Here is a 50,396-nt window from a genome sequence, read left to right on the forward strand (position 1 = left end):
GCTGCACTGGAAGGGCTTCGACGGCGGCCAGGAGGCGTGGAAGGCCATCGAGGACTTCTTCACCGGGTTGCGCCGGCGCAGCGACCTCGTGCCGCCCGGAGGCGACGACCGTGGATGAGATCGGATTCACCTGTGTGGGCGTGCGGGCGGAGGCCTACGCGGCCTTCCCGACGCTGGTCTTCCGGCTGCGCATCACCGAGCCCTCTCCCGAAGGGGTGCACGCCATCGGGCTGCGGTGCCAGATCCGGATCGAACCGCACCTCAGACGGTACGGCCCCGACGAGGTGGAACTGCTCGGCGACCTGTTCGGAGACCCCTCCCGGTGGGGCGACACGCTGAAGCCCCTGCAGTTCGCCAATCTTTCGATCATGGTCCCGGCCTTCACCGGAACCACCGAGGTCGACGTGCCGGTGCCCTGCAGCTACGACCTGGAGGTGGCGGCGGGCAAATACTTCGCCGCGCTGGACGACGGCGAGATTCCGCTGCTCCTGCTCTTCAGCGGCACCGTGTTCTCCAGGGCGGAGCGCGGCTTCTCCGTGGGGCAGGTGCCGTGGCACTGCGAGACCAGGCACCGGTTGCCCGCGGCTGTCTGGCGGGAGCTGATGGACCGCTACTTCCCCGATTCGGGGTGGCTGCGGCTGCGCCGCGACACGCTGCGGGATCTGCACCGGTTCAAGTACGAACGCGCCCTGGCGACCTGGGACGAGGCACTGGAACTACTGCTCAAGGAGACCCGGGGATGACCGTGCCGATGGAGATCGCCCGGAAGGTGGCCGACGCGGTGCTCTACGAGGGCTACCTGCTCTACCCCTACCGGGCCTCGGCGGCCAAGAACCGGGTCCGCTGGCAGTTCGGGGTGCTCGTGCCTCCGGGGTTCACCGCCACCTCCGAGCCCTCGGCGAGCCTGACCGAGTGTCTCCTGGAGGGAGCCGGGGAGGCCGTGGCGCACCTGCGGCTGCGCTTCCTCCACGTCAACACGCGGAGCGTCGAGCGCGCCGAGGGCGACGGCTGGCAGCCGGTCCACGAGCTGAGGAGCGGCGAGGCGACCTACCTCACCTTCGACGAGGCGACCGAGCGCGAGGTGGAGGCCACGATCCCCGTCCTCGACCTGCTCGACGCCGAGCAGACGGTCGAGGTGCTCATCCCCGGAGACCACTCGACCAGGCAGATCGTGGCGCCGTCCGGCGAGGTGGAGGGTCGCGTCATCTCCGAGCACCTGCCGGTGCACGCGGCGCTCAGGGTGGGCGCCGAGCCGGTGGCGGGGCCGTACGGCCTGATCAAGCTGCGGGTCCGGGTGGAGAACATCGACCCCTGGGATCCGCTGGACGCACCGCGAGAGCAGGCACTGCGGCGTTCGCTGATCTCGGCGCACCTGCTCATCGGCGTGAACGGCGGGGCCTTCGTCTCCCTGCTCGATCCGCCGGAGTGGGCCCGGCCGTCCGTGGAGACCTGCCGCAACGAGAACACCTGGCCCGTCCTCGTCGGCGAGCCCGGGCACCGCGACGTGGTGCTGTCCTCGCCGATCATCCTGTACGACCACCCGGACATCGCGCCGGAGAGTCCGGGCGACCTGTTCGACGCGACGGAGATGGACGAGATGCTCCATCTGCGCACGCTCACCCTCACCGACGAGGAGAGACGGGAGGCCCGGGCGACCGACCCCCGGGCGTCCGAACTGATCGACATGGTCGGCGATCTGCCGTCCGAGATGGTGGAGCGGCTCCACGGCGTGATCCGCTATCTGGGCGCGCCCGCGCAGGAGGTCCGCACGCCCTGGTGGGATCCGGGGGCCGACCCCACGGTGTCGCCGGACACCGACAGCGTGATCGTTTCAGGGGTTGAGGTCGCGAAGGGCAGCCGGGTCCGGCTCGCCCCGGGCAAGCGGCGCGCCGACGCCCACGACATGTTCCTGGCGGGCAGAACCGCCCAGGTGGAGGCGGTGCTCCTCGACCTCGACGGAGCCCTGCACCTGGCCGTCACCCTGGAGGAGGACCCGGGGGCCGACCTGCACCGGTCGCACGGGCGCTTCCTCTATTTCGCCCCGGACGAGGTCGAGCCGCTGGGCACCGAGGAGGTCCTGACATGAAAATCCTGGTGGCGGGGGTCGGAAACGTCTTCCTGAGCGACGACGGCTTCGGCGTCGCGGTGGTCAAGCGCCTGGCGGACGCCGACCTTCCCGACGACGTCACGGTCGCCGACTTCGGCATCCGCGGCATCCACCTCGCCTACGAGCTCACCGGCGGCGCGTACGACTCCGTGATCCTCGTGGACGCCGTGTCGCGGCACAGCCCGCCCGGCACGCTGTACGTGCTCAAACCGCTGACGAGTGGCTGCGCCGCGTCCTTCGTCGACGCCCACGACATGACGCCCGAGATGGTGCTGGCGCTGGCGGGCACGCTCGGCGGCGAGACCGGCCGGGTCCTGCTCGTCGGGTGCGAACCCGCCGACATCTCCCCCGGCATGGAGCTGAGCGCGCCGGTGGCGGAAGCCGTCGACGCGGCGGCGGAGCTGGTCCTCGAACTGATCGACCAGCAGATCGCGACGGCGCTCGCCCCGGCGAGCCACGAGGAGGAACCCGCATGGTGAAACGTCTGATGGCCACGGCGGCACTGGTGGGGCTGGCGGTGCTGGTCTACCAGTCGATTCCCGACATCAAGCGCTATCTGAAGATCAGAAAGATGTGACGGCGCCGGCGTCACGGACCCTCCTCGCAGGGGTCGCGGCGCGCGGCCCGGTGAGATCGGCCGAACACGAGCGGCTCGGCCGCGTCGGCTCGGCTCGGCTCGGCTCGGCTCGGCGAGATCGAATCGGCGAGGCCGGCTCGATGAGAACAGCTCGGTGAAATCGGCTCAGCGACTCCGCTCAGCCACGTCAGCAGAATGAGGTGAAGTCAGTCGTGCACGAATTCGGGATCGCCGAGGCGATTCTCACCGCGGTGGAGAAGCGGGCGGCCGGCCGGCGGGTACAGCGAGCGCGGGTACAGGCAGGCGCCCTGCTCCGCATCACGGAACCCGCGATAAACCACGCGTTCGCCATGGTCGCCGAAGGGTCGCTGGCCGAGGGCGCGCAGGTCGAACTGGTCGTGGTCCCGGTCAGCCTGACCTGCCGGTCCTGCGAGCAGACGACCACGTCCGTCGACCCCTTCGCCGTCTGCCCCGGATGCGGCGGCACCGATATCGACAGCGAGGGCGGCGACGATCTCGTCCTCGAATCCATCCAGATGGCGGAGGCCACTCATGTGCCTGGGAATTCCCGGCGAGATCGTGGAAATCCTGTCCGACCGTCCTGATCTGGCCATGGTCGATGTCTGCGGGGTGAAGCGGGCGATCAACATCGGCCTGCTGGAGGGCGAATCCGTCCTGCCCGGCGACTGGATCCTCATCCACGTCGGGTTCGCGCTGTCGAAGATCGACGAGGTGGAGGCCAAGGCGGCGCTCGACTTCCTGGAGAGCATCGGGCAGGCGTACGAGGACGAGATAGAGGCCCTCCGTGAATCCATGATCGAGGAGGGGTGAGATCCGGTGCGCTTCGTCGATGAGTACCGTGACGCCGAGAAGGCCCGGACGCTGGCCCCACGGATCGCCGCCCTGTGCGAGCCGGGTCGTGCCTACAAGTTCATGGAGGTGTGCGGCGGGCACACCCACACGATCTACAAGCACGGGCTGGAGGACTACCTGCCCGAGGCGGTCACGCTGGTGCACGGCCCCGGCTGTCCCGTCTGCGTGATCCCCATGGGCCGGGTGGACGACGCCATCCACATCGCCGGGCAGCCAGACGTGATCATGACCTCGTTCGGCGACATGATGCGCGTTCCCGGGGGGAACGGATCCTTCCTCGACGCCAAGGCGCGGGGCGCCGACATCCGCATGGTCTACTCCCCGCTGGACGCCCTGAAGATCGCCCGGCAGAATCCCGGCAAGCGCGTGGTCTTCATGGCGATCGGCTTCGAGACCACCGCCCCCTCGACGGCGATGACCGTCCTGCGCGCGGAGGCCGAGGGGATCACCAACTTCTCGATCTTCTGCAACCACGTGACGATCATTCCCGCGATCAAGGCGATCCTGGACTCTCCGGACCTGCGCCTCGACGGGTTCATCGGGCCGGGCCACGTCTCCACCGTGATCGGTTGCCGGCCGTACGAGTTCATCGCGCGCGACTACGGCAAGCCCCTGGTGGTGGCCGGTTTCGAGCCGCTTGACGTGCTGCACACGGTCTACCGGATCCTCGTGCAGCTGGCCGGCGGCCGGGCCGAGATCGACAACCAGTACGCCCGGGTGGTCCCGTGGGACGGCAACCTCAAGGCTCTGCGCGTCATCAACGAGGTGATGGAGCTGCGCCCGTACTTCGAATGGCGCGGGCTGGGGTTCATCTCGCAGTCGGCGCTCCGGGTCTCGGAGCGGTACGCCGCCTTCGACGCCGAACGGATCTTCCGGATTCCCGGCGGCCGGGTGGCCGATCCCAAGGCATGCCAGTGCGGCGAGGTGCTCAAGGGGGTGCTCAAGCCCTGGGAGTGCAAGGTGTTCGGTACCGCGTGCACTCCGGAGACGCCGATCGGCACGTGCATGGTGTCGTCCGAAGGGGCGTGCGCGGCCTACTACAACTTCGGCCGGTTCTCGCGCGAGCGCGTCAAGGAGGCGACCCAGAGGTGAGCGTCGAGGAGGAGGCCACCGGCCGGGTGGAGACCGCTACGCGGGAGGCCCCGGAGCGGATCAGGTCCACGGACCGCGAACCGCAGCCCCCGGACCTGATCCGGGCTCCGGATCCGGTTCGGCCTGCCGACCCGATCCAGACTCCGGCGAGCCGCGAGCAGCAGGTCCTGGACCGGATCGAGCGGGTACGCCACCGCAAGGCCCGGGTGCGGGAGGACCGCATCACCCTCGCGCACGGCGCGGGCGGCAAGGCCACGCACACCCTGATCGAGGCGGTGTTCCTGGAGGCCTTCCGCAACCCGCTGCTGGAGCCCCTGGAGGACGGCGCGGTCGTCGACGGGCTCGCCTTCACCACCGACTCGTACGTGGTGACGCCGCTGTTCTTCCCGGGGGGCGACATCGGCGACCTCGCGGTCAACGGCACCGTCAACGACCTGGCGATGTGCGGGGCGCGCCCCCGCTACCTGTCGGCCGGATTCATCCTCGAAGAAGGCTTTCCCGTCGCCGACCTGCGGCGCATCACCGCCTCCATGGCGGCGGCGGCGCGGGCGGCGGACGTGTGGATCGTCACCGGCGACACCAAGGTCGTGGAGAGAGGCAAGGCCGACGGCTGCTACATCACCACCTCGGGCGTCGGGACGCTGGACCGGCCTGCCCGGCTGAGCGCCGCCGCCGCCCTGCCGGGAGACGTGGTCATCGTGTCCGGGCCGATCGGCGAGCACGGCATCACGATCATGCTTGCCCGGGGGGAGCTCGACATCGAAGCCGATCTCACCTCGGACACCGCGCCGCTCAACGCCCTGACCCGCGTGCTGCTGGACGCCTGCGGCGACGGGGGGGTGCGCTGCCTCCGGGACGCCACCCGCGGCGGGGTCGCGACAATCGTCAACGAGATAGCGGAGGCCTCGAAGGTCGCCGTCGTGCTGAAAGAGGACGCGATCCCGGTACGCCCCGCCGTACGTGGGGCATGTGAACTGTTGGGGATCGATCCGCTCTACGTCGCCTGCGAGGGCCGGATGGTCGCGGTGGTGGCCGAGCAGTCCGCCGAGGTCGCGCTGGCCGCTCTGCGCTCCCATCCGCTCGGCGCGGACGCGGCCGTCATCGGACGGATCGGTGACGACCCGCCGGAGCTGGTCCTGCTGAAGACCTCCTTCGGAGGCACCCGCATCGTCGACCTGCTGGTCGGCGACCCGCTGCCGAGAATCTGCTGAGAATCCGTCAATCCGATGAGGTGCTGGATATGAGCGACAAACAGAGACCTGAAGACGCGAGCCCGCACGGCGAAGAGGGAGAGGAAGAGCACCACGGCTACTCCCCCGACGTGGGTCGCGCGAGCGAAGAGGTGATCCAGTCCGGTAACCGGGCCTTCGCTCCCCCGCCGGAGAAGAAGGGTCCCGGACGCGTGGTGTCCGAGGAGGAGCGCGAGGGCGTCTCCCCCACCGACACCGAGGCCGCATCGCCCCTGGGCGTCGGCACCAGCACGAGCAGGCGCGCCGAGGAGATCGCGGCCGAGGAGGACGAGGAAGGCCGCGAGACAGCCGGTGTCGACGAGAAGACCGGGCGTCCGTACGGCGTCTCCACCTCTGAGGACTCCACCGGCGTCAAGCCTCGGGATCCCGGCCGCTAACGCGGGAAGACGATCGTCTTGTGGCCGTCGAGCAGGACGCGCTGTTCGGTGTGCCAGCGGACGGCGCGGGCAAGGGCCTGGCACTCGACGTCGCGGCCGATGGCGGCGAGGTCGTCCGCGGAGTGGGTGTGATTGACCCGGGCGACCTCCTGCTCGATGATCGGGCCCTCGTCGAGGTCGGCGGTCACGTAGTGGGCGGTCGCGCCGATCAGCTTCACGCCTCGGGAGTGAGCCTGGTGGTACGGCTTGGCCCCCTTGAACGACGGCAGGAACGAGTGGTGGATGTTGATCACATTGCCCGCGAGCTTGACGCAGAGGTCTTCCGACAGCACCTGCATGTAGCGGGCGAGCACCACCAGGTCGACCCGGTAGTGATCGACCAGCGCCAGGATCTCCTCCTCCTGCCTGGGCTTGGTCTCCGAGGTGACCGGCAGGTGGTGGTAGTCGATGCCGTAGGACTGGGTCAGCGGCCGGAGATCGGGGTGGTTGGAGACGACCGAGACGATCTCGATGTCGAGCAGGCCGGAGCGTGTCCGGTAGAGCAGGTCGTTCAGGCAGTGGCCGAACTTGCTGACCATCACCATCACGCGCGGCTTGACGGCCACGTCCCGCAGCTTGAAGTCCATGCCGAATTCGGGGGCGAGGGCGGCGAAGGCCGTGAGCAGTTCTCCGTCGGGCACCGTCGAGGAGAACTGCACCCGCATGAAGAACCGCCCGTCGGCGTCTCCGAACTGCTGGCTCTCGATGATGTTGCATCCCTGCCCCGCGAGGAGGCCCGAGACCGCGGCCACCACGCCGGGACGGTCCGGACAGGACAACGTCAACACAAACTCGGCCCTGGAACTCATGCCTTTTCACCCTTGAGGAGGTCGGATCGTACGGTGCCTTCGACTGACCTGGGCAGAGTACAGCGACCCGCCCGCATTCACCCGCACCATTCCCGTTGATCTCCTCTCCGGCATGAACACGTTGAATCGGCTGACGGTGATAGCGTCCCGGACCTGTGAGCGACTCCCAGGTGAACGACCGGCCCGCGGCCCGGGTGATCTGCGTGGACGGCTCGGGCCGGGTGCTGCTGATGCACTGGCACGACACGACCAGCGGGCAGACCCTGTGGGAACCGCCGGGCGGCGGGATCGACCCCGGCGAGACGCCCTTCGAGGCCGCGCGACGCGAGCTGACCGAGGAGACCGGCCTGCCGGGCGAGGCGGTGCTGAACCGGTGGGTGCCGGTGCGCAGGGAGTTCGACTGGCTCGGCACTCGCTATGCCAAGACCGAGCGGTTCTATCTGGCCAGGTTCGGGAGCACTCCCGAGGTGGATCCGAAGGCGTTCACTCCCGAGGAGGACAACACCTATCTGGGCTCCGGCTGGTTCTCCCTCGCGGAGATGGCCGAACTTCCCGACGCCCTCGAACCTCCGGACCTGCGGGAGGTCGTCTCCCGGATCACCCAACTCGCCCCCTGAAGAGGCAAAGGTGCAGACTTTTCCTCTGCGGAGGAAAAATCCACACCCTGGTGCACATAGGGGAAAATGACTCCCGCAGAGGGGGGATTCCTCCCCGAGTGGGGGTTATCTCCACCTCGCGGGCCCATCCCCTGCGGATGCGCCCTCTGTCTCGCCAGGAGTGTCCTCCTTCGCCGGTCTTCCGCCCCGCGCCACTCTTTTTCCCTGCGGCTTCCCTGCGACGCGGTACGGCTCAACGTGGACCACGGCCACATCCAGGTCTTCCCGGAACGAATCGTCGTCAGAACCAGGATCAACTCAGCGGGGAGGCGCTCTCACCCCTTGTGCATGACGCTGGAAGCGCCACTCAGTCTGACCGTTCCGGGCTTGTGAACAATGATCTTTTTCATCGCACTCACCAAAGAATGACTACAGATACGAAGAGTAAGTATTCCCCTGTTCTGCCTGAACGCAACGCCTAATGACGGATTAGCATGAAATTCTCTTACTTAATGAGGGGGGACATGGCAACAACCAGATCTTTCTCTCCATAGATCACGATGCAACCGCCGCGCTCTTCTCTGCGGATCTCGCGCCAGCCGTACTTGCGATAGAGCTCCATCGCGGCAGGCTGGTTCATGGTGGTGTCACCGCAGAGCCGGACATAGCCCAGCTCGATCGCGCGCATCTCCAGTTCCGCGACCATCTGGGCGCCGAGCCCGCGTCGCTGGAATTCCGGATGGACCCGCATACGGCACATCTCCGCGCTCTGGTCATCAACGCGGCGCAATCCGCCCATTGTGACGATGCGCCCGCCGGGAATCTCCCCCACAAGGAACTCTCCACCGCCGGCGAGATAGATCTCGTTGATCTGGGGGAAATCATCTTCGTAGTAAACGCCGTCTCCCGGTGCGAGACCGACCTGAGCGAGGCAGATCTGATGCAGCGCCCAGACGGATTCGAGGTCAGACCAGCGATAACGCCGGATTCTGGCCTTCATGCACCAATCACCGGATCCTCCGTCGGCGTGGCGCGCAGCGCCTCCTGGAAGAGCTTGAGCCCCGCATGGTTGGGGGCCTTGGCCTCCACCTCCCTGGCCATCTCATGGGCTCGCTGCATGAGGATGCCGGGCCTGCAGTTGTCGCCGAGGCCGTCGAGCGTGGCCCGGGCGATCGCCAGTGCCTCGTCGATGTCACCCTCGAGAAGCTTGCACTGGGCACGGTCGAACTTGATGAAGGTCGGGTCGAGCCAGTCGGCCGGGCCGTACTTCGTGAGCGCCTGTTCCAGGATGAGGTCGGCCTCCATCGCCTGCCCCAGCTTCACCAGCGCGTCTCCCTGGTGGAAGTAGAGCTGACGCTCGGTGTAGCCGAAGGTCGAGTCGTCCTGATCGACGGCGGTCATCTGGGAGAACGCCGCCCTGGCCCGCGACAGCGCCCGCTTGGCCTGGTCGACCACGTCCTTCTTGCCCGAACCCGACATCATCGCCAGCGCGCGGGCCTCGACGACCGGAGCCATGGCCTGAGCCGCGCAGGGCGTCTGACCGGCCATGTCGCGGCTCTTCTTGGCAAGGTTGAGCGCTTCGCGCGGGTCGCCGTAGTAGAGCGGGACCAGGGCCTCCCTGGCCGTCACCCAGGCCCTGAGCGCGCGGTCTCCGGTCTCGTCCGCGGCCGTCCTGCCGGTCCTGAAGAAGGATCGGGCAAGCCGGTGATCGCCGAGGTTAATCATGATCATGCCGCTCAGCCCCGCGAGCTGGGCGGCCATGCGGCATAACCGTTCCTGCAGGTCCACCGGCTGGCGCCGCTCCATGGCCTTGCGCACGGCGCTGAACTCCAGGAGCACGTCGCAGAGCAGTCTCAGCGGCGGTGTGTTCATGTATTGGCGGCCGAAGCCGATGGTGGCTTCCTCCCACTGATCCAGCATCGCAGCCGAGACGGTGGCCGACACCAGGGTGTCGTCCATCCTTCTGCGAATGCTCTCCACGGATCCGAGCACCTGCCCGTCCAGCGCGATGCCGCTGCCGGCCAGAAGCTGTAAAAGCGTCCTCCGTAGCACGTTCTCGTCCTCCTCGCCCCCGACCACGGAAGAGGCGTTGCTGATCGACTGAATCAGCAACTCCCCAGGACCGGGGGAAGTATCGGGTTTTCCATCTGGGAGATCTCCTCGGACCGTCCCGGGCATCTTGTGGCCGTGGCCACAGATGCACGGGCCGTCGTATCCAAGGGAGACCGGTTCGACCCGGTAGGCGGTGCACAGATAGTGGAGGTATTCGGGACCGGGCCGTTTCAGCCCGCTCTCGTAGGCGGAGAGAAGCGTCTCGCCTATGCCTGGCGCCGATTTGCCGTCACGTTCGAACAGCGCCCTTATCTGTTCGATCACATCCGCGAGGGCGACGCCGTGCGCGAGACGATGACCTTTAATCCGTGTTGTCCCGAATTGCGGATTACACTTTTCGTAGATCAACTCGGCGATATGCGCCGAGCTCTGCCCGACAGCCAGGCCTTTGGCCCGAAGCTGCCGCGCTAATTCCGTCTCCCTGTGCTGCCTGCCGGACATACCGGCCCCTCTCTCGTGGCCAGCTGGGCTGGCTGGCACACTTGTCCCGACCGGTCCTCTCCCTGTGACTCAGTGTGATTCGTTTGTCGCACTGTGCCTAAGAGAATGATGGACCACGTTTGACTCATCCGGAACGTACGAATAAAGCCACCGGCTAAGGATCGTCCACCGCCGGACTGTTTCTTTCAACCTACTTGGGACAAGGCATACCCTGATCTGGGTTTTCCCCACATTGACCCTGAGGCCACAGTGGGCCATGTTTGGCTCACAACACCAAATGCGTGATCAATCGAACACGATTCGGTGCTGTGAGCCAAACCCAAGAGGAGGGACGAGGTGGGGGAAAACGACTTCGGGCACCTAGAACGACTGGTGTCGGAACTTGACTCCCGCGGGCTCCACGCCCGGGTGGTACGGACCCAGTCGGGCCGTGCCTTCGTACGTGTGATCAACCCGAACGCGACCAGCCTGGCGGAGAATGTCACCTGCCGAGCGCAGGCCGCCCCCAGTTGCCGGGATTGGTACTACTGGTGGTCCTGGGGCGAGCGGATGCACACGGCGGAAGACCCCGCCGGTGCCGCGACCAAGGTCGCACGCGTACTCGCCGCGGTGGGGGAGTGAGCGAGCGATGCGCCTGACGGCGTCCATCCGCCCGGGTGCATCGCTCCTACCGCGGCTCGACGGGGCCGACGGGGTGACCGGTGCGGAGCGTCTTCGGACGCTGGTCACCCCGTCGGCTTCGAACCTCTCGAACGAACCCGCCGACCGGCCCTCTCAGCCGGCCCGGCGACGGTCTTCGAAGCTCCAGAAAACACAAGCTGCCGCCCGGTTCTCGTCCGGGCGGTAACCGGAGGGATCCCTCTTGGAAACGGCACGGGACACGCTTCCGGGTGCGCGTCCCGTACGAGTCGTCCGTCACCGGGGCATCCGAGCCCACCCCCCGCGGCCCTGAGCTCGGATGTCCCCGTCTTCCCCGGCGTGATGTGACGGCGGCCGGTTCGGTCGGCAATATAGGTGAGTCGCATGACTTGCCCGTCTTGACGAACGATCCGATCCGAGAGGGATCCACTCCGTGTTCTTGTTTGCCCCCATGTCCGTAATAAGCCCCTCTCCCACTCCGTCACCGTCCTCGCCGTCCATCGATGCCGTGGTCGACGATGTGATGAATGCGAGCATGGGTTTGACCCGGGGCTGCGAGGGCAGCGGAGGGGCTCTCTGCGATCTCATGCGGACCGTCCTGCCGGACACGTTCGCGCCCGTGGTCGCGGCTTTGATCTCCATCGTGCTGGTCCTGCTGATCGCTCTGATCTTTCGCAACGTGGCCCATCGGCTGATCACCCGGGTGGTACGGCGCGCGTCCTCCGGGCGCGCCTCCCTGGCCGGGCGCCTGCGCGGGCGGGAGCCGGCGACCCCCGAGGGCCTTGACGCGATCGTGGCCGAGCGACGCAGGCAGCGGGCCGAGACCATGGGTTCGGTGCTCAAGCACATCGCCTCCATCGTCATCCTGGGCACCGGGGTTCTGACCGTTCTCGACAAGCTCTCCATCCCCATCGCCCCCCTGCTGACCAGCGTCGGCATCGTGGGTGTGGCGATCGGCTTCGGTGCCCAGGAGCTCGTCAAGGACTTCATCGCGGGCATGTTCATGCTCCTGGAGGACCAGTACGGCGTGGGCGACGTGATCGACTCCGGCGCCGCGATCGGCACGGTCGAGGCGGTCACCCTTCGCATCACCCGCCTGCGCGACACCGAGGGCCGGGTCTGGTACGTCCGCAACGGCACCATCACCCGCGTCGGCAACGAGTCTCAGGGCTGGTCCCGCGCGGCGGTGGACGTGCCGGTGTCCTACACCGCCGACATTCCCGCGGTCCGCGAGCTCCTCGAGCAGGTGGCCGGCGAGATCTGGTCGGACCCCTCCTTCCGCGACTCCGTCATCGTCGAGGAGCCCCAGGTCTGGGGGATCGAGCAGATCTCCGACACCGCCGTCATCTTCCGGATCAGCGCCAAGACCCTCCCGTCCAAGCAGGCCCAGGTCGCCCGGGAGCTCCGCCTCCGCGTCAAGTCGGCCCTGGACCGCGCCTCCATTCCGATCGCCGGCTGACGTCACTTAGGCTTGACGCGTGTCCGCGATCCCCGAGGAACCCCAGTCCTTCTACGACGCCGTCGGCGGCGAAGAGGCCTTCAGGCGTCTTGTCCACCGCTTCTACGAGGGAGTGGCGGACGACCCGCTGCTACGGCCTCTCTACCCCGAGGAAGACCTCACCGGGGCCGAGGAGCGGCTGCGCCTCTTCCTCATCCAATACTGGGGGGGTCCCAACACCTACAGCCTGCAGCGCGGGCACCCTCGCCTGCGGATGCGGCACAATCCGTTTGTCATCGGCCCGGCCGAGCGCGATGCCTGGCTGAGGCACATGCACGACGCGGTGGTCTCGCTGGAGCTCCCCGACGACCTGGAGAAGCGCCTCTGGGACTACCTGGTCTACGCGGCGCAGAGCATGCTGAACGCTCCCGGCGCATAAACCCCGCCGGATGAACACTCCCGACGCATAAACCCCACCGAGCGAGGGCAATCGATGCACATGGAAACCCCCTGGTGGCGTGATGCCGTCGTCTACGAGATCTACGTTCGCAGCTTCGCCGACGCCTCTGGAGACGGCGTCGGCGATCTTCCCGGTATCCGGCAGCGCCTGCCGTACCTCGCCGAGCTCGGTGTGGACGCGATCTGGCTGACCCCCTTCTACCGCTCCCCCATGGCCGACGGTGGCTACGACGTGGCGGACTACCGCGACGTCGACCCTCTTTTCGGCACCCTCGCCGACTTCGACGCGCTCGTCGCGGAGGCTCACCGGCTCGGGCTGCGCGTGATCGTGGACATCGTGCCGAACCACAGCTCCTCCGATCACAAATGGTTCCAGGCCGCGCTGCGGGGTGAGCAGCGCGATCGCTACATCTTCCGCGACGGCGGGGACCTGCCGCCCAACAACTGGCAGTCCACCTTCAGCGGCCCGGCCTGGACCAAGACGCCCGACGGTCAGTGGTACCTCCACCTGTTCGCCTCGCAGCAGCCGGACTTCAACTGGCGCAACCCCGAGATTCACTCCGAGTTCCTCGACATCCTGCGGTTCTGGCTGGACCGGGACGTGGACGGGTTCAGGATCGACGTGGCGATGGGCCTGTACAAGGCCGAGGGACTGCCCGACACCCCACCGGAGGATCAGGCGTTCAAGGCCGAGTCGCCGATCTGGGGACGGCCTGAGGTCCACGAGGTCTACCGTGAGTGGCGCAAGGTGCTCGACTCCTACCAGGGCGAGCGGATGGCCATCGGCGAGGTGTGGACCGACTCCGCCGAGGACCTCGCCCTCTACGTCCGCTCCGACGAGCTGCACCAGAGCTTCAACTTCGCCTGGCTGGAGGCTCCATGGTCGGCGACGGCGTTCAAGAAGATCATCGATGACACCCTGGCCGCCGTGACCGCTCCCACCTGGGTGCTCTCCAACCACGACGTGATCCGTCACGTCACCCGGTACGGCGAGGGCACGACCGGCTCCCTGCCGGGTCTCGCCCGTGGCCGTGCGGCGCTGCTCGCCATGCTCGCCCTGCCCGGGTCGGCATATTTGTACCAGGGGGAGGAACTTGGTCTCCCCGAGGTGAAGGATCTTCCCCCGGAGGCCCGCCAGGACCCCATTTTCGCCCGTTCGGGAGGCACGCTGCCCGGCCGGGACGGCTGCCGGGTTCCCATCCCCTGGTCCGGCGTCACCGAGCCGTACGGCTTCTCCCCCGACGGCGTCCGGCCCTGGCTGCCCCAGCCCGCCGAGTGGGCCACGCTGAACGCCGAACGCCAGGCGGACGACCCGGGCTCAACTCTGAGCTTCTACCAGGAGGCCCTGCGTGCCCGCCGCGCGCTGCGCGGCTCGCTCGATGACCAAATCACCTGGCTGGACTCCCCCGAGGACGCGCTGTTCTTCAGACGCGGCTCGCTGACCTGCGTCATCAACTGCGGCACCGAGCCGGTATCGCTTCCGCCGCACGAGCATGTCCTGATCGGCAGCGCTCCCATAGAGGGCTACCTGCTCCTTCCGGACACCGCGGCCTGGCTGCACACCCCCTGACCCATCGGCGTACGGCCCGCGGAGAGCCCGGCCCGTCTCGGTGACGTCGCACGAACACGGGGGATCCGGCGGGCGCTACCCGGCGGGGGCGAACCGGCGCAGGTAGGCGAGCTCCTCCTGGTTCAGCCGCCGGGGAGCGGCCCGTACCACGTCGTAGGCGACGAGCACCGAGCGGGCCTGGACGAAGATCTCCTCGTTGTCACGGATCTCGTAGTCGAGGGTGAACCTCACCGGCCGGATCTCGGTCACCCAGGTCTCCACCCGGACCGGGTCCGGGCGGAAGGTGAGGGGGCGCCGGTAGTCGATCTCGTGCCGGGCGATCACAAGCCCGTCGAAGGGCTTCCTGCCCTCCCGGTGGGGGTCGATGTGGAACATCGCCAGCCGCGCGTCTTCGAGGTAGTCGAAGAACCGCACGTTGTTGACGTGGCCGAGCGAGTCGACGTCGGCGAACCTGACGGCTCGGGGAAAAACATGCCGGTGGCTATGGCTGACGCCGTCCACGACGCTCTGTTCAAACACACCGAGAACGGTAGCGAGCCCCCGGCCCCCGCCGTACGGCGGGGGCCGGGGGCCTTTTTCCTGCGATCCGCGTCAGTCGCGGGTGAGCCTGCGGTAGGTGACACGGTGCGGGCGAGCCGCGTCGGCGCCCAGCCGCTCGATCTTGTTCTTTTCGTAGTCGGCGTAGTTGCCCTCGAACCAGAACCAGTTCGAGCCCTCTTCCCACGCGAGGATGTGGGTGGCGACGCGGTCGAGGAACCACCGGTCGTGCGAGGTGATGACGGCGCAGCCGGGGAACTCCAGCAACGCGTTCTCCAGGCTGGAGAGCGTCTCGGTGTCGAGGTCGTTGGTGGGCTCGTCGAGCAGCAGCACGTTGCCGCCCTGCTTGAGGGTCAGCGCCAGGTTGAGCCGGTTTCGCTCGCCTCCGGACAGGATGCCGGCCTTCTTCTGCTGGTCCGGGCCCTTGAACCCGAACGCGGCGATGTAGGCGCGGGACGGCATCTCGACCTGGCCGACCTTGATGTAGTCGAGCCCGTCGGAGACGACCTCCCAGACGTTCTTGGCCGGGTCGATGCCGCCCCGGCTCTGGTCCGCGTAGGAGATCTTGACGGTGTCACCGACGACGATCTCGCCGCTGTCCGGCGTCTCGCTTCCGGTGACCATCTTGAACAGCGTCGTCTTGCCGACGCCGTTCGGGCCGATGATGCCGACGAGGCCGTTGCGCGGCAGGTCGAAGGAGAGGCTGTCCATCAGGACGCGGTCGTCGAAGCCCTTGGTGAGCTTCTCCGCGCGGATGACCGTGGTGCCCAGGCGCGGGCCCGGCGGGATCTGGATCTCCTCGAAGTCAAGCTTGCGGTGCTTGTCGGCCTCGGAGGCCATCTCCTCGTAGCGCTGCAGACGCGCCCTGCTCTTGGTCTGGCGCGCCCTGGCGTTGGAGCGGACCCACTCGAGCTCCTCCTCCAGGCGCTTCTTGCGCTTGGCGTCCTTCTGGCCCTCAAGCTTGAGCCGCGCCGCCTTGGCCTCCAGGTAGGTGGAGTAGTTGCCCTCGTAGGGGTGGCAACGGCCGCGGTCGAGCTCCAGGATCCAGTTGGCCACGTTGTCCAGGAAGTAGCGGTCGTGGGTGACGGCCAGGACGGTGCCGGGATATTTCTCAAGGTGGGACTCGAGCCACTGGACGCTCTCGGCGTCCAGATGGTTGGTGGGCTCGTCGAGCAGGAGCAGGTCGGGCTGTTCGAGCAGCAGCTTGCACAGCGCGACCCGGCGGCGCTCACCACCGGAGAGCTGAGTGACCTCGGAGTCGGGCGGCGGACACCGGAGGGCGTCCATCGCCTGCTCCAGCTGGCTTTCGAGATCCCACCCGTTGCGGTGGTCGAGCGCTTCCTGCAACGTGCCCATCTCGTCCAGGAGCGCGTCGCTGTAGTCGGTGGCCATGAGCTCGGCGATCTCGTTGTATCGATCGAGCATGGCCTTGGTCTCGGCGACGCCCTCTTCGACGTTGCCGAGCACGGTCTTGGATTCGTTGAGCGGGGGTTCCTGCTGAAGCATGCCGACGCTGAAGCCGGGCATGAGCCGGGCGTCGCCGTTGGACGGCTGCTCCAGGCCCGCCATCATCTTCAGCAGCGTCGACTTTCCGGTGCCGTTGGGGCCCAGGACGCCGATCTTGGCGCCCGGCAGGAACGACAGCGTTACGTCGTCGAGGACGACCTTGTCGCCATGCGCCTTGCGCACGCGCTGCATTGTGTAGATGTACTCCGGCATGCCTTTAGTTTAGGGCCTGCTGAGCTCAGCTAGGGGCGGACTCGGCTCCGGGCCGACGGGCAGGCGGCACGACCGTGGCAGGCAGGCAGATCCGGTCACGGCCGAGCTCCTTTGCCCGGTAGAGGGCCAGGTCGGCCGCGGCGAGCAGTTCGATCAGATCGTCGCCGTGCACGCTCATGATTGCCACCCCCGCCGAGATGGTCACAGTGATCATGTTGTCGTCGGCCGGAACCGCCATCCGCCCCACGCGGGACCGCAGACGCTCGGCGACCCGGCGGGCCTCGGTGACATCGGCCCTGGGCAGCAGGACGACGAACTCCTCGCCGCCGAAGCGGCCCACCACGTCGTAGTCACGCAGCTGACTGCGGATGGTGGAGGCCACACCCACCAGGACCTGGTCACCGATCAGGTGGCCGTAAGTGTCGTTGACCCGTTTGAAGTGGTCGATGTCGACGATCAGCAGGGCGAGCGTCTCGCCGGTGCGACGTGCCCTGACGATCTCGGTGTCCGCCTCGCGCTGCCACGCCGCGGCGTTGAGCAGGCCGGTCTTGAAGTCGGTGCGGGCCGCCGCCTGCAACTGGGCGTGGAGCAGGCTGCGCTGGAGCAGCACCACCGGCGGCAGCGCCAGCACCAGCAGCGCCAGGTTCAGCCCGCAGGTGATGGAGACGAGGACGCCGAGACAGAGCTCGACCACGTCGAGCAGCAGGCTTTCCCGATTCCACAGAACCTCCCGCCAGCGGCTGTCGGGATCGGCGGTGTGTGCGGCGATGGCGATCAACGCGGTGTTGACCACCGTGAACAGCACCGCGCAGCCGACGGCGATGAGGATGGGCTCCCCGGCGCCCCTGGTCAGCGCGGCCAGGCCACCGGCCGTGCCGTGGAAGAGCAGCGAGGCCGCGCATCCGGCCAGGCCGATCGCGGCCGAGCTGAAGACCCTCCGGTAGACGACCGTCTCGCGCACCCGTTTCTGCAGCAGGAACTGGAGCGGGATGGGCGCGAGAAGCGCGTAGACCGGCGGCAGGAGCAGCGCGGCCGGCAGCCACCACGCGGAGAGCAGGTCGCGGGAGACGCCCGCGGGCATGCCGAGCCTGCGGGTCGCCTCGATGCAGACGGCGCCACATGCCATCAGCGCGGTGAAGGTGAGCAGATCAGACCAGCGGAAATTGCCGGATACGGCGAAGAACAAGATTGCGGCAAAATCCAGGGCCACGACCCCGCAGATGTAACCAACCAGTGCGCGACGCTGCCCAAGCAGAGGCCATCTGTCGGCCAAGGGCGCCACGCTGTCGCGTGGCTTGACTGAGGTGTGACTGGGAGCCGCCATGTCGTCCCCCTCTCCGACTAACGATGTGTAACACAATAGTTGCGGAGTGTGCGGCATGCGATGGGAACCGCTACCTTTGGCAGAGTGGGCAGCTCACCAGTTGGCTCACAAAGGAATCGCTCGCTCGCGAGCGGACCGTGTGGGAAAGGAGCAGCCATGCGGCGGGGCGTGACCTGGACCTAACAGGTGTCTCGGCATCCGACACGGGAACGACCATCGGCCGGCTTATCTCGGCGCCACCGCACTCTCGCGAAGGCACTGACCGCGTCCGGCCGATGCCCCCTCACCCTCGGGGCTCCGATCTTACCCATCCGGGCTTCGATGCATCCCTCGCACCTCGGACTCCACCGAAGACGCCACCCGCCTCACCTCCGAACCCTGCCGAAGGCACTTCCGTGCCTTGCCAAAGGCACTTCCGCGCCCTGCTGAAGGCACCATTCGGCCTTACCTCGGGGCGCTTCCAAAGGCGCCCCACCTCAATCCTCGGGCACCTTCAAGGGTGCCCCGTCTCCCTTCGGGCACCCTTGAAGGCAACACCGCTCCCCGGGAACCTCCAAGGGCACCACCCGCCTTACCCATGGGCACCTCCAAAGGCGCCACCCCGTCTCCCCTCGGACCACACCCCTCGAAGGCACCACCGGCCCCGCCCTCGGGCACCTTCAAGGAAGCCCCGCCACGCCACGGAAGCCACATCACGCGCCTTACCCCCGGAGACACCTCCGGGGGCACCCCCGGACACCTCTAGAGGCGCCGTCCGGCCTCATCCAGGCGCCCTCGAAAGCACCACCGCCCCCTCAGGCACCTTCAAGGGCACCACATCTCGGCCCGCGAGGACCTGGGCGATCCGCTCGGCGCACTCGCCCAGCTCGGCGCGGCACTCGGGCCGACGGGAAACCCGTCTCAGGCCGCAATACCTTCTTCCACGGGCCACGGCGCATCGTCCTTCGCCGTCCTGTCGACCTGCTTCTCCGGCGCGCCCGGTTTCCCGGCCGCCCCCTCCCCCGCGCCGAGCTCCTTCCCAGAGGCCTTCTTACGAGCCGTCTCCTTCGGGGCCGCGCCCGGCTTCCCCGCGCCCGGCTTCCCGATCGGCTCTCCCACGCCAAGCTCCCAGCTGACCATCTCTTCCTCCGCCTCTTCGTTCGCATCCGGCGTCTCACCCGTCGGGCCGCGGTCCGACGTGCTCGGCTCGCTCCCGGCCGCGCCCTCACCCGCCGTACCGCCTTCGGCCTCTGCCGCGTTGTCGTCTTCGTCCGCGGCCTTCACCAGGGCCAGTGCCCCGGAGGCGCTTTCCTCGCCAGGGGCCGCGCCGCCCATCGCCCAGTCGAACGTCTCGCGGTCGAGCTCGCTCCGCTCCTCCTGGCCCAGTGCCGGGGTCGCCCCACCCCGCTGTGGCTTGGCGAAGCTCCCGAGCCCCCAGCGAAGGTCATGTCCGAGCGAGTTGGCCTCCACCTCCGCCATGAAACGGCGCTCGCCCTCATGAGTGAACTCACGGATCCGCAACCGCCCCTGGACGACGATCGGCTGGCCCAGGTGGATCGACTGGGCCACGTTGTCGGCGAGCCCGCGGAAACAGCGGACGCCGAAGTAGGTCGTGTCACCGTTGCGCCACTGCTGGTTCTCCCTGTCGAAGTAACGGCTCGTCGAGGCGACCTTGAGCGAGGTGACCCGCGAGCCGTCGGGGAAGGTGTGCTGGCGCGGCGGAGCCGCGACATTACCGGTCAGCGTGACGTAGATGTCGTTCATCGTGCCTCCCATGAGAGCCGGCGGACTGCCCGCGGCATGGAACACACGATGGCCCGTATCGCCCCCGGCACGAGCTACCGAATCCCGCTCTGGGGACAACCGTCCGGGCCCGCGCCACAGCTGTGGACAGTGCGGAACCAGCACCGTGACATGGTCGGTTCGGGTCAGAACATGGTGACGGCGGGTGATGGCCCAGGGCCACCCGCGCTGCGACACCGCACGGAGCTCAAGGTCAAAAACACGACGGGCGAGGGCAGGTCGGCGGCTCGGTACCGCTCACCCGTGCGGGGGCCGTACCGGAAAGAAGGGCACGGCGAGGGCAAGGGCGGCGGTCGAGACGTGGCACCGCCGACGAGGGGCGGCCAGGTGGCGGAGTTTCGCGGGAGTGACGGGGCGGCAAGATCCGGCGGCCCGAACACACGCCCTCACCGCAGAGCTTGGCCCAGGTGCAGCCCCGCGCCGATGCGCAGGGCCTCGACCAACAGCAGAATCGACCAACAGCAGAATCGTGGACGGCGCGGAATCAGCCCCGCATGCTTCGCATCGCCGCGTAGAACTCGTTGTATCGGGCCAGTTCGCGTTCCACCGGCTCGATCACCATGCCCTCGGCGACCCCCGCGACCCTGCGGCGCATCTCCCGCTCCAGACGATCACGCTCGTTACCCGCTCCGAGCACGACGAAGTTACGGCTGGCCACGGCGGTGAGCAGTCCGAGCCCGAGGACGGAGAGCATCATCAGCGCCACCCATGGCAGCGAGGCCGTCTCGCCGAACACGGCCAGGCCCGACGGCAGCTTGCCGACGCCGACCACACCGTAGAGGACGGCCGTGCCGACCCAGGCGACACCCGCGAGGAACAGCAGGATCAGGAGGTACTGCCAGACGAGGAGAAGCCGCCACCAGACGGGGACCCGGTCCAGGCGCGGTGCGACCTCCGACAGCTCCTCGGAAAGCACCTGGGGCAGCTGAGCCGAGCGCGAACGCGCGGCGTCCCTGATTCCGTTCTGCCAGGCCTCGTGCATGCCGGAGGTCAGCCCGTCGGAAAGGGCCTGGACCGCGTTGTCCACCTCCGCCGGCTGCGCGCTGACCGAATCTCCCGCAAGACCTCGGATCTCGTCCCTCAGGTCGCTCAGGCGCAGGCTGTTGAGCGGATCGGGGCGGAGCTTGGCGACCCAGCGTGCGTACGGCCAGCCGATCCACTCGATGGACCGCACGCCGTAGACGTTCTCCATCGCCTCCCCGACCGCGGGAACCCCGACCGCGTCGCATAGGGCGTCGGTGAGGCCGATCCGGCGGGCGTCATCCACGGAGGACGCGGCGCCGGGTGCTCCCCCGTCGGGCATGACCTTCGTCAGGCGGAGCGTCAGGCGGTCAAGATCGGCCTCCAGGCGCTGGACCGCGGCTCTGCGCTTGGACACCGTCTCGGCGAGGACCGCCTTGAGACTGTCCACGCCCCTGCCCGTGATCGCGGAGGTGGCCACGATGATGGGGTTCTCGACACCCTCGCGGCGGAGCAGCCCGTCCAGGTCCGCGACGCACTCGGCCAGCTCTTCGGCCTCCAGCCGGTCGGCCTGGTTGAGCACGAAGATCGTCACTGCCTCGTGGCCGGCCAGGTCGGTCACGTAGCGGCGATGCGTGGAGGCGTCAGCGTACTTCTGCGGGTCGAGCACCCACACGACGAGGTCGGCGACCTGGATCAGCCGGTCGGCCTCGGTGTCGGTCAGCGCCCGGATGGAGTCATGGTCGGGCAGGTCGAGCAGGATCAGTCCGTGGAGCTGGCTCTCGCCCTTGTCCAGGGCGCTGGCCCGGGCGAAGCGGTGGCGCCACTGGATCTGCAGCCAGTCGAGCAGCGGGCCCGCGCCCTCCAGGCCCCAGACGCAGGCGTGAGTGCGCGCCGTGGTCGGGCGGCGCACACCTGTCGGCGACAGCTCCAGCCCGGAGATCGAGTTGAACAGCGTCGACTTACCGCTTCCCGTGCCTCCGGCGAGCGCGACCACGGTGTGGTCGGAGGATAGTTTGAGCCGGTCACCGGCGCGCAGCAGCAGTTGCCCCGAGTCGGTGAGGAGCTTGGGCTCGACCTTGCCCGGCCCCAGTTCCACGATCCGTGCCAGCGCGGCGAGCCGTCCGCCAAGACCTTGGCGTGTCTGGGTGGTGCCAACGCTCATCGGGCGACCTCGAGATTGTACGTTGCCTGGTAAAGGCGGGTGGCGGCGTTTTCGTCTGGTATGCCGGCCCCATCAAGGACCTGGACATAACGCGACGTCTCGTCGTCGAACAGCATGCCGATCCGGGCACGAAGATCGCTTCGGGCCTTGACGCCGATGTTGCGCAACGACTCGGCACCGAGCAGCGCGTGCACCAGCCGCTGCGGCAGCGCACCGGCGATGCCTCCGGCCTCGGCCGAGCCGTTGCCGAGCAGCCCTACGGTCAAGATCAACGCCAGGGACTCGACGTCGAACGAGATCACCCTGGCAACCGACCGCTTGGTCACACCCTCGGTCCGGATCAGCTCGATGATGTGGTCCTGCCAGGCGGCGACGACCCGGCTGGTCTTGCGCAGCAGCTCGTCGGAGGCGCGGCCGAGACCCGGGGTGTCGACCAGGATCTTCCCCGTGCTCTGGCGGTGCAGCCAGCGAGCGGCGGTCTCCTCGGCGGCCCGCTGCGCCGCCGATACGACGACCGACTCCAGCCCGGCCCGCAGTGCGGACTTGAGCGCGCTGAGCCGCTCGGGGGCCTGCTGAGTCGCCTTCCCCGCGAAGCGGCCGGGCTTGCGCAGGTGCAGAGTCCGCATGAGGTCGCCGGACCCGGCGAAGTCCTGCCACCGGGCGAGCACCTCACCGCGGAGCAGCGAGCCGTTCCTGGTGGTCTCCTCGATCTCGGTCATCGCATGGATATACGCGGCGTCCACGTCGGTACGGAGGTCGCTCCTGAAGGAGACCTGGGCCTCCAGCTGCTTGGCCAGCGCGGGGATACGGGTGCGAAAGCTGTTCAACGCTCCGAACAGGGTCGCCTGTACGGCCTGCGCCCGCCGCCGGTCGTCGACCGAAAGCTCGGTCAGCCAGAGCCGGAGCTCGGTGACCTCGTGGTCGGGAAGCATGCCGTCGGTGGCCTTGCTCTCGTTGATGACAAACCGGTCGACCTCGCCGAGGCCGTACTCGGTCAGCATCCTGACGAAGTGCTTGGTGACCACCTCGCGGGACTGGGGCGACACCCGGGAGAGCACGATGGCCAACCGTGCTCCGCGCTCCTTGGCCAGGCGGAGCAGTCGCCAGGCCGGTGCGTCGGCGTAACGGGCCGCGGTGGTGACGAAGATCCACAGGTCGGCCGCGTCGAGCATGCGGTGAGCGATCTCGTGGTGCTCCTCGACGACCGAGTCGATGTCCGGGGTGTCGAGCAGCGCCACACCCGGAGGGAGGCGTTCCGTGGAGACGAGCACGAGGCCGCCGGGAGCCGTATCGGAGTCGAACTCACTCTGACGCCGCAGGCTGCCGAGCAGATCTCCCTTGGCGAACCATTCGTGGTCGTCGGGGTGGCAGGCGAGGACCGGGGTGCCTGTGGTGGGGCGGCGCACGCCGGTAGCGCTGACCTTGGCGTTGGCCAGGGTGTTGATGAGCGTGGACTTGCCCGCGCCGGTCGAGCCCGCGATGACGACGAGCGCCGGGGCGGTGCTCATGTGGACGCGGGGAATCACGTAGTCGTCGAGCTGGGCCAGGATCTCGCTCTGGGTCCGCCTGGCCTCTTCGGCGCCCGGGAGGTCCAGGTTGAAGCGGAGGTCGGTGACGCTGTTGCGCAGGGCGGTGAGCGCGTTGGTCAGGGCTTCGGAGACGACGTCCGGCAGCGGGATCTCCCGCACCCGGTCGCCCTCCGTCTCCTCGGCCTCCTCGTCGCCCTCGGCCGCGCCGCCGGTCTCGTCGTCGGTCCTGTCGCTGTCCTCGACCTCAGCCTCAGAGCCGGAGTCGGCCTCGGGGCCAGGGTCGGAGCTGAAGTCGGCGCCGGAGCTGAGGTCATCCTCAGAGGCAGAGCTGGATTCGGAGCCGGAATCGACCTCGGCCTCGGGGTCGGAGCTGGAGTCGGAGTCGGCGCTGAGGTCATCCTCAGAGGCAGAGCTGGATTCGGAGCCGGAATTGACCTCGGTCTCGGGGTCGGAGCTGGAGTCGAGGGAGAAATCAAAGCCCGAACTGGATTCGGAGTCGACCTCGGAGTCGGGGCCGGAACCAGAGTTCGAGCTGGATTCCGAGTCGGCCTCAGGGTCGAGGACAACGACGTTGTCCGGCTCCGGGTCCGTATCCGAGGAGTCCAGGTCGACGCCCTCGGAGCTCGTCTCGGCGTCTGCCTCGGGTAAGTCCTCGCTTGCGTCCGCACTGCCCGCGCGGAGAGGAGGAGCGCCGGTGTCCGCGTCGGCGGGGACGGTGCCCGGAGACGGAGCTCCGATCTTCCCGCCGGACCTCCCCTCCCCGGAATCCGTCTGAGATGCCCGCTCGGTGCTCTCTGTCGCGGAGGGAGTTCGTGAAGGGGCGACACCGCCATCCGGGCGTGAGGCGCCCGTACGGAAGGCCTCCGAGGGGGAGGCATCCGCGCGGGAGACACCCGCGGGGGGAGCATCCGTACGAGAGGCGGGCGTGCGGGGTGCGACCGCAGGAGGGGCGTCCGCACGGGAGAAAGCCGTGTGGAAGGCGCCAGAGGGAGGAACGTCCGCGCGGGACGCACCCGTGGGGGAGGCATCCGCGCGGGAGCCGGCCGTACGGAAGGCATTCGGGGGTAAGGCATCCGTACCTGAGTCATCCGTACGGGGGTCACCCGCAGGGGAAGCGTTACGTGAGGCACCTGTGGGAGGAACATCCGTGGGAGAGGCGCCCGCGGGAGGAGTTCCCGTACGGGAGGTGCCCGCGGGAGGGACACTCGGACGAGAGGCGCCGGGGGAAGCACCCGGACGGGAAGTGCCCGCAGGAGGAGCACCCGTACGAGAGGCACCCGCAGGGGGGACACTCGTGTGAGAGGCACCCGGGGCGGCGCTCGGAGGCGAAGGCAGCGCGCCGCCGCTCGCCGGCGAGGCACCCGCACCGGAACCCGGCGCGTTCGCATCCCCGCGCGAAACATCCTTACCCGCGGTCAAAGAGGCAATGGTCGCCTCAGCAGCCGCAGCCGCCACACGGAAGGCGGCGAACGCATCCTCCGAAGACGACGGAGCGGCACCTCTGTCCGTACGGGAGGCACTCGCAGGAGAAACGCCCCCGGGAGAGGCACCCGCAGGGGAAGAATTACGCGAGGCATCCCCAGGGGAGACACCCGGGCGAGAGGCGCCCGCAGGAGGAACTCCCGTGCGAGAGGCACCCGCGGGAGGGACACTCGGACGAGAGGCGCCGGGGGAAGCACCCGCCGGGGAGGCACCCGGACGAGAAGTGCCCGCAGGAGGAGCACCCGTACGAGAGGCACCCGCAGGGGGAACACTCGTGCGAGAGGCACCCGGGGCGGCGCTCGGAGGCGAAGACGGCGCGCTGCCGCTCGCCGGCGAGGCACCCGCACCGGAACCCGGCGCGTTCGCATCCCCGCGCGAAACATCCTTACCCGCGGTCAAAGAGGCAATGGTCGCCTCAGCAGCCGCAGCCGCCACACGGAAGGCGGCGAACGCATCCTCCGAAGACGACGGAGCGGCACCGCCGGCGTCCTTCCCATTGGGAGCCGAGGCACGGGCCTGGATGGAGGCCGCGTCATCGTCGGGACGAATGGCGCCGAAGATGACCGTTTTCTCTCCGGGGGACTCGGCATCGTCCGGAGAGGTGTCGCCGGACGGCTCCTGAGGATTGCCGGCGCGGCGGTTGTCACGCCCACCCCTGTGAGGAGGCATGTTGGCAGCCGGTTTCACGGTACCCGCTCCGCTCGAACCATCTCGACCTCCTGGCCGACCTTCACGACATCGCCGACGATCACGATCGCAGGTGGCCGAATCCCAGCCGCGGTCACGCGCTCTGCCACCGTGGACAGCGTGGCAAAAAGAGCTCGCTGGGTGGGAAGAGTACCGTCCTGTACCACCATTACGGGAGTTTCCGGCGAACGTCCGTCTCGGATGAGCGTTTCGGCAATTGCGCCGATTCGTTCGACGGCCATCATGAGCACCAGAGTTCCAGCGGATCTTGCCAGATTTGGCCAGTCAACGGTGGATTTAGCATCACCCGGCGGAACATGTACGGAGACCACATGGAACTCCTGGCTTACGCCGCGGTGCGTCACCGGCACGTTGGCCGCGGCGGGCACCGCGACCGGACTGGTGATCCCGGGAACCACGATGACCGGGATGCCCTCGCGGGCGCAGGCGAGCATCTCCTCGCCGCCCCGCCCGAAGACGAACGGATCGCCGCCCTTGAGCCGCACCACGAACTTGCCCTGTTTCGCGTGCTGGATCAGCAGCTCGTTGATCTTCTCCTGGGCCATGTAGCGGCCGTAGGGGATCTTCGCGGCGTCGATCAACTCGACGTCCGGGGACAGCTCGTCGAGCAGGGCCTGCGGGGCGAGCCGATCGGCGATGACCACGTCCGCCTGGGCGAGCAACTGCCGTCCTCGAACCGTGATCAGCCCGGGATCGCCGGGACCGCCGCCGACCAGGGCGACGCCGACGGGCTTGGTGCGGTTGCGCCGGGCGTCGACCGTGCCGTCCCGGAGCGCTTCCACGACGGCGTCCCTGATCCCGGCCGCCCGCCGGGGGTCACCGCCGGCGGTGACCGCCACGCTGATCTCGTCCACCTTGCCGCTCGCGGGGGTCCAGGCGGCCGACGCGTCCTTGTCATCGGCGCGTACGCACCAGATCCGCTTGGCCTCGGCCTCTGCGGCCACCGCGGTGTTCACCGCGCGGTCGTTGGTGCATGCCTGGACCAGCCAGGCCCCGTCCAGGTCGCCGACCTGGTACGGCCTGGCCTCCCAGGTCACACGACCGGTGGCGATGAGATCGTCGAGAGCGTGCGTGACGCTCGTCGAGACGATGGTGACCAGGGCACCCGCTTCGAGCAGCGCCGGAACCCGCCGCTGCGCGACGCGTCCACCACCGACGACGAGCACCCGCCGCCCGGAGAGGCGCAAACCGAGCAGGTAGGGCGACATGGCGGCAAATCTCCCGTTCGCGATGAACCGTGAAGCACGGCGTGTTAATAGGTAAACCTACCGGCTAATGACGCCTTCTTTGCTGCCTCTGCGTTAACAAGGGTAAAGAAGCGGCGGACTACCATTCACCGGTACGCTCCAAGCATTTCGCAGGTCAGGCCTCCTTGTCGCTGACACCGGCCGAATCGAAGGTCGCCACCTCGTGCATGACCCTGACGGCCGCGCAAACAATCGGGTAAGCGAGCAGACCGCCCGTGCCCTCGCCGAGCCGGAGCTCCAGTTCCACCAGGGGGCGCAGGCCCAGGTGGCCGAGCGCGACGGCGTGACCCGGCTCGGCGGAACGGTGTCCGGCCACGCAGTGGTCCACGACGGCGGGGGCCAGCGCCGCCGCCGCCAGCGCCGCCGATCCCGCGATGACACCGTCCAGGATGACCGGCACCCCGGCGGCCGCCCCGCCCAGGATGAATCCGGCGATCGCCGCGTGCTCCAGCCCGCCGACCGCGGCCAGCGTCTCCATGGCCGAGGCCACCGTCTGGAACGGCGCCGCCTGCCCCGTCGGTGCCGCCCCTGCCACCGGGGCCGCCTGCGCCGTCCGGGGGGCGGCGTCCGGCTCCCGCGTCAGGCCGTTCACGTGGAGGGCCCGCCGGACCACCTCGATCTTGCGCTCCAGCGTCTTGTCGTCGACCCCGGTCCCCCTGCCCGTCGCGACGGCCGCGTCCTGTCCGGTGAACGCGCAGATCAGGGCGGCCGAGGCGGTGGTGTTGGCGATGCCCATGTCTCCGGTGATCAGACAGCGGGCGCCCTGGTCCACGAGCTCGCGAGCCACGGTTATCCCGGCCTCCAGGGCCTCGGCCACCTGCCGGGCGGTCATCGCCGGCCCCTGGGACAGGTCGGCCGTGCCGTACGCGACCTTGCTGATTCTCAGGCCGGGCGCCGGATCGAGATCGGCGGCCACGCCGACGTCGACGACCGTCACCGAGGCGCCGACCTGGGCCGCGAAGGCGTTGGCCACGGCGCCGCCCGCGAGGAAGTTGCCGACCATCTGGAGGGTGACCTCCTGCGGCCACGGGCTCACTCCCTGAGCATGAACGCCGTGATCGGCAGCGAAGATCGCCAAAGCCGCCGGGGCGGGGAGCGGCGGCGGGCTGACGGCCGCGGCTCCGGCCAGCCGTATCGCCACCTCCTCCAGCGTGCCCAGCGCGCCTCGGGGCTTGGTCAGCCGGTCTTGATGGGCTCGCGCCTCGGCGACGGCCGCCGGATCGGCCGGCCGGATCGCGGCAATGGTCTGCTCAAGGATGGTCATGCGGTCCAGTGTCCCCTGAAAGGGGCGTTTCAGGGACTTCAGGGGACATGAGGGACTCGGGGAAAAGGTCACCAGGCGATGCCACTGAGCGCCTCCTCGTAGCGTTCGATGACCACGTCGGCCAGGCCCTCGCAGTCGCCGATGACGTCGGCGCAGCGGACATCCAGGTCGGAGTGGCCTGCGGCGTAGGCCATGGCCTGGGCCCAGACGCGGTCCAGCAGGCCACCGGCGAACAGCAGGTAGGGCACGAGGATCACGCGCTTGGCGCCGAGGCGGCGGCAGCGCTCGATGCCTCCGGGAACGCCGGGCGGGGTGAGGGAGATGAAGGCGGTCTCCACCGTCATGTATTCGTGGGCGTGGGTCTCCCAGAAAAGGCGGGAGACACGGTGCACGTCGGCGTTGGTGGCCGGGTCGGTGGAGCCGTCGCCGACCAGAACCACGGCGGTCTCGCCGATGTCGATGTGCTCGGGCTCCTCGTCGAACGGCCCGGCCGCCGCCGGGACCAGCCGGAGGCTGGCGACCTCGGCCGCGGCGTCGGCCAGACGCTCGGCGAGCAGCGACAGGATGCGGGGATCAGAACCCAGCGGGCGGCCGTAGTCGCAGGTGAGCATGGGGTGCTTCTCCTGCTCACGCGCCATCGCGGAGGGAATGTCGGCGCCCAGCCACACATCTCCCGTGAGGCTCATCGGCAACGTCACCACACGATGGTGCCCGCGCGCGACCAGCGAGGAGATCGAGTCGCTGAGACGGGGCTTGGCCCTGGCGATGTATCCGCCGGACACGTCGGCCGCCGTCTGATCCAGGCGACAGCGGAGTCGGTGGATGAACCTACCGAATTCGGCTGATCCATTGTCATAGTGCGAGCCCTGCCCGATGAGCAGCAGCGGCGGTTTCATAGAGAACAGGACTCCAATGACCTTGACCTGGGATTATGCGATCGCGAGTCGCGAGGATATCCGATAACGTCACGCCATGAACAGGTAACGGATCAATAAACTTTCCCTGGTCATGTCGGAGCGGGACGGACGAAGAAGATCAAATCAACGGCGGTCGCGGATGGCACGCCCGACCGGGCCGGACGGTCAGCGCGAAGACATGGATCCGCGCGCGATCCGGAGACGTGGACCCACGCGCCTTCGGCACGGTAGCCGTGCTCGCCGGAGACGTCCAGCGCGGTCGGCGGGCCGTGGCGCCGCCCGGAACCCGCCCGGCACGCTCGCCCCGGCGGGCCGCGGCTTTCTCACCGTTCTCCGCCTCCCCCGCCGCAATCAGGCGTGGATCAGACCGAATCGGTTCTGAGCAGACCGAACACCACCAGGTCGCACGGGCCGCCCGCGTTCGTCCCGGCGGCGCGCAGCACCCCCTCCCTGACGAACCCGGCCTTCTCGGCGACCCGGAGGGAGGCGACGTTGTCCAGGTTCGCGCGGAGCTCGATCCTGTGCAGTTCGGTGGCCGCGAACACCCAGCCCGCCACGCCGCGCACGGCCTCGGGAGCGTAGCCCCGGCCGCGGTGCAGCGGGTGCACGCCGTACCCCACCTCGGTGGTTCCCGCGCCCCAGAGGGTCCTGTACAGGCTGATCGCGCCCACGATGAGCTCGTCGGCCTCCATCGCCAGATGCACGCCCTGACCCGAGCGGTGCAGCTCGTGCACCCCGTGAGCGAGCCACTGGGAGATGCCGGACGGGTGGCCGGGCGCGCTGGGCGGAAGGAACCGCGCACGCGCCTCGACCACCTCGCGGATACGTCTCTCGTCGCCGGAGGCGAAGGGACGGAGCACGAGCCGTTCGGTCTTGACGGACAGATCAGGTGCGAAGGCGGTCACACGTTTCCCTTGTCGTCTCTTGTCGCGGAGTAGGTGAGGTCTGACCGCAACCCGTGCCCGATGCCCGCCCGTCCTCAGCGGACGATCACGACCTCGAGCGTGCGCGGGCCGTGCACGCCCTCGACCCGGTTCAGCTCGATGTCGCTGGTCGCCGAGGGACCGCTGATCCAGGTCAGCGGCCTGGACGGGTCGAGCCGGGCGACGGCCTCCGGCACGCCCGCCACGATCTGCCCGACCCGCACCACGCACAGGTGGTAGTCCGGCACCAGGGTCAGCGCTCGCCGCCCCTGGCCCGGCCCGGCGTCCAGCACGATCGTTCCGGTCTCGGCGATCCCCACCGCGCAGCCGGTGATGACGCCGTCGACCGCGTCCAGCTCCGCCGCGCTCAGCACGGGCTCATCCCGCACGGCCCGTACGGCCCGCGTCCCCAGGTCGGCCGCGGCTCCCACCCCGGGACCGGCCGCAGCTTCCGGTTCAGGATCGGCCACGGTTTCCGTTCCGGGATCGGTCACGGCTTCCGCTCCCGGAACGGTCACGGCTCCGGGATCCACCGGCGCGGTTTCCGTCCCGAGAGCCGACTCCACCGCCGCGACCCATTCGCCGGGCAGTCCGTCCGGCACGACCAGCCGGGTGACCGCCTGCCGTTCCAGCGCCGCCGCGATCACTCCCGCCACCTCGTCCGCGTCCACCACGTGCACCACGGCCCGGTAGTCGGCCACCCTCTCGGCGAACCGCTCCACCACCCCGGTCAGGTCCGCCGACGTGCGGTAGGCGCGGGTGATCTCGACGTCGGGGGCCCCGGCCACGGCCGTGCGGATCCTCGACAGGATCAGCTCCCTGGTCTTCGCGCTCGCGCTCGCCCGGGGTCCCCGGTCCCGTGCCTCCGCGACGGGTTCGAGGCCGGGCCGGGACTCGGCTGCTCCGCCGCTCATCGGGCGCCTCCATCGGTACGGTTCCACCAGTCGCGGAAGGACTCGGCGGGGATGTCGGGGATCTCGCGGGTGTTGGTCCAGGCGGACAGCGGGCCGGGGAGATGTTTGGGGACGAACCTACGGAAACGACCGCCGAGACGCTGGGCGCCCGCCAGCCGTCCGGGACTGTTGAACACCCATCCGGCGGCCCTCATGCCCAGGCGCTCGGCGCGCGGATGGGGGGCCTTGGCCCGCAGGTGGACCAGGACCTCGGGGATGTCGATCGCCACCGGGCAGACGTCGTAGCAGGCGCCGCAGAGCGTGGAGGCGTAGGGCAGGGACGCGTCCAGCTCGGAGCTCATGCCGCGCAGCTGCGGGGTGAGGATCGCCCCGATCGGGCCGGGATAGACCGAGCCGTAGGAGTGGCCGCCCGCGCGTTCGTAGACCGGGCAGACGTTCAGGCAGGCCGAACAGCGGATGCACCTCAGCGCCTGGCGGCCGACCTTGTCGGCGAGGACCTGGGTGCGGCCGTTGTCGAGCAGGACGAGATGGAAGTCCTGGCCCTCCGTCGCTCCGGTCCAGGTGGAGGTGTAGGGGTTCATCCGCTCGCCGGTGGAGCTCCTGGGCAGAAGCTGGAGAAAGACCTCCAGGTCCCGCCAGCTCGGCAGCAGCTTCTCGATGCCGACCACGCTGATCAGCGTCTCGGGCAGGGTGAGGCACATCCGGCCGTTGCCCTCGGACTCCAGGACCACCAGCGTGCCGGTCTCGGCGATCATGAAGTTGGCGCCGGAGATCGCGACCTTGGTGGACAGGAAGCGTTCGCGCAGGTGGAGCCGGGCCGCCTCGGCGAGCGCGCGGGGCTCGTCGGTCAGCCCCTCGGGCGCCGCGCGACCCCAGTCGGCCATCTTGTCCTGGAAGATCTCACGGATCTCCGAGCGGTTCCGGTGGATCGCCGGAACCAGGATGTGCGAGGGCCAGTCGTCGCCGAGCTGCACGATCAGCTCGGCCAGGTCGGTTTCGTAGGCGGTGACGCCCTCCGCCTGGAGGGCCTCGTTCAGGCCGATCTCCTGGGTCGCCATCGACTTGACCTTGACCACGCTGGTCTCGCCGGTGGCCTTGACCAGATCGGCGACGATCCGGTTGGCCTCCTCCGCGTCGGCCGCCCAGTGGACGTGTCCGCCGGCCGCGGTGACGGCCTCCTCCAACTGGAGGAGGTAGCGCTCCAGGTTGCGCAGGGTGTGGTCCTTGATCTCCTTGCCCGCCTGGCGGAGCTCCAGCCAGTCGGGCAGCTCGCCGACCACGGTGGCCCGCTTGGCGCGGATCGTGTGCGTGGCCTTGCGGAGGTTGAACCTGAGCTGCGAGTCCTGTACGGCCGCCGCGGCGTTCACGGGGAACGCGGGCATGCCGAGGAATGTGTCGCCCCCGCTCATCGCACGGCCCCTTCCCCGGGCGGCGGTGTTTCACGGTCGTGGGGAGCACCGCGCCAGGAGGTCGCGGGCACCGGTGTGGCGTCGATCATCGGACGACCTCCGTGGTGGCGAGGATCTCCGCGAGATGCATGATCCGGACCCCGGTGCGCTGGCGCTTGAGGGTGCCGCCGATGTGCATCAGGCAGGAGTTGTCCGCGGCGCACAGCACCTCGGCGCCGGTGGCGGCGACGTTGCTCACCTTGTCGCTGCACATGGCCGCGGAGATCGCCGGGTTCTTCACCGCGAAGGTGCCGCCGAAGCCGCAGCATTCGTCGGCGCCGGGGAGCGGGACCAACTCCAGCCCCTTGACCTGCTCAAGCAGGCGGGTGGGACGGTCGCCCAGGTGGAGGCCGCGCAGGGAGTGGCAGGTCGGGTGGTAGGTCACCCTGTGCGGGAAGTAGGCGCCGACGTCGGTGACGCCGAGGACGTCGATCAGGAACTCGGAGAGGTCGTAGACCTTCGGCACCATCTCGGCGACCTCGTCGGCGAAGGAGACCCCGGCGGCCGCGGTGGCGGGCGTGCGGGCGCGGGCCAGCCTCGGGTACTGCTCGCGGACCATCGCGGCGCACGATCCCGAGGGCGCGATGACCGCGTCGTAGGAGGCGAAGACGTCCACGAAGTGTCTCGCCAGCCGCCTGCCCTCCGCGGGATATCCCGTGTTGACGTGCATCTGACCGCAGCAGGTCTGCGCCTGGGGGAACTCGACGTCGCATCCGAGGCGGCGCAGCAGCGTCACGACCGCCTGCCCGGTGCCGGGGAACAGCGTGTCGTTCACACACGTGATGAACAGGGCTACGCGCACGACACTCCTTTCGCTTTTTGGTCCGACCACAGTATGGTCTGACCATATTTTTTCACAAGGGGAGGGCTTTTGAGCGGATGGGAGCCGGTACGGCGTACCCGGGCGTTCGAGGATGTGATCGCCCAGATCGAGCTGCGCATCGCGGGTGACGGTCTCACGGTCGGCGACCGCCTGCCGGCCGAGCGCCACCTCGCCGAACAGCTCCAGGTCAGCCGGTCGTCCGTACGCGAGGCGATGCGGGTGCTGGAGACGCTGGGCGTGGTGTCGTCGCAGGCCGGACGGGGCCCCGACGCGGGCGCCGTACTGATCTCCAAACCCGCGGAGGCCCTGACCGACCTGCTCAGGCTTCACCTCGGACTGTCGAGCCTCTCCCTCGACGAGGTCGTCGACGCCCGGCTGATGATCGAGCAGTGGTCCGCCGCCCACGCCTCCGTGCACGGCGCCGACCTGTCGGTCCTGGCCGCCGCGCTGGAGCGCATGGAGCGCGCGACGACGGCCGAGGAGTTCGTCGAGCACGACACCGCGTTCCACGTCGGCATCGCCGAGGCCTCGGGGAACCGGCTGATCGCCGCCATCATGCTCTCCCTGCGGGACTCGCTCCGCCGCTACGCGGTCGAGGCCGTCGAACGCCTCGGCGACACGGCCGGGCTCATGGCCGACCACCACCGGATCTATCGGGTCATCGCCGCCGGGGACCCCGCCGAGGCGTCGGCCGCCGTCGAAACCCACCTCCGGTACGCCTATCCCGACATCTCACCGGCCCTCCGCCCCCGGGAACACGGAGCGGAGCCGGCCGGTCCATAACGGAAGGCCAGCACTCCATCGTCCCGGTGACGGGGTTGGCCGGCGGCGCCCCCACGCACCGTTGACCGGGTTTCCCCGCGACGGGGCCTCGGAACAACCCGATCAAAATTTCGACGACATCCCGCCGGTTCCCGGCGGAAGGCTCACTGCCCCTTCGGGACCGGGGTCAGGGACAGGTCGGGCAGCGCGGGAGGCCGGACGGAGTCGGCCGAACGGCAGGTGGCGCCCGAGCAGGAGACCAGGGCGTCGAGCTGCTGGTTGAACTGGGCGATCACCGTGAGCGGGACCTTCGCCGCGAGGTTGTGAAGCTCGTAGGGATCCCTGGCTAAGTCGTAGAGCTGGTATTCGCCGGTCGAATAGCGGACGAAGAGGCTCTGTGCGGTCCGCATGCCCGCGTAGGCGGGGACCGGGGTCTGGCGGGCCGAGCTCTGGTTGGTCGGGCGATAGAACTCCAGCAGCACGTTCTGGCGCCAGCCGGGAGGGGTCCGGCCCCGCAGGAGCGGGAGCAGGGAGCGGCCCTCGGCGAAGCTCGGAAGCACGGCTCCGCCAAGCTCGGTGAAGGTCGGCGCGAGGTCCACGCTGGCTCCCAGGTCTTCGACGACACCACCGGGCCGGACGCCCGGTCCGCGCACCACGAGAGGCACCTTGATCGACTCGTCGAACGGGGTGGTCTTGCCCTGCGCGAGCCGGTGCTGGCCCAGGTGGAATCCGTTGTCGGAGCTGAAGAAGATGTAGGTGTTGTCCAGCTTTCCGGTGGCGCGCAGGGTCTCGACCAGGGTGCCGACCATGTCGTCCACGCTGAGCATGGCCCTGAGCCGGTTGCGGTAGCGCTCGTCGATCTTCGCGATCGTTCTCTCGCTGAACAACGGCAGGGAGCGTAGCCATAGAGGCTCGTCCCTCACGTCGCTCTGGTCGAAGGAGCCGGTACGGGGGGCGATGGCGTCGGCGAAGGCGTCGCGGTGCCGGGGCGCGTAGCTGGCCGGGTTGTGCGGCCCGATCGGGGCGAGATACAGGAAGAACGGATCGTCGCCCGGCCGGCTGACGAACGAGGCCGCCTTCTGGCTGAGCACGTCACCCAGATAGTCCTGGGCCATGGCGCCGTAGTTTCTCAGCGCGCCGTTCTCGTTGAGCGTGTAGTTGTACTGCTGGTAGAGGTTGCTCACCGGCACGGCCCAGTCGTTCCAGCCCTGCGGCACGTAGGTGGGCGCGGCGACGTCGCCGGGATAGTGGTTGAGGTATTTGCCCAGCAGCCCGGTCCGATAGCCGGCCGACTGCATCCAGGTGCCGATTGTGGAACGTTCCAGGCCAGAGTTAAAGAATTTCGTGAAACCACCCTCGGGGGCTGTATTGGTCAGAACTCCATGGCTGTGGACATATTGGCAGCGCAGGATGGACGCGCGCGATGGGCAGCACCAGGAGTCCGGGACGAAAAAACGGTCGAAGCGGGTGCCGCCACGGACGAGCTGATTCCAGATATTCGGAAATTTCTGTAGATCGCCAGCTTCCAGGTCATCAACGAGGATGAACACGATGTTGGGTTTTTTGGCCGCCTGCGCCACGGCGGGAACCGTTCCCGAGGCGGCGAGGGCGAGGAGCAACATCAGGGAGAAAACCCTGCGGACAGCGTTAAGCACAGATGCTCGTTTCCCGGAAGACTGAATTTTGACACCTCCCATTCGACCAACAAAGGTAGAACGTGTTCTAATTACGAGGCGCGTATTCGGTGTTCGGAGGAGACCTCCATGAGTAGTGATCTGAAGCTTGGCCTGAATCTCGGCTACTGGCAGCGTAACTCCGACGACTCCACCGAACTCGTCCAGGCCGCCGAACGGCTGGGATACGAGTCCGTCTGGACGGCCGAGGCCTACGGCAGCGATGCTTTCACCCCGCTGGCCTGGTACGGCGCGCGGACCTCCCGCATCAAGCTGGGCACCTCCGTCGTCCAGATCTCAGCCAGGACCCCCGCCGCGACCGCCATGACCGCGATGACGCTCGATCACCTGACGGGCGGCCGGCTGCTCCTCGGCATCGGTGCGTCCGGACCCCAGGTGGTCGAAGGCTGGTACGGCAGACCATTCCCCAAGCCGCTCGCCCGCACCCGTGAATACGTCGAGATCATGCGCAAAATCTGGCGCCGCGAGGAGCCGGTGACCAGCGACGGCGAGCACTATCCGCTCCCCTACCCGGGCGGTGCGAACCTGGGCAAACCGCTGAAGCTGATCACCCGCCCCCTCCGCGCGGAGATCCCGCTCTATCTGGGCGCCGAGGGCCCCAAGAACGTCGCGCTCGCCGGCGAGATCGCCGACGGCTGGCTGCCGCTGTTCGTGTTCCCGGAGAAGATCGAGCGGATGTACGGCCCTTCGCTGGCCGGCACCGGGCCGGACTTCGACATCGCCGCCATGGTCATGACACTGATCACCGACGACGTCAGATCCGCGCTGGACGGCGTGAAGATGATGCTGACCCTCTATATAGGAGGCATGGGAGCCAAGAGCCGCAACTTCCACGCCGACATCATCGGCAGGATGGGTTACGCCGAGGCCGCCGAGGAGATCCAGGCGCTCTATCTGGCCGGACGCAGGGACGAGGCGTTCAACGCGATCCCGGACGAGCTGGCCGACGGCATCTCCCTCGTCGGCCCGGTGGGCCGGATCCGCGAGCGCCTGGAGCTGTGGCGCAAGAGCCCCGTCACCAACCTGCTGGTGATGGGCCCCCGCGACGAGGCCTCGCTGAGGACGATCCGCGATCTCGTCCTGGGCTGATCCCCGCACGCCTCCACATGGGGCCGGCCTCCCCATGTGGAGGCGTCACGGCGGATCGACTCAGAGCCCGGTTGATATATCGGTGCATCGCCTGAAACGTCGATATCCCGTCCCCAGCTGGCAGAATCCATCGGGTGACGATTCGGGTGCTCATCGCGGACGACCAGCAGTTGGTGCGGACCGGTTTTCAGATGATTCTGGATGCCCAGCAGGACATGGAGGTCGTGGCGACCGCCGCGAACGGCGCCGAGGCGGTCGAACAGGCACGGAGACTCCGGCCCGACGTGTGTCTGCTGGACATCCGGATGCCCAAGCTGGACGGCCTGGAGGCCACCCGGATCCTGGCCGGGCCGGGGGTTTCCGACCCGATGCGCGTGGTCATCGTCACCACCTTCGACCTGGACGAGTACGTCTACGGAGCGCTGCGCGCGGGGGCGACCGGGTTCCTGCTGAAGGACAGCGGGCCGACGCTGCTCATCGAGGCGGTCCGGGCCGCGGCGGCCGGGGACGCGCTGGTGTCGCCCTCGGTGACCGTCCGCCTGCTCGAACACCTGGCCCCTCCCCGGGCCGGCTCCACCCGCCCGCCCGGCGAACCGCTCACCGAACGCGAGCTGGACGTGGTCCGCCTGGTGGCCCGGGGGCGGACCAACCAGGAGGTCGCCGCCGAGTTGTTCGTATCGCTGTCCACGATCAAGACCCATCTGGGGAGCATCCAGACAAAGCTCGGCGCCAGGAATCGAGTGGAGATCGCGGCTTGGGCGTGGGAGTCGGGTGTTGTGAGCTGATTACGCGGGAGCAGACTGATTAGCGGAGGAGCAGACGGGATAAAAGAAGGGCAAGTCCTTCAGCGCATGCCGGGGGGAGATATACATGCGCTTCATCTCGTCTCCACAGAAGTCTCCACAAAAAAGGTCGGCCTCGGCCGTCTATGTGACCCTTTCCGCCCAGGTGCTCGCGACCGCCGCCCTGGTGGTGTTCGAACAGGCTCGTGGCCGGCGGCTGGCCCGGGAGATCTCAGCGCTCGGCGGCGACCCCCATGCCCCCGGCGCGCAGGCCGTCGTCGGCGCGGTCAGCCTCTTCGCCGTCCTGATCATGTTTGCCGCCGTGACCACGATCGCGGCCGTCATCGCCTGCCTGGCCTGGCTGATCCGGGCCAGACAGGACGCGGGCCAGGCCCGGCCGGCAGCGCCTTCGGTCCTGGCCGGCTGGTTCGTACCGGGGGTCAACCTGATCGCCCCGCCGGTGATGATGGATCGTCTGTGGTGGGCCTCCCGCCCGCCGGCGGATCGCCGTACGCGCTGGCTGGCGCTTCTCGCCGCCTGGTGGCTGAGCTGGCTGGCCGCCCTCACGCTGGTGCTGGTACGGCTGTTGTCGGGCCCGTCCCAGGGGGGCACCAGCCTGACCGGCCTCGGCCCGACCGAGCTGGCCGCCATCACGGTCGCCGCCCTGCTGTGCGCGGCGACCGTACGGCAGATCACCAGGATCCAGGCCGTGAGCGGCCGGCACCGGACCCCGGAGAGCCGCGTCGTCCCGCGACCCTTTCCCCTGAGCGTCTCTCAGGTCGCCACGGAGCCGGTCCCTCTCGTCGCCGCGGAGCCGACCCCGCACCTCACGTCGCAGGCCATGCCGCAGGCCGCCCCCAAGTGATCCCGCGAGTCGCCTCCGGGCGGACCTCGGCCAACGGATCGACACCGCGGATCGGCACCGCCGGGCGGGCCTGACACCGGGGCCGTCGAGACGGGCCCGACGGCGTCACGGTGAGGTTCGGCGGTGAACAGGACTCGGCGGCGTCGAACCGGGATGTCAGTCCAGCGCCCTCATCAGCAGCCAGCCCTCGGCGGCCGTGTCGAAGCGGAGCTCGTAGGTGCCGCCCCTGCCGCCGGGACCGGCCTCAAGGCGCCAGAACCGGCGCTCGCCCGGGTCACTCTCGGAGATCTTCCACAACTCGCGCGCGACCACCCAGTGATCGAGGATCCGGCGGACGGTGTGGAGCCGATCGCGCCAGACGAACTGGACCGGTTGCCCCTCCCGGGTCCACACCTCGATCGGGTCGCCATAAAGTCTGCTCAAGACATCTCTCCCCCCGCGGCCTTCGGATGAGCACCCGGGGGAAGGCGGGTTTACCTAGTCGAACATACGTTCTTATGAGCTCGGGCGCAAGTCCCCCATCTGCCGTACCAGCGGGTTGGCGTCCACCGAGTTGCGGATGCTGAAGGTCACGCTGCCCGCGCGGTAGCGGTCGTCGGACCACTCGACCGGGCGTCCCTCGTGCGTGGTGGTGACCCGGCGCTGGCGCAACAGAGGGCTGCCTCGCCGTACGCCCAGCAGCTGGGAGTCCTGCACGCCCGCCGCGACCGCGTCGATGAGGTGCTCGCCGTAGGCGAAGACCAGCCCGACGCTCTCGAAGAGCGCCTGGGTGATCGACTCGCAGTCGTGGTCGATCCGCTCGACGGCCGGGGCGATCCACCCGGCGTAGACCGTCCGTTCCAGCATCACGGGCTCACCGTCGAGCGAGCGGAGCCGCAGCACCGACAGCACCGGATCACCCGGCTGGAGCGCCAGCCGTACCGCCTCGGTGACGCTCGCGCCCAGGCGGCGCTGTTCCAGCACCTGCCCCTTGACCCGGTAGCCCATCGCCCGCGCCCACTGCGCGAAGCTGTGCAGCTCGGCGAAGCTCTGGCTGCGCTCACGGCCGAGCACGATACGTCTGGCCCCCTGCCTGGACCCCACCAGGCCCTCGGTGGCGAGTACGGCCACCGCCTGGCGGACCGTGCCGCGCGAGGCCGAGAAGCGGACGGCGAGCTCGGCCTCGGAGGGCAGCTGCGCCCCCACGGCGTACTCGCCCCGCACGATGGCGTCGCGCAGTTCTTCCGCGATGCCCACGTAACGGGCCGTCATGATCGCGCCCCCGCCGATGCCCGATCGGACATCCGCCCGAGCGCCCGGCCGGGTCCCCCCGAAAGCGCCCGATCGGCTTCCCGCCCGGACACCCCTCGAAGTACCCGGCCGGCTCCCCCTCCGGACGCACCTCGAAGTACCCGGCCGGCTCCCCCTCCGGACGCCCCTCGAAGTACCCGGCCGGCTCCCCCTCCGGACGCCCCTCGCAACGCCCGCTCGGACAACCGGCTCGATCCCCACCCGCTACACAATCTCGCTCCGCCTCTCAAATCCGTCCTTCCGCGCCCTGCCCGGCGCACAGTGAAAACCTCCATCTGTGCGCACTGGGCGGCCGATCCTGACCACACCATAGGCAAGCAGAACCGCCCATGAAGCCCCAGTCGTTGCATTTCACTGACGTACTTCGGGTGTTCACCGAACGGAAACCGACTACCGACCCGCTGGGTCTAGCTTGTTTGTACAAGTTCGTCTACTTTCGTTGCTTATTCCGCGCCACCCCCTTGGGAGACAAAGTGCTCGCATCACGAATTCGCTTCGCCGGCTTGGCCGCGTTCCTCCTCGTAGGCGCTACGGCATGCGGTGCCGCTCCGAGCACCACCGCTGCCCCCGCCGCCGACGGCAGCGCCGCGGCCGGCGTGGACGCCAAGACCGCCGCCTCCGCGGCCGACTTCGGCGGGCTGGACAAGCTCGTCGAGGCCGCGAACAAGGAGGGCAAGCTCCACGTCATCGCCCTCCCGCCGGACTGGGCGAACTACGGCAAGATCATCGCAGCCTTCAAGGCGAAGTACCCCGGGATCCAGATCGAGGAAGAGACCCCCGACGCCGCCAGCGCCGACGAGATCAACGCGGTGAAGACCCGCAAGGGCCAGGACCGCGCCCCCGACGTGCTCGACATCGCCCAGTCCTTCGCGATCAGCGGTGCCGCAGAGGGCCTGTTCGCGCCCTACAAGGTCCAGACGTGGGACAAGATCCCCGAGAACCAGAAGGAGGCCACCGGCCTCTGGTTCAACGACTACGGCGGCTACGTCTCCATCGGCTGCGACGCCAAGAAGATCACCACCTGCCCGACGAGCTTCGCCGACCTGCTCAAGCCCGAGTACAAGGGCAAGGTCGCCATGAACGGCAACCCGACCCAGTCCGGCTCGGCGTTCGCGGGCGTGTACGCCGCGGCCCTGGCCAACGGCGGCTCCTTCGACGACATCCAGCCCGGCCTGGACTTCTTCAAGAAGCTGAAGGCCGCGGGCAACTTCAACCCGGTGGAGACCACCCCCGCCACCATCGAGAAGGGCGAGACCCAGATCAGCATCGACTGGGACTACAACAACGCCGCCTACGCCCCCAAGATGGCCGAGAAGGGCCTGGACTGGAAGACGAACATCCCGTCCGACGGCAAATTCCTCCAGCTCTACGCGCAGGCCATCAACAAGGACGCCCCGCACCCCGCCGCCGCCCGCCTGTGGCAGGAGTTCCTCTACAGCCCCGAGGGCCAGAACCTCTACCTGGCCGGCTTCGCCCGCCCGGTGCTGCTGCCCGCCATGAAGGCCGACGGCTCGGTCGACGCGGCCGCCGAGGCCAACCTGCCCCCGGTGGACGGTGAGCCCGCCTTCCCGACCGAGGAGCAGGTCACCAAGGCGAAGGAAGTCCTGGCCTCCGGCTGGGGCGCCGCTGTCGCGGGCTGATCGATGACGACCGACGGAGGTACGGCTGCCCAGGGCGGCAGCCGTACCCGTTCCAAGGGATGGCTCGCCGCCCTGCCCCTGCTCGCCTTCGTGGCACTTGCCTTCGGGATCCCGGCGATCGCGCTGCTGTTCGGCGCGTTCACCGTCAAGGACCCGAAGACCCTCACCTCCTCGTTCAGCACCTCCAACCTGACCGAGAGCCTTCAGGGCAACTACCTCAACACCCTCCTCAGCAGCGTGCAGCTGTCGGCCGTGGTCGCGGTGCTCGGCGCGATCCTGGGCACCTTCCTCGCCCAGGCCGTGGTGACCTCCCGGTCCCGGGCGCTGCGCGAGTCGGTGCTCACCGCTTCGGGCGTTCTGGCCAACTTCGGCGGCGTGCCGCTGGCGTTCGCCTGGATCGCCACCCTGGGCAACGCCGGCGTCATCACCAAGGCCTTCGGACTCGCCGACGGCGGCTGGAGCCTGTACAACTTCTGGGGCCTGGCCCTGGTCTACATGTACTTCTCGGTGCCCCTGATGGTGCTCACCGTGGTCCCCGCACTGGACGGCCTGAAGCCGCAGTGGCGGGAGGCGGCGGGCAACAACGGCGCCACCACCTGGCAGTACTGGCGTCACGTCGGCATCCCGGTGCTGACGCCCTCGCTGCTCGGCGGCGTGGTACTGCTGTTCGGCGGCGCGTTCGCCGCCTACGCCACCGCCAGGGCGATGGTCGGCAGCACCGTCCCGCTGGTCACCCTGCAGATCGCGGACGCCCTGACCGGCAACGTGCTCATCGGGCACGAGAACATGGCGCTCGCGCTCAGCCTCGACATGATCGTCATCGCAGGTCTGGTCATGGCGGTCTACCTGCCGCTGCAGAAGAGGAGCAGCCGATGGTTGCGGTGACTCCGATCCTGGAGACCCCCCAGGTCGTCCCCCCCGCCCGCCGCCCGCGGCGTCCGAAGATCTGGCGCGGCGCGGTCCTGGGAATCGCGGCGATCTACTTCCTGGTTCCGCTGGGAGCCTCGTTCTGGTACTCGGTCTACAACGACCAGCAGGGCTTCTCCCTCAGCGCCTACCTGGACATCTTCAGTGCCGAGGGCTTCGGCACGAGCATGCTGCTCTCGCTCGCGCTGGCCGTCGCCACGATCGTGCTGGTGCTCGGTCTCACGCTTCCGGCGATGCTGGCCGTACGGCTCAGCGCACCCAGGCTGGGCCCCGTGCTGGAGGTGATCTGCACGCTTCCGCTGGTCGTGCCGCCGATCACCTTCGTGGCCGGGATCAGCATGGTGCTGCGCTGGGGACCCGACTACCTGGCCGCCACACCGCTGTGGGGGACCCTGATCGCGATCCAGAACGAGACGTTCCCCGTGGTGCTCGTGCTGGCCTACGTGGTGCTGGCGCTGCCGTTCGTCTACCGCTCGCTGGACGCCGGGCTCCGCGCGATCGACGTGCGCACCCTGGTCGAGGCGGCCCGCAACCTGGGCGCGTCGTGGCCGCACGTGGTGTTCCGGGTGATCATCCCCAACCTGCGCACGGCCATCGCCGGCGCCTCGTTCCTCACCCTCGCGCTGGTGCTCGGCGAGTACACCATCGCCGCGCTTCTCGGCTACCGAACCTTCCCGGTCTGGATCGTGACGATCTCCGGGGCCAACGGCCAGCTCTCCGTGGCCGTCTCGATCCTCAGCCTGCTGCTCATCTGGCTGCTGCTGCTCTTCCTGTCCAGCGCGGGTTCCAAACGAAGGAGCACCTCATGACCGCCAGCGTCGAGTTCCGGGGGTTGCGTCGTGTGTTCGGCAGCACGACCGCCCTGGACGGCCTGGACCTGACCATCGCGCCCGGTGAGCTGATAGCTCTCCTCGGTCCCTCCGGCTGTGGCAAGACCACGGCGCTGCGGTGCGTGGCGGGCTTCGAAACCCCGGACGCGGGCGCCGTGCTCGTGGACGGCAAGGACATCACCCGCCTGCCCGCCAACCGCAGGGACGCGGGCATGGTCTTCCAGTCCTACAGCCTGTTCCCCAACCTCAACGTCCGCGACAACGTGGCGTTCGGGCTCCGGGTCCGCAAGGTGCCCGCCGCCAAGCGCCACGCACGGGCGGCGGAGCTGCTGGAGCTGGTCGGTCTTCCCACGCATGCCGAGCGCTACCCGCACGAGATGTCCGGTGGCCAGCAGCAGCGCGTCGCGCTAGCCAGGGCGCTGGCGCTGGAGCCGCGCGTGCTGCTGCTGGACGAACCACTGTCGGCGCTGGACGCCAAGGTCCGCGTCACGCTGCGCGAGGAGATCCGGCGGCTCCAGCTGGAGCTGGGCATCACCACCATCTTCGTGACCCACGACCAGGAGGAGGCCCTCTCGGTCGCCGACCGGGTCGCGGTGCTGCGCAGCGGGCGGCTGGAGCAGTGCGGCCCCCCGGCCGAGGTCTACGACCGGCCGTCCACTCCCTTCGTGGCCGAGTTCGTCGGCACGATGAACCACATCCCCGGCCGGCTGTCGGGCAACGAGGTCACCGTCCTCGGCCAGCTCCTCCCGGTGGACGGCCCGGTCCCCTCTTCTTCCTCCGAGGTGGACGTGCTGATCCGGCCCGAGGCCGTGCTCGTCACCCCCTCCTCCGAGGGAAGTGCGATGATCGTGGCGTCGTCGTTCCGCGGCTCGTCCGCGCGACTGCGCGTGCAGCTGGGCGAGCTGGAGGTCCTCTCCGATGTGCCCGGCCACGAAGCGATGCGGCTGGCCCCCGGTACGCGGGTGAGCGTCAGCCTCGTGCAGCGTCCCGTCCTGGTCGCCGAACGCACCGCCGCCGTCCCCGCCGTTCAGGCGTCCGCCAAGTCGGGGAACCCCGCCGGTGTCAGTTGAGCTCCGGGCCGTCCTGTTCGACATGGACGGCACGCTCGTGGACACCGAGGGAATGTGGTGGGACGCGTGCGCGGCGGTGGCGGCGGAGCTCGGCCTGGAGCTGACCGACGCCGAAACCGGCCACGTGCTCGGCCGTCCGGTCGAGCACGTGGCGGCCCACCTCCTGCGGCGCGCCCCGTCCTCCCCGTCTTCCTCGGACACGGCCGACACGACCGACGCGCGGCTCGCCGAGGTCGGCGGGTGGCTCATCGAGGCCTTCGCGGAGCGGATCGCGGAAGGGGTGACGCCGTTGCCCGGCGCGATCCGGCTGCTGGACGACCTGCGGGCGGCCGACATGCCCGTCGCGCTGGTCAGCGCCTCCCCCCGGCAGATCGTGGACACGGTGCTGCGCACGATCGGGGCGGAGCGATTCGCCCTGGTCGTGGCGGCCGAGGACACCGTACGCGCCAAGCCGCTGCCCGATCCGTACCTCAAGGCCGCCGCCAACCTGGGCGTGGCCCCCGCCGAGTGCGTGGCCGTGGAGGACAGTCCCACCGGCCTCGCCGCCGCGCACTCGGCCGGGTGCCGGGTGCTCGCGGTCTCCGGCGGCATGACGGTGCCGGACGACGTCCTGATCATGGACAGCCTGGAACGCGTGGATCTGCCGCTGCTACGGCGATTGATCGAAGGAAGGACATCGATAGGCTGAGCCACTCATGTGACCACATATGCGGTTAGGTACGACTGTGAACAATCTCAGTCCCGGCGAATTTCTGCAGATCGGGCGATACCGCGTGCTCAGCCAACTGGGCAGAGGCGGGATGGGCACGGTCTACCTCGGCGAATCCGCGGACGGGCAGCAGGTCGCCATCAAGGTGATCAACCCGGAGTACAGCCAGCACGAGCAGTTCCGGATGCGCTTCCGCCGGGAGGCCGACGCGGCCCAGAGAGTTCGCCGGTTCTGCACGGCCGCGGTGATCGAGGCCGCACTCGACGGCGACCAGCTCTACGTCGTCACCGAGTACGTGACCGGCCCGAACCTGGAGGAGGCCGTACGGGCGCAGGGGCCGCTGCGCGGCTCCAGCCTCGACGCGCTGGCGGTCGGCGTGGCGACCGCGCTGACCGCGATCCACAGCGCCGGGGTCGTGCACCGCGACCTCAAGCCGTCCAACGTGCTGCTCTCCCCCATCGGCCCCCGAGTGATCGACTTCGGCATCGCCCGCGCGCTCGACACGCTCAGCGGGATCACCGGAACCGGCGAGATCATCGGCACGCCCCGCTACATGGCGCCCGAGGTGCTGCGCGGCGAGCCGGTCTCTCCCGCGTGCGACGTGTTCTCGTGGGGCTGCCTGGTGGCCTTCGCCGCCAGCGGCCGGCCGCCGTTCGGCGGGGAGGCGCTGCCCGCGGTGCTGTACCAGGTGCTCAACACCGAGCCCTCACTGGAGAACATGGAGCCCGCGCTGCGGGAGCTGGTGACCTACGCCATCGCCAAGGATCCCAGCCGCCGGCCCACCTCCCAGCAGGTCCTCGACCACCTGGTCGGCCGCTCCGCCGCGCCCGAGCAGACGGCCTACTCGGTCCAGGCCGCCTGGCAGCAGAGCCCTTCCACGCAGGGTCCGTCCTTGCAGGGTCCGTCCACGCAGCGTTCGTCCGTACAGAGCCCGTCCACGCAGCGTCCGTCCACGCATCGTCCGTCCACGCAGCGTCCGGCCGCCCAGACCACGCCCGCGGCGCACGAGACCGTGCCCTGGGCGGAAACCGCCGGACCGGCGGGGCAGCCTCCCGGCCCCGGCTCCGGTCGCACGGTTCCGGCGTCCCCGCGGGCCGGGCGACCGGCGGGCCAGAGGAAAATCCTCATCGGGGCTGCCGTGGCGGCCCTGATCGCGATTGGCGGCGGGCTGGGCCTGTATCTCGCGCTCTCCCCCGGCGGTCCTCCCGAGGATCTCGCCCTGCTCTACCAGGACGACTTCACCCAGAGCGGGACCGGCTGGACCGGCGGCCCCTACGATCCGGCCGTCGACAGGTACGGCTACGCCTCCGAGGGCTACTACGCCCTTGACGTGAACGGCGAATACGCCCTTCTGCGGGAGGAGGCGCCGACCGGCTTCGTGAGTGCCCCTCCGGCCACCCCCAACCCCACGGCCAGTCCCACCCCGATCACTCCCGCCCGGCTGCTTCTCGGCGTCGACGTCGGGATCCGCTCCGGCAGCGCCGGCCCGGGTGAGTACGGGCTGTTCTGCCGGGGCAAGGACGACACCAAGGCCACTCGTTACGAGTTTCTGCTCGACACCGCGGGCAACGCCCGCATCCGCAAGTCCGTGGAGAGCGCCGGAGGCGAGCTCACCAAGCCCGTCCCCGTCGACCTGCCCAAGGATCAGACCACCCGGCTCCAGGCCGAGTGCTCCGGCGACGCGGACGGTGTGCAGCTGACCATGTGGGTCAACGGCGCGCGGGTCCAGTCCGTCCGGGACACCAACCCGCTGCCCAGCGGGGAGGTCGGCATGATCGCCCGGGTCGGCGAGAAGAGCAAGGCCATCCTCAAGGCGTCGTTCGACAACTTCACCATGCACGGCCCGCTCTCCGCCAAGAGCCCCTGACCGAAAACGGGAACAACGAATGATCGGCACGAGGTTGGGGACGATCAAAGCGTCCGACTGACCGAAGGAGCTCAGCGCAATGCGTGCCATCGTCATCTCCGCCACGGGCGGGCCCGAGGCTCTCACCTACACCGATCATCCGGACCCCGAGATGAATCCGGGTGACGTCCTGATCGACGTCGCCGCCGCCGGAGTGAACTTCATCGACGTTTATCACCGGATGGGCCGCTACCCGCTGTCCCTGCCCTTCGTTCCCGGCAAGGAGGGCGCGGGCACCGTCGCCGCGGTCGGCGAGGACGTGCGGGAGTTCGCCGTCGGCGACACCGTGGCCTGGGGGAACGTGATCGGCAGCTATGCCTCGAAGGTCGTGGTGCCCGCGTCCCACCTGCTCGCCGTACCCGACGGGGTCACGGCGGAGTCCGCGGCGGCCATCATGCTCCAGGGGATGACCGCGCACTATCTGACCCACTCCACCTACGAGGTGAAGCCGGGCGACGACGTGCTGGTGCACGCCGCCGCGGGAGGAATGGGCCTGCTGCTCACCCAGATCGCCAAGCTGCGCGGCGCCCGGGTGATCGCCACGGTCTCCACCGAGGAGAAGGAGAAGCTGGCCCGCCAGGCAGGCGCCGACGAGGTCCTCCGCTACAGCGGCTTCGCCGAGGCGGTCCGCGAGCTGACCGGTTCCGGCGTGCACGTCGTCTACGACGGTGTGGGCGCGACCACCTTCGACGAGAGCATCGCCTCGCTGCGCCCGCGCGGCATGATGGCCCTGTACGGCCAGGCCAGCGGCCCGGTCCCGCCCATCGACCCTCAGATTCTCGCCCAGAGAGGCTCGCTCTTCCTGACCCGCCCCACCCTCGACTTCTACATCGCCACCCGCGAGGAGCTGACCGGGCGGGCCGCCGACCTCTTCGGCTGGGTGGCCTCCGGACAGCTCCGCGTGCACATCTCCCACCGTTACCCGCTGGCCGAGGCCGCCCAGGCACACGAGGACCTCGAGGCCCGCCGCACCACCGGCAAGGTGTTGCTCATCCCCTGAGGACCTTGAGGCCCCTCGTGCGGGACCTGGGCCCGGACTGTGGCGGCACCTTCCAGCACAACGGCAGCCCCCGGGGTGCTACGGGGCGCTGATGTACGGCTCGCCTGACGGCAACAGGACCCTGACCGCCTCGGTGACCACCGGGGACGCCACAATCGGCCCGGCGCAGGAGTTCCCGAAGGCGCTGGACAGGCTCGTCAAGGAGGTGTTCCGCGGCGGGCTGACGGGGGCCAAGCCGGCAGTGGACGGGGAGACATCACCGGACACGGAGCTCCTCGAACATGCGCGGCCAACGTTCCGTGCCCGGGATGCGCGGCTCAGACGACGAGGGTGCCGATGTCGGCGGCGACTCGGGCGAAGGCCCGGATGAGGTCGTTCTCGGCCTCGCTACGCCACACCAGGCCGAACGGCAGGGCGTCGATGTCATTTACGGGCAGGTAGGCGATGTCGGGCCGGCTCCAGAAGCGCCTCATGTGGGCGGGGAAGAGGTTGACGAGCTCCCCGGCGCTGGTCAGGGCGAGGATCTCCTCGCTGTTGCTCACCAAGAGGCCGCGTTCGATAGGGCGGCCCTTGCGGGTGTGGGACGGGAGGAAGCTGTCGGCCCAGTAGTCCGGCCTTGACGGGACGTCGCTGTGCTGGAAGTCGGCGAGTATCTCCAGCGAGACGGAGGTGCGCCGGGTGAGTTCGTGGTCGGTGGACACGGCCACCACCCGGGGGTCGGCGAACAGGACCGAGCCCACCGTCAGGTCGGGTTCTTCGACCGGCAGCCAGCAGATCAGGACGTCGACGTCGCCGCGGCGCAACCCGGCGAACGGGTCGCTGAAGGGGGCGTGCTGGATCTGCAGCTTCCACTGCGGGTGGCGGGTGCGGAAGGTCTCCCAGTAGGGGCGCAGGTCTTGAGCGTTGAGGGGGATCATGCCGACGCGTAGCACGGCGGTGACGCCTTGGGCGGCGAGTTTGGCGCGGCGCATGCCGTCCTGGAGCCCGGTGTAGACGGGCCAGAGGTCGTCGCGGAGCTGGCGGCCGAGCGGGGTCAGCCGGACCGTGCGGTTGGTGCGCTCGAACAGCGGGGCGCCGATCTGGCGTTCCTGTTTCTTGATGGCCTGGGTGACGCGGGCGGGGGTGACGCGCAGCCGTTCGGCGGTCCGGCTGAAATGCAGCTCTTCGGCAAGGGTCAGGAAGATCTCGATGTCGCGAAGTTCCACGACTCTCTCTCGCGTTAACTCGAGGGTTAATACTGCTTTGCGTACTTCGTCATTGTTCCAGATGGTTGTTCGCGTTGATCCTAGTTGCCGGGAGAGTTGGACCACTTCTGGAGTGACGACATGACGCCTTTGACAGGCAAGGCGGCGCTGGTGACCGGGGCCTCGCGCGAGATCGGGCGGGCCATCGCGCGGCGGCCGGCGACCGACGGGGCGAGGGTGCTCCCGCCGCGTCCACGACGGCGAAGCCGGGGATCGACATCTCCGGCGGGCTGACGCGGCCCGTCTTCTCCTCAGGGGGTGGCGGCGGGCTCACTCACGAGCAGCGATCAGGTCGCCCGCACCCACCCGCTTGCGGACTCGGCTTATGCCCCATCTATTTAGTGTTGCTAGGTACCAGTAGTCGGTGTTACTTTATACCGGTAGTCAGCAGCACCGAGTAGCTGAAAGGGGGGGCGCTCCATGGGCAAGCAGGTGACGGAAATGCTCAAGGGCGTACTGGAAGGCATCGTCCTGGCGATCCTGTCCGGCCGACCCGCACACGGCTACGAGATCACGGCGTGGCTGCGCGATCAGGGCTTCTCCGACATCGCCGAGGGCACCATCTACGCGCTGCTCATCAGGATCGAGCAGCGCGGCCTCGTCGACGTGGAGAAGGTCCCGTCCGAGAAGGGACCGCCGCGCAAGGTGTATTCCCTCAACGCTCAGGGACGGGCGTATCTCGAAGAGTTCTGGAGGACCTGGAGCTTCCTCACCGAACGGCTCGAACAGCTCCACGAAAGAGGAAATTAGACATGGAAACCGGATCGAACGAGCCCAAGAGCCGCTACCGGCAGTACCTGGAGGTGGTCACCGGGCCACTCCAGGACAAAAGGCGCTGGCGGCAATACAAGGCGCGCGTCAAAGAGCTTCCCGAAAACTATCGCACGGCAGTCGAAGCGCTGGAGCGATACCTGATGACCTTCGGGCCGGGAGACAGCACCGAGGCGGCTTCGATGTACGAAGACCTTGCCGACCTGTTCGAGCGGAGCGCGGCGGACGGAACCCCGATCCGCGAGATCTTCGGCGAAAACCCCGTGGAGTTCGTCGAGGCCTTCGCTCAGAACTACTCGGTGGGTTCGTGGATCGGCCGGGAGCGGGAACGGCTGACCAGCGCCATCGAGCGCGCCGCCGGCGAAAACACCGGAAAAGAAGAGAGGACCGTCTGATGACGGCACAGCAAGCCCAGGCGATCCATGTGCAGGGCCTGGAGAAGTCGTACAAGGAGCTGCAGGTGCTGCGCGGCGTGGACTTCGACGTGGCGCGAGGCAGCATCTTCGCGCTGCTCGGCTCCAACGGGGCGGGCAAGACCACGGTCGTGAAAATCCTGTCCACCCTGCTCAAGGCCGACGCCGGGACCGCCGGCGTCAACGGCTTCGACGTCGCCACACAGCCCGCGAACGTCCGCGAGTCCATCAGCCTCACCGGGCAGTTCGCCGCCGTCGACGAGATCCTCACCGGGCGGGAGAA

Annotated in this window: 50 protein-coding genes (1 of these 50 cut by a window edge); 30 read left to right on the top strand and 20 right to left on the bottom strand. The window is 68.8% G+C overall.

The annotated features are described in order from the left end of the window. The 10 genes from CHC08_RS24615 to CHC08_RS24655 all read left to right on the top strand — a co-directional run. On the top strand, positions 1-118 hold the final stretch of the coding sequence (locus CHC08_RS24615; protein ID WP_089209729.1) for a DUF5947 family protein. It extends 515 nt beyond the left edge of the window; only the last 118 of its 633 coding nucleotides appear in the window; its start codon lies off the left edge, out of view; its stop codon occupies positions 116-118. Continuing rightward, a complete protein-coding gene (locus CHC08_RS24620; protein ID WP_089209730.1) occupies positions 111-743 on the top strand; it encodes a DUF6084 family protein in 633 nt (210 codons plus the stop codon). The genes CHC08_RS24615 and CHC08_RS24620 overlap by 8 nt, the downstream gene beginning before the upstream one ends. Beyond that, complete coding sequence (locus CHC08_RS24625) at positions 740-2,086, top strand: hypothetical protein (RefSeq protein ID WP_089209731.1); 1,347 nt, start codon at positions 740-742, stop codon at positions 2,084-2,086. Before CHC08_RS24620 ends, CHC08_RS24625 begins: the two co-directional genes overlap by 4 nt. Next, entirely contained in the window at positions 2,083-2,586 is a 504-nt protein-coding gene (locus CHC08_RS24630) for a hydrogenase maturation protease (RefSeq protein WP_089209732.1), read from the top strand. The genes CHC08_RS24625 and CHC08_RS24630 overlap by 4 nt, the downstream gene beginning before the upstream one ends. Further along, on the top strand, positions 2,580-2,684 hold the full coding sequence (locus CHC08_RS52975) for a DUF6893 family small protein (protein WP_371783957.1): 105 nt from the start codon (positions 2,580-2,582) through the stop codon (positions 2,682-2,684). Before CHC08_RS24630 ends, CHC08_RS52975 begins: the two co-directional genes overlap by 7 nt. 251 nt (positions 2,685-2,935) lie before the next feature. Continuing rightward, entirely contained in the window at positions 2,936-3,289 is a 354-nt protein-coding gene (locus CHC08_RS24635) for a hydrogenase maturation nickel metallochaperone HypA/HybF (protein ID WP_245878546.1), read from the top strand. Continuing rightward, the gene (locus CHC08_RS24640; RefSeq protein ID WP_089209734.1) at positions 3,237-3,515 is read left to right on the top strand and encodes a HypC/HybG/HupF family hydrogenase formation chaperone; all 279 of its coding nucleotides are present in this window, start codon (positions 3,237-3,239) and stop codon (positions 3,513-3,515) included. Before CHC08_RS24635 ends, CHC08_RS24640 begins: the two co-directional genes overlap by 53 nt. Positions 3,516-3,521: 6 nt before the next feature. After that, positions 3,522-4,649 carry a hydrogenase formation protein HypD gene (gene hypD / locus CHC08_RS24645; RefSeq protein ID WP_089209735.1) on the top strand — a complete coding sequence of 376 codons (1,128 nt, stop codon included), beginning with the start codon at positions 3,522-3,524 and terminating at the stop codon, positions 4,647-4,649. After that, complete coding sequence (gene hypE / locus CHC08_RS24650; protein WP_275937202.1) at positions 4,646-5,860, top strand: hydrogenase expression/formation protein HypE; 1,215 nt, start codon at positions 4,646-4,648, stop codon at positions 5,858-5,860. Before hypD ends, hypE begins: the two co-directional genes overlap by 4 nt. A 29-nt stretch (positions 5,861-5,889) precedes the next feature. After that, on the top strand, positions 5,890-6,276 hold the full coding sequence (locus CHC08_RS24655) for a hypothetical protein (protein WP_089209736.1): 387 nt from the start codon (positions 5,890-5,892) through the stop codon (positions 6,274-6,276). Here CHC08_RS24655 and purU read toward each other — a convergent pair. Then, entirely contained in the window at positions 6,273-7,124 is an 852-nt protein-coding gene (gene purU, locus CHC08_RS24660) for a formyltetrahydrofolate deformylase (protein WP_089209737.1), read from the bottom strand. The genes CHC08_RS24655 and purU overlap by 4 nt on opposite strands. Positions 7,125-7,279: 155 nt before the next feature. Here purU and CHC08_RS24665 point away from each other — a divergent pair, with 155 nt between their 5' ends. Then, a complete protein-coding gene (locus tag CHC08_RS24665; RefSeq protein ID WP_275937203.1) occupies positions 7,280-7,741 on the top strand; it encodes an NUDIX hydrolase in 462 nt (153 codons plus the stop codon). Positions 7,742-8,225: 484 nt separating this feature from the next. On the opposite strand, the gene CHC08_RS24670 is transcribed toward CHC08_RS24665, so the two are convergent. Together CHC08_RS24670 and CHC08_RS24675 are read right to left on the bottom strand one after the other, a co-directional pair. After that, on the bottom strand, positions 8,226-8,720 hold the full coding sequence (locus CHC08_RS24670; protein WP_089209738.1) for a GNAT family N-acetyltransferase: 495 nt from the start codon (positions 8,718-8,720) through the stop codon (positions 8,226-8,228). Beyond that, complete coding sequence (locus tag CHC08_RS24675) at positions 8,717-9,832, bottom strand: NsdA family TPR-like regulatory protein (protein ID WP_245878538.1); 1,116 nt, start codon at positions 9,830-9,832, stop codon at positions 8,717-8,719. The genes CHC08_RS24670 and CHC08_RS24675 overlap by 4 nt, the downstream gene beginning before the upstream one ends. A gap of 75 nt (positions 9,833-9,907) precedes the next feature. Here CHC08_RS24675 and CHC08_RS51660 point away from each other — a divergent pair, with 75 nt between their 5' ends. The 5 genes from CHC08_RS51660 to CHC08_RS24695 all read left to right on the top strand — a co-directional run bounded on the left by CHC08_RS51660 (position 9,908) and on the right by CHC08_RS24695 (position 14,379). Then, positions 9,908-10,243 carry a hypothetical protein gene (locus tag CHC08_RS51660; RefSeq protein ID WP_245878539.1) on the top strand — a complete coding sequence of 112 codons (336 nt, stop codon included), beginning with the start codon at positions 9,908-9,910 and terminating at the stop codon, positions 10,241-10,243. Positions 10,244-10,609: 366 nt separating this feature from the next. Then, the gene (locus CHC08_RS24680) at positions 10,610-10,894 is read left to right on the top strand and encodes a hypothetical protein (RefSeq protein ID WP_089209740.1); all 285 of its coding nucleotides are present in this window, start codon (positions 10,610-10,612) and stop codon (positions 10,892-10,894) included. Between the two features lie 553 nt (positions 10,895-11,447). Next, complete coding sequence (locus tag CHC08_RS24685) at positions 11,448-12,371, top strand: mechanosensitive ion channel family protein (RefSeq protein WP_245878540.1); 924 nt, start codon at positions 11,448-11,450, stop codon at positions 12,369-12,371. A 19-nt stretch (positions 12,372-12,390) separates the two neighbouring features. Then, positions 12,391-12,789 (top strand): globin, encoded by a 399-nt coding sequence (locus CHC08_RS24690; RefSeq protein ID WP_089209741.1) that lies wholly within the window; start codon positions 12,391-12,393, stop codon positions 12,787-12,789. Positions 12,790-12,843: 54 nt separating this feature from the next. Further along, the gene (locus CHC08_RS24695) at positions 12,844-14,379 is read left to right on the top strand and encodes a glycoside hydrolase family 13 protein (protein ID WP_218825451.1); all 1,536 of its coding nucleotides are present in this window, start codon (positions 12,844-12,846) and stop codon (positions 14,377-14,379) included. Positions 14,380-14,454: 75 nt separating this feature from the next. On the opposite strand, the gene CHC08_RS24700 is transcribed toward CHC08_RS24695, so the two are convergent. The 13 genes from CHC08_RS24700 to CHC08_RS24760 all read right to left on the bottom strand — a co-directional run bounded on the left by CHC08_RS24700 (position 14,455) and on the right by CHC08_RS24760 (position 33,100). Further along, a complete protein-coding gene (locus CHC08_RS24700) occupies positions 14,455-14,898 on the bottom strand; it encodes an acyl-CoA thioesterase (protein ID WP_245878541.1) in 444 nt (147 codons plus the stop codon). Positions 14,899-14,970: 72 nt separating this feature from the next. Then, complete coding sequence (ettA, locus tag CHC08_RS24705; protein ID WP_089209744.1) at positions 14,971-16,635, bottom strand: energy-dependent translational throttle protein EttA; 1,665 nt, start codon at positions 16,633-16,635, stop codon at positions 14,971-14,973. Positions 16,636-16,660: 25 nt separating this feature from the next. Then, entirely contained in the window at positions 16,661-17,917 is a 1,257-nt protein-coding gene (locus CHC08_RS24710; RefSeq protein WP_245878548.1) for a GGDEF domain-containing protein, read from the bottom strand. A 942-nt stretch (positions 17,918-18,859) separates the two neighbouring features. Then, complete coding sequence (locus CHC08_RS24715) at positions 18,860-19,702, bottom strand: single-stranded DNA-binding protein (RefSeq protein WP_179282194.1); 843 nt, start codon at positions 19,700-19,702, stop codon at positions 18,860-18,862. A 523-nt stretch (positions 19,703-20,225) separates the two neighbouring features. Further along, positions 20,226-21,866: a GTP-binding protein gene (locus CHC08_RS24720; RefSeq protein ID WP_089209747.1), complete on the bottom strand. Its 1,641-nt coding sequence runs from the start codon at positions 21,864-21,866 to the stop codon at positions 20,226-20,228. Then, complete coding sequence (locus CHC08_RS24725; RefSeq protein ID WP_089209748.1) at positions 21,863-23,554, bottom strand: dynamin family protein; 1,692 nt, start codon at positions 23,552-23,554, stop codon at positions 21,863-21,865. Before CHC08_RS24725 ends, CHC08_RS24720 begins: the two co-directional genes overlap by 4 nt. 2,006 nt (positions 23,555-25,560) lie before the next feature. Beyond that, positions 25,561-26,793: a uroporphyrinogen-III C-methyltransferase gene (gene cobA, locus CHC08_RS24730; protein WP_089209749.1), complete on the bottom strand. Its 1,233-nt coding sequence runs from the start codon at positions 26,791-26,793 to the stop codon at positions 25,561-25,563. 154 nt (positions 26,794-26,947) lie between these two features. Then, entirely contained in the window at positions 26,948-28,096 is a 1,149-nt protein-coding gene (locus tag CHC08_RS24735; RefSeq protein WP_089209750.1) for a nicotinate-nucleotide--dimethylbenzimidazole phosphoribosyltransferase, read from the bottom strand. 68 nt (positions 28,097-28,164) lie between these two features. Then, positions 28,165-28,992, bottom strand: coding sequence for a sirohydrochlorin chelatase (locus CHC08_RS24740; RefSeq protein WP_089209751.1), 828 nt, complete (start codon positions 28,990-28,992; stop codon positions 28,165-28,167). A 383-nt stretch (positions 28,993-29,375) separates the two neighbouring features. Then, the gene (locus CHC08_RS24745; protein ID WP_179282195.1) at positions 29,376-29,918 is read right to left on the bottom strand and encodes a GNAT family N-acetyltransferase; all 543 of its coding nucleotides are present in this window, start codon (positions 29,916-29,918) and stop codon (positions 29,376-29,378) included. A gap of 74 nt (positions 29,919-29,992) precedes the next feature. Beyond that, the gene (locus tag CHC08_RS24750; protein WP_245878542.1) at positions 29,993-30,850 is read right to left on the bottom strand and encodes a LutC/YkgG family protein; all 858 of its coding nucleotides are present in this window, start codon (positions 30,848-30,850) and stop codon (positions 29,993-29,995) included. Continuing rightward, positions 30,847-32,259, bottom strand: coding sequence for a lactate utilization protein B (locus tag CHC08_RS24755; protein WP_089209753.1), 1,413 nt, complete (start codon positions 32,257-32,259; stop codon positions 30,847-30,849). The genes CHC08_RS24750 and CHC08_RS24755 overlap by 4 nt, the downstream gene beginning before the upstream one ends. Before the next feature lie 85 nt (positions 32,260-32,344). After that, entirely contained in the window at positions 32,345-33,100 is a 756-nt protein-coding gene (locus tag CHC08_RS24760) for a (Fe-S)-binding protein (RefSeq protein ID WP_089209754.1), read from the bottom strand. Between the two features lie 69 nt (positions 33,101-33,169). Between CHC08_RS24760 and CHC08_RS24765 the strand changes: the two genes are divergently transcribed. Continuing rightward, entirely contained in the window at positions 33,170-33,904 is a 735-nt protein-coding gene (locus CHC08_RS24765) for a FadR/GntR family transcriptional regulator (RefSeq protein WP_089209755.1), read from the top strand. Positions 33,905-34,047: 143 nt separating this feature from the next. On the opposite strand, the gene CHC08_RS24770 is transcribed toward CHC08_RS24765, so the two are convergent. Next, positions 34,048-35,538, bottom strand: coding sequence for a sulfatase family protein (locus CHC08_RS24770; protein WP_089209756.1), 1,491 nt, complete (start codon positions 35,536-35,538; stop codon positions 34,048-34,050). Positions 35,539-35,646: 108 nt separating this feature from the next. On the opposite strand from CHC08_RS24770, the gene CHC08_RS24775 reads away from it, so the two are divergent. The 3 genes from CHC08_RS24775 to CHC08_RS24785 all read left to right on the top strand — a co-directional run bounded on the left by CHC08_RS24775 (position 35,647) and on the right by CHC08_RS24785 (position 38,313). Next, positions 35,647-36,666, top strand: a complete 1,020-nt coding sequence (locus CHC08_RS24775) for an LLM class F420-dependent oxidoreductase (protein ID WP_089209757.1) — start codon at positions 35,647-35,649, stop codon at positions 36,664-36,666. Positions 36,667-36,800: 134 nt separating this feature from the next. Beyond that, positions 36,801-37,451 carry a response regulator gene (locus CHC08_RS24780; protein ID WP_089209758.1) on the top strand — a complete coding sequence of 217 codons (651 nt, stop codon included), beginning with the start codon at positions 36,801-36,803 and terminating at the stop codon, positions 37,449-37,451. A gap of 85 nt (positions 37,452-37,536) precedes the next feature. Then, positions 37,537-38,313, top strand: coding sequence for a DUF4328 domain-containing protein (locus tag CHC08_RS24785; RefSeq protein ID WP_089209759.1), 777 nt, complete (start codon positions 37,537-37,539; stop codon positions 38,311-38,313). Between the two features lie 156 nt (positions 38,314-38,469). Here CHC08_RS24785 and CHC08_RS24790 read toward each other — a convergent pair whose 3' ends face one another. Both CHC08_RS24790 and CHC08_RS24795 read right to left on the bottom strand, forming a co-directional pair. Next, positions 38,470-38,736: a DUF6504 family protein gene (locus CHC08_RS24790; protein ID WP_089209760.1), complete on the bottom strand. Its 267-nt coding sequence runs from the start codon at positions 38,734-38,736 to the stop codon at positions 38,470-38,472. A gap of 72 nt (positions 38,737-38,808) precedes the next feature. Further along, positions 38,809-39,564, bottom strand: coding sequence for a GntR family transcriptional regulator (locus tag CHC08_RS24795; RefSeq protein ID WP_089209761.1), 756 nt, complete (start codon positions 39,562-39,564; stop codon positions 38,809-38,811). Positions 39,565-40,076: 512 nt separating this feature from the next. On the opposite strand from CHC08_RS24795, the gene CHC08_RS24805 reads away from it, so the two are divergent. From CHC08_RS24805 to CHC08_RS24835, 7 genes are all read left to right on the top strand, one after another. Beyond that, a complete protein-coding gene (locus CHC08_RS24805) occupies positions 40,077-41,243 on the top strand; it encodes an ABC transporter substrate-binding protein (RefSeq protein WP_089209763.1) in 1,167 nt (388 codons plus the stop codon). A gap of 3 nt (positions 41,244-41,246) precedes the next feature. Next, positions 41,247-42,128 carry an ABC transporter permease gene (locus CHC08_RS24810; RefSeq protein WP_089209764.1) on the top strand — a complete coding sequence of 294 codons (882 nt, stop codon included), beginning with the start codon at positions 41,247-41,249 and terminating at the stop codon, positions 42,126-42,128. Further along, positions 42,116-42,979 (top strand): ABC transporter permease, encoded by an 864-nt coding sequence (locus CHC08_RS24815; protein ID WP_089209765.1) that lies wholly within the window; start codon positions 42,116-42,118, stop codon positions 42,977-42,979. Before CHC08_RS24810 ends, CHC08_RS24815 begins: the two co-directional genes overlap by 13 nt. Beyond that, complete coding sequence (locus CHC08_RS24820) at positions 42,976-44,070, top strand: ABC transporter ATP-binding protein (RefSeq protein WP_089209766.1); 1,095 nt, start codon at positions 42,976-42,978, stop codon at positions 44,068-44,070. The genes CHC08_RS24815 and CHC08_RS24820 overlap by 4 nt, the downstream gene beginning before the upstream one ends. Further along, positions 44,060-44,758: an HAD family hydrolase gene (locus tag CHC08_RS24825; RefSeq protein WP_089209767.1), complete on the top strand. Its 699-nt coding sequence runs from the start codon at positions 44,060-44,062 to the stop codon at positions 44,756-44,758. The genes CHC08_RS24820 and CHC08_RS24825 overlap by 11 nt, the downstream gene beginning before the upstream one ends. Before the next feature lie 37 nt (positions 44,759-44,795). Then, the gene (locus CHC08_RS24830; RefSeq protein WP_245878543.1) at positions 44,796-46,646 is read left to right on the top strand and encodes a serine/threonine-protein kinase; all 1,851 of its coding nucleotides are present in this window, start codon (positions 44,796-44,798) and stop codon (positions 46,644-46,646) included. A 79-nt stretch (positions 46,647-46,725) separates the two neighbouring features. After that, a complete protein-coding gene (locus CHC08_RS24835) occupies positions 46,726-47,685 on the top strand; it encodes a quinone oxidoreductase family protein (protein WP_089209769.1) in 960 nt (319 codons plus the stop codon). Between the two features lie 317 nt (positions 47,686-48,002). Here CHC08_RS24835 and CHC08_RS24845 read toward each other — a convergent pair whose 3' ends face one another. Then, entirely contained in the window at positions 48,003-48,890 is an 888-nt protein-coding gene (locus tag CHC08_RS24845) for a LysR family transcriptional regulator (RefSeq protein WP_089209770.1), read from the bottom strand. A gap of 459 nt (positions 48,891-49,349) precedes the next feature. Here CHC08_RS24845 and CHC08_RS24850 point away from each other — a divergent pair, with 459 nt between their 5' ends. The 3 genes from CHC08_RS24850 to CHC08_RS24860 form a co-directional block, all read left to right on the top strand. Further along, positions 49,350-49,679 (top strand): PadR family transcriptional regulator, encoded by a 330-nt coding sequence (locus CHC08_RS24850; RefSeq protein ID WP_089209771.1) that lies wholly within the window; start codon positions 49,350-49,352, stop codon positions 49,677-49,679. Between the two features lie 2 nt (positions 49,680-49,681). Next, a complete protein-coding gene (locus tag CHC08_RS24855) occupies positions 49,682-50,095 on the top strand; it encodes a DUF1048 domain-containing protein (protein WP_089209772.1) in 414 nt (137 codons plus the stop codon). After that, positions 50,095-50,396 (top strand): ATP-binding cassette domain-containing protein (locus tag CHC08_RS24860; RefSeq protein ID WP_143653336.1); only part of this gene is annotated, 302 nt, incomplete at its 3' end. The genes CHC08_RS24855 and CHC08_RS24860, both read left to right, overlap by 1 nt.

Origin of the sequence: Streptosporangium subroseum (assembly GCF_900188345.1) — a bacterium.
GTDB classification, from domain to species: Bacteria; Actinomycetota; Actinomycetes; order Streptosporangiales; family Streptosporangiaceae; genus Streptosporangium; species Streptosporangium subroseum.

Excerpts from the sequence above, each read along its gene's own strand:
- CHC08_RS24625 (WP_089209731.1), top strand. The coding sequence starts at position 740 with ATGACCGTGCCGATGGAGATCGCCCGGAAGGTGGCCGACGCGGTGCTC.
- CHC08_RS24630 (WP_089209732.1), top strand. The coding sequence starts at position 2,083 with ATGAAAATCCTGGTGGCGGGGGTCGGAAACGTCTTCCTGAGCGACGAC.
- CHC08_RS52975 (WP_371783957.1), top strand. The coding sequence starts at position 2,580 with ATGGTGAAACGTCTGATGGCCACGGCGGCACTGGTGGGGCTGGCGGTG.
- CHC08_RS24640 (WP_089209734.1), top strand. The coding sequence starts at position 3,237 with ATGTGCCTGGGAATTCCCGGCGAGATCGTGGAAATCCTGTCCGACCGT.
- CHC08_RS24655 (WP_089209736.1), top strand. The coding sequence starts at position 5,890 with ATGAGCGACAAACAGAGACCTGAAGACGCGAGCCCGCACGGCGAAGAG.
- purU (WP_089209737.1), bottom strand. The coding sequence starts at position 7,124 with ATGAGTTCCAGGGCCGAGTTTGTGTTGACGTTGTCCTGTCCGGACCGT.
- CHC08_RS24670 (WP_089209738.1), bottom strand. The coding sequence starts at position 8,720 with ATGAAGGCCAGAATCCGGCGTTATCGCTGGTCTGACCTCGAATCCGTC.
- CHC08_RS24685 (WP_245878540.1), top strand. The coding sequence starts at position 11,448 with ATGGGTTTGACCCGGGGCTGCGAGGGCAGCGGAGGGGCTCTCTGCGAT.
- CHC08_RS24695 (WP_218825451.1), top strand. The coding sequence starts at position 12,844 with ATGCACATGGAAACCCCCTGGTGGCGTGATGCCGTCGTCTACGAGATC.
- ettA (WP_089209744.1), bottom strand. The coding sequence starts at position 16,635 with ATGCCGGAGTACATCTACACAATGCAGCGCGTGCGCAAGGCGCATGGC.
- CHC08_RS24715 (WP_179282194.1), bottom strand. The coding sequence starts at position 19,702 with ATGAACGACATCTACGTCACGCTGACCGGTAATGTCGCGGCTCCGCCG.
- CHC08_RS24720 (WP_089209747.1), bottom strand. The coding sequence starts at position 21,866 with ATGAGCGTTGGCACCACCCAGACACGCCAAGGTCTTGGCGGACGGCTC.
- cobA (WP_089209749.1), bottom strand. The coding sequence starts at position 26,793 with ATGTCGCCCTACCTGCTCGGTTTGCGCCTCTCCGGGCGGCGGGTGCTC.
- CHC08_RS24735 (WP_089209750.1), bottom strand. The coding sequence starts at position 28,096 with ATGACCATCCTTGAGCAGACCATTGCCGCGATCCGGCCGGCCGATCCG.
- CHC08_RS24740 (WP_089209751.1), bottom strand. The coding sequence starts at position 28,992 with ATGAAACCGCCGCTGCTGCTCATCGGGCAGGGCTCGCACTATGACAAT.
- CHC08_RS24750 (WP_245878542.1), bottom strand. The coding sequence starts at position 30,850 with ATGAGCGGCGGAGCAGCCGAGTCCCGGCCCGGCCTCGAACCCGTCGCG.
- CHC08_RS24755 (WP_089209753.1), bottom strand. The coding sequence starts at position 32,259 with ATGAGCGGGGGCGACACATTCCTCGGCATGCCCGCGTTCCCCGTGAAC.
- CHC08_RS24775 (WP_089209757.1), top strand. The coding sequence starts at position 35,647 with ATGAGTAGTGATCTGAAGCTTGGCCTGAATCTCGGCTACTGGCAGCGT.
- CHC08_RS24785 (WP_089209759.1), top strand. The coding sequence starts at position 37,537 with ATGCGCTTCATCTCGTCTCCACAGAAGTCTCCACAAAAAAGGTCGGCC.
- CHC08_RS24795 (WP_089209761.1), bottom strand. The coding sequence starts at position 39,564 with ATGACGGCCCGTTACGTGGGCATCGCGGAAGAACTGCGCGACGCCATC.
- CHC08_RS24810 (WP_089209764.1), top strand. The coding sequence starts at position 41,247 with ATGACGACCGACGGAGGTACGGCTGCCCAGGGCGGCAGCCGTACCCGT.
- CHC08_RS24815 (WP_089209765.1), top strand. The coding sequence starts at position 42,116 with ATGGTTGCGGTGACTCCGATCCTGGAGACCCCCCAGGTCGTCCCCCCC.
- CHC08_RS24820 (WP_089209766.1), top strand. The coding sequence starts at position 42,976 with ATGACCGCCAGCGTCGAGTTCCGGGGGTTGCGTCGTGTGTTCGGCAGC.
- CHC08_RS24835 (WP_089209769.1), top strand. The coding sequence starts at position 46,726 with ATGCGTGCCATCGTCATCTCCGCCACGGGCGGGCCCGAGGCTCTCACC.
- CHC08_RS24850 (WP_089209771.1), top strand. The coding sequence starts at position 49,350 with ATGGGCAAGCAGGTGACGGAAATGCTCAAGGGCGTACTGGAAGGCATC.
- CHC08_RS24855 (WP_089209772.1), top strand. The coding sequence starts at position 49,682 with ATGGAAACCGGATCGAACGAGCCCAAGAGCCGCTACCGGCAGTACCTG.